The sequence below is a fragment of the Candidatus Avelusimicrobium sp. genome, assembly GCF_056976295.1.
In genome coordinates this window covers 1-57,118 of the sequence record NZ_DBMCTG010000003.1, presented here as the reverse complement: position 1 = coordinate 57,118, position 57,118 = coordinate 1, and the positions used below count along the sequence as shown (strand labels likewise).

Here is a 57,118-nt window from a genome sequence, read left to right as displayed (position 1 = left end):
TGGCCGTTTTTAACAAAGTGTTATATGCTTCTCCGTAATTCTTGGTTTTTACATACACATCAGCCTTGCCGCGGTACGATTCATATGCGGCTTTTGTATTGCCCAGCAGTTCAATGGATTTGTCGTAATTAATAAGCGCGCTGTCAAACTGTTTGTTGTTTTCATCCAAAATGGCCATATGCTTATAAACGACACCCGTTTCGGAGGAGCCGGGAAACTCCCGCAGTACACGCGTATAATATGCAGTAGCGTTGGCGGTGTCCTTTAAATTGTCGGCATAAATATCCCCAATAAGACGCAAACTGGCTGCTTTATAAGGTGTGGCAGGATACAGTTCTCCCGCTTTTTTGTATTGCGAAATAGCGGCTAAATAGTTTCCGTTTAGGCGGTGCAAATCTCCGTACCACAATTCCACTTTGTCGCCGTTTTCGTACTTGGGATGAAGCGCAAAAAAGGTTTCAAACGCTTGCGCGGCGGGCGCATACAAGGTGCGTCCCGGCAATTTAGAGAGCGCATACAAGGCTTCGGCTTCGCGGTCCGCTTCCGTGTCGATTTCCGCGGGTAGCGGAAGTGCAAAGAGTTGGTTTGCCGTTTCGCGCGCGTCTGCCTTTACGGCCTCGGCGGCTTGCGGCAAAAGCGCTTTTAATGCGTTGATATCTGCCGAGGGAAAGACCTTGCGTAGTTTAAAGAGCGAAACCAGCGCATTTGCATTGTCCTGCGCGCGTAAATAAAGGCGCGTTTGAAGCAGAAGTGCATCTGCCGTAGCGGCTTGCCCGGGATTTTGCGATACCCAAGTGCCTACATTATCTGCCAATGTTTTGGCGAAGGCGCGCTCGTCGCGGGTGGGGTCGGCGGAAATCGTGAGTGCCTGTTTTTTATAAAAATCCAACGCGGCGGACATATCGGCCGCTTTTACGGCCGGGGCGGCTATTAAAACCGCCGGGCTTGCGGCTCCGGCCTCGCGGGCACAGGCCGCTTTTACGGCCGGGGCGGCTATTAAAACCGCACTTAAAATAAGTAATAGTTTGCGCATAAGTTATCTGTAATTGGTGAATTGGAGTTCTACGCCGAAGTCGCCCCCTCTTAAAAGGGCCATCGTGTTTTGGAGTTCGTCTTTGGATTTGGACGATACGCGCAACTGGTCGCCCTGGATAGAAGCGGAAACCTTTAATTTAGCATCTTTGATGGCTTTGGTAATTTCCTTAGCCTTGTCCGACGGGATTCCTTGTTGGATTTTTACCGTTTGTTTGGCATTACCGCCCAAAGCGGCTTCAATTTTTTGCGGTAACATATTTTTAAGCGGAATGCCGCGTTTGGCAATACGCGTAAAAATGATATCGCGCAGGGTATTTACTTTATATTCGTCGCTGGAACCGAGTTTCAGTTCGTTATCCTTTTGGTTTAGTTCAATTGTAGAATTGGTACCTTTAAAATCGTAGCGGTTAGTGATTTCTTTATTGGCGGCGCTGACGGCTTCCGCGATTACGTTCAAATCCACCTTGGATACCACGTCAAAACTATAATCTGCCATAGAAATTTCCTCCTCAAAAAGTTTTTCAATTTATTTCCTATATTATATCTTTTTTTGTACAATGGTTTTATCGGCGGGGGCAGTTGCGCCCAGGGCGTTTCCCGCCAATTTTATGGAGGTTTGCAGCCGGAGTTTCCCTGCTTCGGCGGTAATTCGCTTATGAACATCAAAATTCGTTTGACTGCAATGAACTTTCTCCAATACGCCGTTTGGGGCGCGTACCTTACTTCTATGGGTACCTTCCTGGCCGGGGCCGGATTGGCGGAAAATATCGGTTGGTTTTACGCGGTGCAAGGTTTTGTATCGCTTTTTATGCCGGCTATTATCGGCATTGTGGCGGACCGCTGGGTTCCTGCGCAAAAACTGTTGGGCCTGTGCCATTTATTGGCGGCGGCCGGTATGGCCGGAGCGGCTTATTTCGGCTCGCTTCCCCAAGTGAGTTTTTCGCTGGTGTTTGCCTGCTATACGTTTAGTGTAGCCTTCTATATGCCCACGATTGCTCTTTCCAACTCCGTGGCTTATACGGCATTGCGCCAAGGCGGTTTTAATACGGTGTCCGCTTTCCCGCCCATCCGCGTATTCGGCACGGTCGGTTTTATTTGTGCGATGTTGACCTCCAACTTTACGGGTTTCCAAAATACCTATATGCAATGGTATTTCTCCGGCATTTTGGGTGTGATTTTGGGCTTGTATTGCTTTACCTTGCCTGCCTGCCCCACTTGCACGGAAAAAGCCAAATCTTTGGCCGAAGCATTGGGTCTCAAAGCGTTTGCGCTTTTTAAAGAAAAAAAGATGGCTATCTTTTTTATCTTCTCTATGTTGTTGGGTATGTCCTTACAAATTACCAACGCTTATGCCAATCCGTTTATTAACGGTTTTAATTCCTTGGCTGGTTTTGCCGGCTCTTGGGGGGCCAATAATGCCAACGCGCTGATTTCGCTGTCCCAAATGTCCGAAACATTGTGCATTTTGCTGATTCCGTTCTGTCTGAAACGCTTTGGTATCAAAAAGGTAATGCTTATGAGTATGATTGCGTGGGTGTTACGCTTTGGGTTCTTCGGCCTTGGAAATCCGTCCACCGCGGGCGGCATTGTGCTGTTAGTAGCCTCTATGATTGTATATGGGGTGGCGTTTGACTTCTTTAACGTGTCCGGCTCCCTGTATGTGGATAAAGAAACCGACCCGGCGATTCGTTCCAGCGCGCAGGGTGTATTTATGCTGATGACCAACGGCTTTGGCGCAATGATTGGTACGCTGGGCGCCCAGTGGGTCATTAACAAATTGGTAAACGTCCATATTAATGCTTATACGGCGGCGAACGGCTTTTTGCCGGAAGGTGCGGTGTATCCGGCGGATGTTTCCCATACCATTATGACCGGGTGGAGCGAATCGTGGTTCGTTTTTGCGGGCTTCTCCTTGGTGGTGGCTATCCTGTTTGCCTTTATTTTTAAATACAAACACGTGCCGGAAGCGTAAGAGTTTTACTTGCGAAAAAAGGCGCCTTTTAACGGGGCGCCTTTTTTGTGGCTGGTACAGTAATATTTTTGCGCAAGTGGAAAAACTGGCCACAAAAAACCGCCCGAAAAGGGCGGTTTTAAAGGTGTTGCAAGACTTATTATTTGGCGGCAGCGGCTTTGTTAGCGGCTTTGGCCAAGCGGGATTTCTTGCGGGCAGCCGTTTTCCAGTGGATTACGTTCTTTTTGGCGGCCTTGTCAATGCAAGATTCGGCTTTTTTCAAGTCTTCTTTGAGTGTGGTGGCTTTCGTGGTAGCGGAAGCGTTCACAGTTTTGGTGGCTAAGCGGACTTTTTTAATCAAGCCCTTGTTAGCGGAAGTTCTTTTTTCGGCTTGGCGCTGCGCTTTGATAGCGCTAGTGTGCCGACCAGTTTTAAGTTTTGCCATTTATATAGTTCCTCTAATAGAAAAATCGGGTTACTAATATTTTATCCTTTTATTGCCGCGGGGTCAACTGATTTTTTTCGGTTAAGCAGGCAGTGCGCCTGAAATGTTACAATAATTTTATGGACCCGCGCCTAGATATTTTACCAAATAAACCCGGTGTTTACATAATGCGTTCCAAAGAGGGCACGATTATTTATGTAGGCAAGGCCAAAAATTTGTCCGACCGGGTGAAACAATATTTCCAAGAGTCTAACCTGTATTCACGCGGGTGGAAACTGCCTTGCCTGTTGCCGCTTATTGCTAAAATAGATTATATTACTACCGCCAGTGAACGTGATGCGTTGGTATTGGAAGAAAAATTAATCAAGCAATACCAGCCGTTTTTTAATTCGCTGGGCAAAGACGGCAAGAGTTACCCTTATTTAAAACTGACAATGGGGGAGGACTTCCCGCGTTTGCATTTAACGCGCCGGGTGGTGCGCGGGAAAGACCTGTATTTTGGGCCGTATCCTAAATCTAGCATTGTAAAAAGTTTAATGCGGTTTTTGTGGAAGAGCAAATATGCCCCCTTGCGACCGTGTAAATGGAACTTTTCGCGCGAAAAGGAATTGGACCCGCGCAAAATTAACACCTGTATTTATTATCATACCGGGCAATGTCCGGCTCCGTGTGCAGGTAAAATTTCGTATGAAGATTACCGCAAAATTGCCGAGCGTATGGCGCAATTTTTAGAAGGGCACTTTGGCAACATTACCGAAAATATCACGCGGCTTATGAAGGAACACTCCGCCAAGTGGGAATACGAACAGGCGGCTGTTTACCGCAATTTTCTGCACGCCTTGGCCCATATGCAGGAGCGGGTATTGGTGGGCCAGTTTAAAGATGACAAAATCACAACCGCTATGGAAAATACGGATAAGTTAAAACGGCTGGCGCAGGTAATCGGTTTAAATAAACTGCCTGCGCATATTGAAGCGTTTGATAACTCCCATTTATTCGGGCGCGAAGCGGTGGGCTGTGTCGTGTGTTATATCAATGGCGAAAAAAATCACGAACACTACCGCCGTTTTAAAATCCGCTCCAAACTGCCCGAGCGCGGGGGAAGTGATTTTACGATGATGGAGGAGAGTGTTTTCCGCCGCCTGCGCCAAATAAAAAAGGACCCGTCCCAAGCGCCCGATTTAATTTTATTAGACGGTGGCAAGAGCCAAATTACAGCCGCGTTAAACGCCTTTGACCGCGCAGGCATTTATATTCCCTTTATCTCGCTTGCCGAAACCCACGAGGGCATTTATCTGCCCGGAGCGGAGGAAAGCATTAAACTGCCCATTGGCGACCCGGCTTTAAATCTGCTGATGGAAATCCGCGACGAGGTTCACCGCTTTGCCATTACCTATCACCGCACCCTGCGTAATAAAGAAACGCTTTCAAACGGTCCTATGTCTGCCTAGGACCTTTGGCCCTTGTTTTGGCTGGCGAGCAAACTTATAATAACAGTATGAACAAAACACTTACGCTGATGCTGTCATCTCTTTTTATCCTCGCTTTTTCCGGCGCGGCGCAAGCCCAGCGCGGGCAACTCCCGCCTGTAAAAGTTCCGGCCGGTGCTATGGAAAAGGTTGTTAAAAATGCCTTTCCCAAAGTTTATTATACCCCCGGTATTAATTCTGCCATTACGCAGGCCCAACATATGTGGAAACTGCGCGCCTTGCGTGGACAGCGCGATTTAAACGCGATAAAAGTATGGGCGGGCGAACAGAATTTGCTCCCTGATTCTAAATTTTACAAGGCGGCCACCAAAGATTTGTCCTATTTACGCAAGCATTTAAAACAGGTGGATGTGCTGATTGACCGAAATGTCGTACACGTTAATTCCGTGCCTTACATCCAACTGCTGCGCGGAAAAAACCGTATTTTTATTGCAACGGAGTGGAACGAAGGCTCAAAGTTGCAACTTTCCAATTTGCTTACGTCCTTGCGAAAATTAAATCCCGGTAAGCAAATTGTGGTGGCAAGCCCGTATTTCCCGGCAGATGGAACATATAAGTCTGGTTCTTATGTGGCGTTTCAGCAAAAGAACGGCTCGGACTCATTTGTGAAAACGGTTTTGCGCGATTCCGACGCAATGCTCATCCCGCTGACGACCGAACCGGGCTCCACCGTACAAAGTACCTTGGCCTCTTGGAGCGATGAATTGCAGCCTTATTATGCGGCGGCTTCGTTTGGTAAAACGGAAGAAGTGCTTGTGATTATTGCCCAACCAATGTTTATTGAAGGCGGCGAAGGCTCCCTGCGCCGTGCGCATATGCACTCCCCGATTTTGAATAAAGACCAATCGGTTACGTTTTCTATCCGCACCAAGGACGAAAACAATTTAACTGATTACAAATGGGGTCTTTTGGCCACCCACGTCCGCCGTTTGTTGCCTCCGCCGTATGTTTCCGGTTGGACGCAAAATGCCTTTGTGGATAAAGTGGCACCGGAACTTTCCGATGCGGTGGGGACAGATATATTTATTCGTGTTTGTCCGCAAGTGGTAAGTAACCGTCCCCAAAAATAAGAATTTCCCAAAGAAAAGCCGCCCCTTTTGAGGCGGCTTTTTTATGCGTTTTAAAGCATAAAAAAGCGGGACTTAAAAGCCCCGCTTGGTATTTTTTATTATTTGAAACTGGCCGTACCTAATTTTTGCTGTAAGTAGGTTTTCAAGCCGGACGGGTCGCCCGTGTGGGAAATGGCCTCTTGGTAACTTATTTGCTTGCGGATGTACAAATCTCCCAATGCCTGGTTCATTGTAATCATACCCATACCCACACTGGTCTGCATGGTGGAAATAATTTGCTCGGCTTTGCCGTCGCGGATTAAACTGCGTACGGCGGAGTTGGCAAGCAACACTTCGCACGCCATAGCACGACCGCCCGTTAAAGTGGGGATTAACTGCTGGGATAAAATGGCCTCCAACACGAAGGACAACTGCGTGCGGATTTGGGGCTGTTGGTTGGCCGGGAACACGTCAATAATACGGTTGATGGACTGTACTGCGTCGTTGGTGTGCAGTGTAGCAAACACCAAGTGCCCGGTTTCTGCCAAGGTAAGACAGGCTTCCATCGTTTCGCGGTCGCGCAATTCGCCGACCAGAATAATATCCGGGTCCTGACGCAAAAAGTGCTTTAAGGCGTCTGCGAACGAAAGCGTATCAGCACCCACTTCACGCTGATTGACGATACTGCGTTTATGCGGGTGCACGAATTCAATAGGATCTTCTACCGTCATAATGTGGTTGCTTTCGTTCATATTCAGGTAGTTAATCATACTGGCCAAAGAGGTTGATTTACCGGACCCGGTGCAGCCCGTTACCAACACAAGCCCTTTGTTTAACTTCATAATGTTATACACCACGGGCGGTAAATTGAGTTGTTCAAACGATTTAAATTCGTTAGGAATAGAACGCAATGCGGCGGCCACACAGCCTTTTTGTTTATAGACGTTTACACGAAGACGGCCCAAGGATTTAAGACCGATAGAGCAGTCCAACTCCAACTTGTCTTCAAACTGTTGGCGTTGTTCGTCGGTTAAAATGGAGTAAATGAGTGTCTGGGCGCTTTCTTTGGTCAAGGCTTCAAACGGTGTGGCATACAAGCGGCCCTGAATACGCAATACAGGCGGCACGCCTACCGTTAAGTGAATATCGGAAGCGTTTTTTGCTTTCATCATTTTAAATAAATCGTCCATCAATATCATATTAGCCCTCTCGTCGTTATTGAATTTTGCCTAGCAAGTCCAGCGCCACATTGTTTAGCGCGCCGGTTAAAGTCCCTTTTGAAACGTCCGCTTGGAATACATATACAATGGGTTCCATACGGGTTTTGGTTAATCTGTATTTTACAATATATGCGTTTTTATGCAAAGGCTCTGCGGACCACGCCCCTGTATATCCTTGGGAAAGTTTATCCCGGTATAAGTGGTCCAAATACGCGGCCACAGTGCCCCGTCCGCCGGAAAGAGTATAGTTTTGCACGGCCGATAATGCCTTGTCCGAAGCGGAAACGGCTTGCGGTTTAACAGCCGGGGGCGGAGCGGGCGGTAAAATTTCATCATCCGTGGCGGGGATGGTTTTTTCTTCCGGCACCAGTTCGGTGGATACCGGGGCGTTTTGCGCGTCTTTATCTTGCCCGCCTGCCGGCATTGGGTTAAACATTAATAAAATGCCTATTGCCAAAAGTGCCACCAATACCGCTAAGGCCGCCATTGCTTTTTTGTTGTTGCGGTTGGGAGCAATACGCTCGTTTTGTGTATCGGTTAAAAACTGTTGAATTTCGGGCGTGGGTTTTAGCCTTGGGCGCACTTGATTAACTGTCGGCATTACGGGCACGCTTTTAATCGGCTCTTGAATTTCGGGCGTAGCCTTTACCTTTAAGGCCCCTACCAAAATATCCTCTACTGGCTCGTTATCCTGTTGGGCTAATTCCTGCACCTCGGCCCCTTGCGTGACGGGTTCATCTCCGGGCGTGGCAAGAACAACCGTAGTTTCCGGGTCAGATGCTGCTTTTATTTCCTGCTGAGCCGGCTCGGCCTGTTCGGGTTGGTCCGCAGGCGGATTAACAGGCTCTTTGGGTGTTTTAACTTCGTTTTGCAAAGGCGTATCCGTGGCCGGGGCGGATTCGTCCATAACCGGTGCGGCAATATCTGCCGAGGGAACTTCTTGCTCAGCCGGGAGTACAGGTTCCGGGCCTTGCGGCATAGGAGGCAACTCACTTTCCGGCTGATCCACTACGGGTAAGGTGAAAGTTGTCGCGGCTTTGGATTCAGTCTCCGTCGGCCCGGGGGTAAGTTCTGGGTGTTTCGGCCCGGGTTCTGTTGGCTTAGATTCCGCTTGCGCGGGTTCGGATTTAGCCACTTCTGCGGGCTTTTCCTCCGGTGTATTTTGTCCGGCGGACGAGTCTGATAAAATTTGTGTTTTCGCCCCGTGAACGGTTAGTTCCATTTCCTCTTCCGGCTCGGCAGACATGGGGATAGAAGCGGGCTCCGGTTTTTTTTCCTCTTGCGGAGCAATTTGCTTTGCAACGGCGGGGGCCGCAGGCTCCGGCTTGGCTTGCGGTTCTTCGTCCGGCTCCTCTGTAAATTCGTCAAAGGGGTCTTGATCTACTATCTTGTCTGCGGGAGGAGTAGTTTTATTTAATTGTTTGGCTAGGGTCCGGGCCAAGTTCATATCCGAATTTTCATTTGGGTCCGGGATGCCTAAAATGTTGCCCAAGTCGCCCCCCTGCATATTGTTGAAATAATCTTCAATCGGCCCGGGTTTGGCCGGTTTTTGGGGGATTTTAAGCGAAGACGGCGGTTCTGTGGCCGGTTCTTGCGCTCCTGCCAGCGGGGAACGCTCTTTTAAAAGAGTGTCCATTTCCTTATCAAAAGTGTCAGTATCTAATTCTTCTTCTTCGGCGGGTGCAGGCTCGGCGGACAGTTCTTCAAAGGCAGAGGCCATTTTCCAACTGTCTTCCTGGTCGCTGTTGTTTTCGGGGCAGACCAAACTGGTGGGGGCGAAGCCGGGCCGCGCCGCAAGTTCCAGCGGCGTAAACGGCCCGACTACATCACTTCCGTCAAAAAGCCAATATTTCACGGCTATCCCTGCCCCCTGGGGCGCGTTGCTATTTGCAGAATTTCAGCGCGTTAGTAAGGCGCGCGAGGACTTTTTCCTTGCCCATATATTCCAACATTTTGAACAAGGTCGGTCCGTGCGTGCGGCCGGAAACGGCTACGCGCACCGGGTGGAAGATTTGGCCGGCCTTCATACCGTTGGCCTTGGCATAAGTGCGTGCGGCTGTTTCTAAGTTGGCTTCGGTGAAGTCGGCTAACTCGCCATACACTTTGATAATGCCTTCCAACACTTGCTTGGCTTCGGGCTTGGCAAATACTTTGTCCAAGGCTTCCTGTTCAAATACGGGCTCTTCAAAGAAGAAGCGGATTAAATCCGGAATTTCGGTTAAGAGTTTATACTTTTCCTGTTCCAAACCGATAATGCCTTCCAGTTTGGCACGGTCCGTACCGGACACGTTAATACCCGCTTTTTCAATAAACGGCATAGCCAAGTCGGTCAAGCGGTTAAGCGGCGTAGCGCGGATATATTCTCCGTTCATCCAGTTCAATTTTTCCGGATCCATTACGGCCGGGCTGGGCTGGCAGCCGGAGATATCAAATTTTTCTTCCAGTTCGCCGGGTTTAAAGAGTTGCTGGGAATCGGGGGTGGCCCAACCGAGCAAGGCCAAGTAGTTTTTAAGTGCTTCGGGTAAGTAACCCATATTGCGAAATTCCACTACGTTGGTCGCGCCGTGGCGTTTGGAAAGTTTTTTGCCGTCCGGTCCGTGAATCATAGACAAGTGGGCAAAAATCGGTTCCTTCCAACCCAAAGCGTGATAAATTTGAATTTGCGCCGGGGTGTTGGAAATATGGTCATCCCCGCGGATAACGTGCGTCATACGCATTAAGTGGTCATCTACCACTACGGCAAAATTGTAAGTGGGGTACCCGCTCGTTTTTTGGATGACGAGGTCGTACAAATCTTTGCTGGCGAATTTAACGTGTCCGCGAATCATATCGTCCCACTCCACATCGCCTTCCTGCGGCATACGGAAACGGATAACGTATTTGCGGCCTTGGGCTTCCAACTCTTTTTGTTGGGCTTCCGTCAGGTGGCTGCACTTGCCGCTGTATTTGGGCGGGCGGTGTTCAGCCAAGCATTTTTGGCGGTTTTCTTCCAGTTCTTCCTCGGTGCAATAGCATTTATAGGCTTTGCCTTCGGCTAACAGTTGGTCAATATATTTTTTGTAAATGCCCATATCGGCACGTTGGGCCTGGTAATACGGGAAATCCGGCCCTTTGTTGGTGCCGTCGGGCATTGGGCCTTCGTCCCAGTTCAAATTCATCCATTGCATACCTTCAAAGATAGCATCAGTAGAGGCCTGCGTGGAACGTTCCTCGTCGGTATCTTCAATGCGGAGTAAAAAAGTGCCTTTGTTTTTTTTAGCGAAAAGGTAGTTGAAAAGCGCCGTGCGCACGCCGCCGATGTGTAAGAAACCAGTCGGGGACGGGGCAAATCTAACTCTTACGGTCATAGTGTTGTTAAGTCCTCTTTTAAATATGAATACGTATATAGGTATATTATACTTATTATGGAAAATTTTTTAAAATATAAAAAACAGTTTTTTAGAAAAAGGAGAGGTTTGTGGGTGCATTTTTTGTGGTGGCTGCGGTGATTATGTGGCTGATGCAGGTAACGGTTGGGGCTTGGTTGTTTGTATCTTTCCCGCAGTTAGGGTGGAAATATCCGGTCGCGTTGTTTCCTTTGCTGCTGACGATACTAATGTTTGCGGGGTTGGGGTACACGCGCACGCATTGGGGTGTGTGGGAAAGTTGGCTTTATTATTTTTCTTATGCGTGGATGGGGCTGGTGTTTTTGGGGTTTTGTGTTTGTGCCGGTTTTGCTGTCTTGCATTGGATTTTAAACCTGTGTCATTTTAATTGCCGTGCGTGTCTGGGCATTTTGAGCGTGGCAACAATGTGCACCGTATTTGGTATGGCCATTTATGGGGGAATTTCGGCCCCGCGTTTAAAACGTATTTCTGTAACGGTGCCCGGGGCGCCCAAAATGAAAATTGCGCTTTTGTCCGATTCTCACTTGGGAATGGGGGTATCGTATAAGCGGTTTGACAAAGTGATGAGCCGTATTGAAGCCGAAAAGCCGGATTCCTTGCTGGTATTGGGAGATGTGTTTGAATACGGGCCGGAGCGCGAGAAGTATGCTGCCCGCATTAAAAATTTACTTACTGCGCAGGGCACTTATGGAGTGTTTGGCAACCACGAGTATTATGTCGGGTACGAAAATTCCAAAGAATTTTTTAAAGAATCGGGCATTACTCTTTTGGAGAACGGTCTGGCCCAAATGCCAAACGGCGTGCAAGTGGTGGGCATAAAAGATGCCAAAACCGTGCATATGACCCCCCAAGAGGCCGAAGCGGTGCTTGCAAAAGCGGACAGGCAAAAACCGCTTATCTTTTTAAGCCACACGCCCGTATTTGCCGAAGAAGCCGCCCGGCACGGTGCCGCCCTGATGTTCAGCGGGCACACGCACAACGGGCAGATTTTCCCCTTTAAATATTTGGTACGCCTTCAATTTCCGCGCGTTTACGGTTTGTTTGAAGTGGAACAAATGAAATTTTACATTACGTCGGGTATGTTTTACTGGGGCGTTCCTTTGCGTTTTTTGGCCCCGGCGGAAATCCCGGTAGTAGAGGTTAATTACTAATGAAAAAACTCCTGTTGTCCGTCGTCTGTCTTATGTGTGCCTTGCCGTTGGCGGCGCAGACGCGTTTTGAAGATTTGTCCCCGGAGGAACAACTGGGGCAGACCCTGGTGGTGTTTGTAGATGTGGACAGCGCGGAATTGGTCCGCCCGGCGATAGAACAGGGAAAAATCGGCGGTGTGCTTATCCAATGGGGGAATTATTCTTTGGCAGAAACAAAAAAATTAGTGGATAAACTGCAAACTTGGGCCGCCAACAGTCCGCATAAAATTCCGCTGTTTATTTCCATTGATTACGAGGGCGGCACTGTTTATACTCCTATTACGCTTGGTTTTGACTATTTGCCTACCAATATGATGCTTTCTGCCGCGCGCGATGAAGAAGGGGCCGCCACAATCGCCTATTTGGCCGGGTTGGAATTGCGCCGCGCGGGGGTGCATATTAATTTTTCCCCGGTTCTGGACGTAAACAGTAACCCGCATAACCCCATTATCGGGGTGCGTTCCTTCGGTTCGGACCCGGCGAGCGTAACCCGTATGGGCGGTGCGCTGATTAACGGATTTAAGGCGGCGGATATTGTCAGCGTAGTGAAACATTTTCCGGGCCACGGGGACACCTCCGCCGATTCCCATTATGATGTCCCGGTCGTGCGGGCCAGTTATTCCCAACTGCAAAAAATCCATTTGGCTCCCTTTGAGGCTGCCGTTAAACAAGGCGTGCCGGGCGTGATGACAGGGCATATTTTATATCCGGCTTTGGATAATAAAAACGTGGCTACATTTTCGCGCCCGATTTTGCAAGATTTATTACGCGGCACGATGGGTTTTAAAGGCCTAATTGTTACCGATAGTTTGGATATGAAGAGCGCCACCTCCTATTGTACTATTCCCGGCTGCGCGGTGCGCGCGCTGGAAAGCGGTGCGGATATGATTTTACTGGGGCGGTATATAAAACCCGTGTCGGTATTTTCGCAAGTGTGGCGTGAGGTGCAAGCCAAGCATTTGGAACCGGTGGTGGAGGATGCCGCCCGCAAGGTATTTGATTTAAAAAAACAAATGGGTCTATTGGATAATTCCCGTGCGGTTCCGGCCCCTATTGAAGAAGCCTACCATATGGCACTAGCCAAAATCAGCGCGGAATCGGTAACGTTGGTCCGGGACAGAAAAAAACTGCTTCCGTTTAAACCGGCCGCCAATAAAAAGCCGACAGTGTGCGCGGTCTTTTTCGCCCCGGCGCGCTTTGCGGACCAATTGATGAGTTTTTCTAAACCGTTTTTGCAAAAGGGGTGGACGATACGCAGTTACAACGCGGCATTGACCCCGCGCAAGAAAGACAGCCAGCGTGCCGCCGCTTGTGCAAAGGGCGCCGATTTGCTGATTGTAACCAGTTTACAATGGGCCGATAAAACCAACATCAACCAAAAAAACGCTATTAACGGCCTGATAGGGGAAAACCCGAATACGGTATTTATCTCCACAATGAGCCCGTACGATATAAAAAATTACCCGGAGGCAGATGTGGTGTTGGCTACCTACGGGTTAAATAAATATGTATTGCAAACCGCGGCAGACATTATTTTGGGCAACCAATCTGCTCACGGCGTATTGCCTGTGGATCTGCCGGATGTGCAGAATTAAGATTTCTTTTCTTGCCGCTTGGCATTGATAAATTCATATACCGCAGGCAAAAGTGAAAGAATAATAATCGCTACAATCACATAGTGAAAGTGATTTTGCACAACGGGTAAATCGGCAAAAAAATAGCCGCCCAACGTAAAGAGCAGTACCCACAGCGCCGCGCCGATTACATTATACGAAGCAAAATGGAAATAGGTCATCTTGCCAATTCCCGCTACGAACGGGGCAAAAGTGCGGATAATGGGGATAAAGCGCGCCAAAATAATGGTTTTTCCGCCATATTTTTCATAAAAAGCGTGTGCTTTATTTAAATGGTCTTTATTCAAAAAGATGCTGTCTTTTTTGGTAAACACCTTGGGCCCTAGCCATTTGCCGATTTCGTAATTGCAAAAATCGCCCAATACCGCCGCCGCAAAGATGACGGGTATCAGCAAAGGCAAATTAATTGCGCTGCCGTGCGTAGCCGCCAAGGCCCCACAGGCAAACAGCAGGGAATCGCCCGGCAAAAAGGGGGTAACCACAAGGCCCGTTTCGCAAAAAACGACTGCAAAAATAACAATATAGAGCCAAATTCCCATCCAGGCGGCCCAAGAATTTAAATGCACGTCCAAGTGCAAAAAAATATCCACTACTTGTGATAATAGTTCCATATATAAATTGTAGCAAAAAATGTTTTTTAAAAAATTATCCCCGCTCGGGTAGCGAATATGGTATAATTTTTATACTTACCTACCGGTAAGTATAAAAATACAGAGAGGAAAAAATGAAAAAACTTCTAGTTGTTGCCGTTTTTCTTTTAGGACTGGCGTTTAATGCGCAAGCCCGTGCCTATCAAACGGGAGATGTTTTATTGGGAGCGGCTTTTGTGGCTTCCCCATTAGAGTTAGGGACCGATTGGGGCGAGGTAAATGTGGACGACCAAACGGATAATATTTCGCACGATGCTAAGTTGGGTCATCCGGGCCTTGGAGGGGAAATTTCCGCCTTGTATTTTGTGCATCCGCGTGTGGCCTTGGGCGTATTGGCTGAAGACCAAAATTTTGATACGGACCTTTCCAGCGGCTGGCAAATTAACACCAGTACCCGCCAACGCAATTATATGTTGGCTTCGCGTATATTTTTGACCGATACGGAAAATTTGTATAAGGTTTATTTGCCCTTGGCCGTAGGCGTGGCGCGTACCGATATGACGGTGGATTTTACCACCAATGAGCATTTCCGCTATACAGGCTTTGCGGGGCACGCCGGATTAGGGGTAGAACGCGCCTTAACAGACCGTTGGGCCTTGGATTTAGAGGTGCGCTATAATGTGAACCGCTTTCACGCTTCTAAGCAGGTTTCAGCGGGGCCGCACGCCGGACACCATGTTACCATTTACCCGCGCGCAGCCTATGTAACCACGTCGTTGCGGATGCTGTACCGGATTTAACGGAAGATTTGACGTCGGGGGGTAGAACCGATGAAAGGGGCGGCTTTTATAAGCCGCCCCTTTGCTATTTGTTAAAAAGTGTAAGCAAAATGCCTTTTAGTACGATTTTAGGGTCTGTGGCTGATGAAGATTTAAAGGCGCTGTCCGCATCAATAATGCGGTTTAAGGCATTTAAAAAGTTTTTGGAAGGGGGAAACATCCGGGCCGAACTGACAAGGCGGTTTTCCCAATACATCAGGCCTGCGGCCCGTAAGATTTCAGCCGGGGCCATACCTGCTTCGGACAGGCGTTTAATACGCGCCATTTTTAAAATGGGAAACGTTATTTTGCTTAAAATGCCTATTGGCTCCTCGCCGTCGTCCACCAGTTTATCAACCAGTTGTACGGCCCGGTTTTTGTTACAGGCGGTAATCGCGTTGGAAAGTTCAAAGGGATTTTCTTCTTTGCTAAACCCGATGCAGGCCAATACATCCTCTTTGGTGATGGTTTTGTTTTCCCTGTCCAGCGTGTATAAGTACAACTTTTCAATTTCGTTGTCTAATGCTGCCAGTTCCCCGCCGATACTTTCACACAGTAAATCTACGGAAGCAAAATCTGCTTTCAGGCCCTTTTCCTGCATTTTTTGGCGGACCCACATATTCAAATCGTCTTTTTTCAGTTCGTCAAAATTGACCACGCGCCCGGCATCAGAGCAAATTTCTGCCAAAACTTTTTCCGTTTTCATCTTTTTGGAATCGTTGTGGGTTAAAATAAATGTAGTGGTTGGGAGCGGGTTATCCAGATAGCGGATAAGTGCTTCCTTTGGCTCTTTGCGCAGTTTTTCTATGCCGGTCAATACGATAAGGCGGGCGTCTGAAAAGACGGGGGAGGTGTTTGCCAAAGCCAATACTTCGCCCAGGTCCGCTTTATCCGCTTCGCTTTGAAAGGCATTAAAATCGTCCGGGTGGAGAATTTCACGGATTTTTTGAATAATTAAATTTTTGCGATAGACATCTTCCCCCGTCAGTAAATAGACGGGGGAAATGGTATTTTGCGCAAGTTCTGCGGATAATTTTTCGGCGGTAATTTTAGGCATTTTAGTGTGTGATTGTAGTATATTCCGGGTTGTTCATCACTTTCTTTTTATTTTCGCTCATCACCGAACCAAAGCCGTCCACGGTACGTTTGACAATATCCCGGGATAGTTTTTCAAAAACCACGTCGCGTGCCTGCACTTCGGTCATTCCGCCCGGAAGCGTAGAGGCCGAATAAATCTGCGTGCCTAAAAAGGCCGGCTCGCGCCATACGGGGGCATTAGTGGTTTTGTCCATAAACACGACATCCAGCCAAATATCCATACGGTAAACGGTGGGAATCAACTGGCTGTCGTACTGAATAGGAACATTTAAATAGCGGGAAATAGTAGTAACCACTACACCCTCGGCATTGGAATTTTCGGAAACGATTTGATAGGACCCGTTGCGCAAAAACTCATCATAAAGTTCATTGTAAAATTTATCTTCCAGCGCAAAGACTTCCGTTTTGTTCAAAATCGGCCGCACCGCAATTTTTTTGATATGTTGCGGCATAATTTGGGCCTGCGGTTTGTAAACAGCCCCTTCACTGGCGCAAGCGGCCAAAGCCGCCGCGGCGCACAAAGCACAGATAAATTTTTTCATACAAACTCCCTTTATTTTTTAGGTGCGGCCACGATACTTACCATACGGCCGGGTACAACGATAATTTTTTTGATTTCCAAGCCCTCTAAACTGCGTGCAACTTTGGGGCTGGCAAGCGCAATTTTTTCAATTTCCGCACGTTCGGCATTTCTGGGGACGGACACGCGGTCGCGCACTTTGCCGTTTACCTGCACGCCGATTTCGGCCGTATCGTCCTGCATCAAGGCCTCGTTGGGTTTCGGCCAGGCCGATTTGACCACAAAGCCTTCGTAGCCCTTTTGCTGCCAGATTTCTTCGGTCAGGTGCGGGGCAAACGGATGCAAAAGTTTTAAGAACGTTTGGAACGTATCTTGGCTGATTTGCGGCAACTTGCTGATGTCGTTGAACAATACCATTAAAGAAGATATCGCCGTATTAAAGCGGAAATTTTCAATATCTTCGCCTACTTTGGCAATGGTTCTGTTCTTTAAAATTTCACTCTTGCGCGGATCGGCCTCAGGTACAATTTTAACCGTATCCGTCCACCCGCAAACACGTTTCAAAAAGCGTGTTACACCTTCAATCCCTTTCATATCCCAGGGTTTGCTGGCTTCAAACGGGCCCATAAACATTTCGTACATACGGAACGCATCTGCGCCGTATTGCGTAAGGATATCGTCGGGATTGACGACGTTCTTTTTGGATTTGGACATCTTCTCCACCATGGGGGAAAGTTCCTCCCCGGTGGTTTTTAAATAGGCTTTGCCGTCTTTAAAGTCAATTTCTTCGTAGCCGTGGTAGTTTCCCATTTTATCGCGGTACGAGAACGCCAAAATCATCCCTTGGTGGCGCAACTTGTGGAACGGCTCTTTATGGCTGACGTAGCCCAAATCGTAGAGCACGCGGTGCCAGAAGCGGGCATAAAGCAGGTGGAGCACGGCGTGTTCCGCTCCGCCAATGTAGCAATCCACCGGGCCGTAGGCCTTTTCAATGGCCGGGTCCACAAAAATTTGGTCGTTGTGCGGGTCCATGTAGCGCAAATAGTACCAGCAAGAGCCGGCCCATTGGGGCATTGTATTGGTTTCCCGTTTGGCCGGGCCGCCGCAGTGCGGGCAAGTGGTATTGACCCAACTGTCCACCGTCGCCAAGGGCGATTCCCCGGTGCCGGAGGGTTCAAACTTTTCCACTTCCGGCAAGGTAAGCGGCAGTTGGCTTTCAGGCAACGGCACGACACCGCATTTAGGACAATGCACAATCGGGATAGGTTCACCCCAATAGCGTTGGCGGGCAAATACCCAGTCGCGCAACTTATAAGTGGTTTTTGCTTTTCCCAAGCCGCGCTCGGCCAGCCACTTAATCATAGCGGCTTTGGATTCTTTTACGCGCAAGCCGTTTAAAAAGCCGGAATTTACAAGTTCCCCGTCGCCCGTAAAGGCTTCTTTCTCCACGCCTTGCTCGCTTTTAATCACTTCAATAATTTCCAGACCGAACTTTTTGGCAAACGCATAATCGCGTTCGTCGTGGGCGGGCACAGCCATAATGGCTCCGGTGCCGTAGCCCATCAATACATAGTCGGACGTCCACACCGGGATTTTTTTACCGTTTACCGGATTTATGGCATATGCACCTGTAAAAACACCTGTTTTAATTTTATTTAAATCGCCGCGTTCCAAATCACTTTTTTTGGCGGCTTCGGCCTGGTAGGCGGCGACGGCGGCTTGTTGTTCGGGCGTTACGATTTTTTTAAGAAGCGGGTGTTCGGGCGAAACTACCATATAAGTAGCCCCAAACAGCGTATCCGGACGAGTGGTAAAAACGGTCAGCGTTTCGTCTGTGCCGTCCACCTTAAAGATTACTTCGGCCCCATTAGATTTGCCAATCCAGTTGCGCTGCATCGCGAGCGTGCTTTCCGGCCAGTCCAATTCGTCTAACCCTTCCAAGAGTTTTTCGGCATAGTCGGTAATGCGCAAAATCCATTGGCGCAGGGCTTTGCGTTCAATTTCGTGGCCGCAGCGTTCGCACTTGCCGTTAAAAACTTCTTCGTTGGCAAGCCCCGTTTTGCAAGAGGGACACCAGTTTATCGGTACGGTGGATTCGTAGGCCAGTCCCTTTTTAAAAAGTTGCAGAAAAATCCATTGGGTCCATTTGTAATACTTGGGGTCCGTGGTATCAATTTCCCGGTTCCAGTCGTATGCGAGGCCAATGGCTTTAATCTGGCGTTTAAAATTTTGAATATTTTTATGAGTGGTAATCCGCGGATGAATCCCCGTGGAAATAGCGTAGTTTTCCGCGGGCAGGCCAAACGCGTCCCACCCCATCGGGTGCAGTACGTCGTAGCCGTTCATTAGTTTGTAGCGAACAAGAATGTCGGAAGCGGTGTATCCTTCCGGGTGGCCAACGTGCAGGCCCGCGCCCGACGGATACGGAAACATATCCAGACAGTAAAACTTTTTGCCTTTCGGCATTTTGGGGCTGGCAAAGAGGTTTGCTTTTTCCCAGCGTTCTTGTTGCTTTTTATCAATTTGCGGAAAATTATCAATACTCATAATACCTTTATTTTAACAATTTTTCAGGGGGAAAGGGCAGGCTTTTTACGGGATAACGGTTTATTCGGGTCTGCGCTTTAAAAAAGCGGCTATTTCCTGTTGGTTCCCCAAAAAATAATCTTTGACCGCGTGGCAGGTGTCGTCCAATTCCATTACCCACGGAGTGGCGGGGGGGACGACCAGTTCTTCTACGGCTTGTGGCGGTAATTTTTTGAAATATACGGCAAGGGCGCGCAATAAATCTTCGTGGGCGGCGAGCAACTGGATATCATAATATTTGTATGCCGGGAAAAGCACTTGGTCCAAAAAGCCGGCGGCCCGCTGTTGGGTTTGGTGTAAGGATTCCCCGTTGGGAGGCACAACTCCTGCCGGAACCAGTTTGTAAGCCGCCGAATTATCTGCGGCGGGCGGCGGAGCCTTAAAAAAGGTTTGCCGGCAAGCAAGCACGGCGGGCAGGCCGTATTTTAGGGCCGCCTCTTGGCGGGTTTTATTCTGGAAATCGCCATAGTGCCGCTCGTTTAATCGCCAGTCCGTTTGAACGGGTAATGAGCATTTGGCTTGGGCCAGCACGGTGTGCAAAGTTTCGCGCGCCCGTTGTAAACAGGATGAGTACGCGGCTTGCGGAAACAGACAGGCTTCTTTTAATAATTCCCCGGCGCGGACGGCTTGGGTATGCCCTAACGCGGTCAGCGGGGCGTCGGCCCAACCTGTAAAGCGGTGCGCTAAATTATAGGTGCTTTGCCCGTGGCGCAATAAAATAAGTTTCTTCATAATCAGCCGTGCGGGTGGAACTTTTTGTGCTTGGCCTTTAAGTCGCTTACGTCCAAATGCGTATAGATTTGGGTTGTCGTCAAATTAGCGTGGCCCAGCATTTCCTGCAAACTCCTTAAATCTGCACCGCCTTGCAACAGATGCGAAGCAAAGGTGTGGCGGAAGAGGTGCGGGTGGAGCGGTTGGGAAATATTGGCTTTGCGGCCTAAGGTTGCAAGGTCTTTCCAAACAGATACGCGGCTTATTTTTTTGCCGTTTTTATTTAAAAAAAGTTCAGAGTCCACATCTTTGGCGGCAAAGTGCGCCTCACGCGCGGACAAATATTGCTTAATGCGTTCCGCAGCGCGGTCGTGGATAGGTACAAAGCGTTGTTTCCCGCCCTTTCCCAAAGCCAGCACCCATTTTTCCACCAGGTTTACGTTTTCTAGCCGTAAATTGATAAGTTCGCTTACGCGCAAGCCCGCCGCGTATAAGAGTTCAATAATGGTTACGGTGCGGATTTCATCAAATTTTTCAGTCGGATAAGAAAGGAGCCGGTCCATTTCTTCCCGCGTAAGTTGGGTGGGAATTTTTTGCGCCAGTTTGGGCGATTTTAAAAAGCGGGTGGGGTCGTCCTTTATTTTCCCCTCAATCAGCAAAAATTTGTAAAAGCATTTTACGGCTTCCATTTTCCGGAAGATACTGGTAGCGGCCAGTTTTTCAATTACACGCAACTGGTAATTGTATTGGTCCAAAAAATCAGGTTCAATGGTTAAGGGGTCTTTTTCGTTGGCGATACAATATTCCAAAAAGTGTTCCACATCACTGCCGTAAGAAGCGGTGGTATTGGGTGAGAGTTGGCGCTCAAAGGTTAAATGGTTTTTAAAATCTTCCAGCAGGGATTGATTAGTCATCTTGAATAATTTTTCCTTCCTTGGCGGATAAAACACAAATATCCGGTGCAAAGATAAGCGGCTCTTGGGCTTCTTCCAAGCCGTAAGTGGTTTCGGTAAAAATAAGGTGTTGGACCGAGCAAACCGGAATTAATACGGGTAGTTTTTCGCCTGTGAACGCAAGAGTGCGGTTTTGTTCCGTGAGCGGGATAATCGTGAGCGGATAATCCTTTGGCGCGTAAAAGGTGTACATTAGATTCAGGGCCGCGGGCGGATAACCGGTTTTGGCGGTATCTACCAAAATAGTGTGGCGTTTTTCTGTTTGGGTCAAATAAGCAAGGGCATTTTTTAAACCTGTCGGCTCGTGCCTAGCGTTGTGTACAAATTCCCAATGCTCGCCCACCCAACCTGTCAGCAGAAGAGGAAGCAGGATAATCAAAATTCTATGCCGTTCCTGTAAGTGGAACAGCGCATAGGACAGTAACAGTAAAAAGGACGGTAGCGCTGCCAAAAAGTAGCGGTCCATCCACAGGTTGTATTTGTGCGAAACGAGGGTTATGACCCCTAGCAGTATCAAGGTTTGGCCCAGGGGCAAGACTAAATCGGGGCGGAGCAAAAGAGTTTTTTTATATGTGAATAAAATAGAGGTTCCCGCCACGACAATTAAGATAATAAGGCCGCCCAGTATCAGGTTAGAGCCGAATAGAAATTGGGCAATTTCAAAACTGGCCTGTACAGGGGGCGTGGTGTACCACCACGAGGAGCCGGGGGCGGACATCAACCGCACCGTGTGATATACCCACGGCAGCCAACACGCAAATACAGCCGCAGTACCTAAAAAGACGGTTTTTCGTCCTGTTTTAAAATAACAGGTATAAATGAAGATGATTAAAGCCGTAATAAAAAATAGGGCGGAGGAAAAATAATGCAGGTACGCGGCAAATAAACCGGTAAAAAAGAAAGCACTCCACCGCTTGGCGGACGGGTTTTTATGAGCGGATAACACATCCAAAATAGAAAGTGCCTGCAATGTGAGCGCGGAAACCGCCAGTACCGCAAAGGAATAAGCCCGTATAATGCCCGCAAATTGTACCAAGGCAAAGGAGCCCGCCATTAGGGCGGTAAATATAAAGCGTTGGGTGAGATTCCACCGTTTTGGGGCTAAAAACCAAACCAGCGGAATTGTAGCGGCCGAGATAAGTGCGCTCAGCAAATGCATATAATCCGCAGTGAGCGGAAAAATATGGTTCCAACCGTATAATATGAAATTAAAAAGCGGCAGGTTGACATCCTTTAATAGCATTTCCCGCCAAATGTATCCCCACGAAAACCCTGGGAAAGCCGTAGCCATAGAATAGAGTTCATCATACAACAGGCCCAAATGCAAAAGTGTAAAACGCTGCCAGAACATATAAAAGGCCAGTACGCCCGACACCGCAAGTGAGACCACTGTGATAATTTTGTGAATTTTCTTCATATTAGGTTATCCATATTATAGAAAATTATAGTTATGGAAAGGTATGGCTTTGGGTAGTTATCGGGGTATTAAATTAGCAGTCAAAACGCCCCTCAATTTTTATAATGGCCTTGTTGCATCTCTTTTTGTTTTCATCCCATAGTGTCTTTATCCGGGCTCTGTTGTTTCGTTAGAGAACAACAATAGCAAGGATAGATTCCCGACTACTACCTTCGGGAATGACGACTTTATGAAAAAAAGAGGTCATCTTGAATTTGTTTCAGGGTTTACCTTGTGGCTTTTTGGTTGTTTTCGCTTGTTTTTTTGTTAAAATTTTGATAAATTGCGGTGGCTGTACCCGGATGTATCCGCCGTGTAAAAGTGCGTATAAAAGGCCGTTTTGCTTCAATATAAAGGCCTTAACAAGGAGAAAAAATGAAAGAGTTTATTACTATTCGCCGTGTGGCCACTTGTGCTAGTGGCGTCATTCCCGAAGGTAGTAGCCGGAAATCTGTTGTTGCGAAACGGCGAGATTCCGTAACCCTGCGGGCCGCCAAACCTTATGGAATGACCTTTGCTTGGGGTGGCTGCACGGAGAATATTTCTTGCACAGTAACGTCGGGTTTTACCCTTATAGAATTATTAGTTGTTGTTCTCATTATTGGCATATTATCAGCGGTGGCGTTGCCGCAATATACCAAGGCGGTTACGAAGTCTCGTTTTACAGAAGCGATGAGCAATTTAAAAACTATTGCTCAAGCAGATAGAGTATGTCGCTTGGCAAAAGGTGGAGACGAAACTTGTTCTATGGACGAATTGGACATTTCTATTGCTGGTAGTAATGAGGATGGAATGGCAGAAACAAAAGATTTCTATTATTATGCGAGTTCCAGCCCAGGCGGTATTCCCTCTGCTCAGTATAAGAAAGAAGGAGTCTGTCTATGCTATTTAGATTCGGGTGAATTTGCAGTTTGGTATGATGAAAGTTGTATAAACAATGTAGAACATTCTATGGATTATGCCAAATTACTTAATGTAAAAGCTAGTACTAATGATGACCCTTGTTGCTGCTGTTAGTTGGTAAATTTAAAAAAATGCCCTAGGCTTTTAGTCTAGGGCATTTTTTGTAGAGTCTATTTCTTTGTAACCTTTTTAGGTTCTTTGGCGGGTTCAGTTTTTGCCTGTTCCGCCGCATCGGCTTTTTTGCCGTTGTAGTGGTGGCCGAGGTATTTGACGTATAATTTGTCTTCAATCTCAGCGGCCAGTTCGGGGTTGTCCTTTAAATATTGGCGGGCGTTTTCGGCACCTTGGCCCAATTTTTCATCTCCGTAGATAAACCAACTTCCGCTTTTTTCAATAAAGCCGGCTTCTACCCCTTTATCAATAATGCAGGCTTCGCGCGAAATGCCGTGGCCGAGAATCATCGTAAATTCGGCTTGGCGGTACGGCGGCGCCACTTTGTTTTTGGTTACTTTTGCGCGTACGCGGGTGCCGATGACTTCGTCGCCTTTTTTCAAGTTTTCAATGCGGCGGACGTCAATGCGGACAGAGGCGTAAAATTTAAGGGCCAACCCTCCTGGTGTAGTTTCCGGGTTGCCGAACATTACACCGATTTTTTGGCGCAACTGGTTAATAAAAATAATGCTTGTTTTTGTTTTATTGAGCAGACTCGTTAATTTGCGCAGGGCTTGGCTCATCAGTCTGGCTTGCAAGCCGACGTGGGAATCTCCCATTTCGCCTTCAATTTCGGCTTTCGGTACCAAAGCCGCTACGGAATCTACCACAATTAAATCAATCGCACCCGAGCGCACGAGTTTTTCGGCAATTTCAAGGGCTTGTTCGCCGGAGTCGGGCTGGGAAACCAGCAGTTCGTCCACATTTACACCCAAATTAGCCGCATATACCGGGTCCAGGGCGTGTTCCGCATCAATAAAGGCCACAGTGCCGCCCATTTTTTGTGTTTGGGCCGCCACGTGCAAAGATAACGTCGTTTTGCCGCCGGCTTCGGGGCCGTAAATTTCAATCACGCGCCCGCGCGGAAGCCCGCCTACGCCCAAGGCTAAATCCAAGGACAGCGCGCCCGTGGGAATTGCTTCCACGTTTTTTACGCCGCCTCCGCCCAGTTTGCAAATCGCTTCTTTCCCGAACGCTTTTTCAATCTGGCCGAGAGCCAAATCAAGCGCTTTTTGTTTGTTTGCGTCCATAAAACTCCTCCAAGTAGGTTTAAATGGTTACGGCGTCTTTTTGTTCCACCGCCGCGCCGTGAAAGGTCAACTTCCCGGCTGATTTATCAAAGTTTACAATAATTTTGGTATGGTCCGGATAGCGGCTGATAAGGATATTTTCCGCCAACGGGTCTTCCAGTTCGCGCTGTAACGTGCGCAATAAAGGGCGCGCTCCGTATTTCACGTCAAAGCCTTTTTCCACCAAGAAATCTTTTGCTTCCTTTGTCAGTTCCAAAGATAAATTACGCTCCGCCAGTTTGTCATCAACCTCTTCTAAGGCTAAGTCCAAAATAGCGCCGATATTTTCTTTGGAAAGAGAGTGGAACACCACGATTTCATCAATACGGTTGATAAATTCCGGGTTGAAGGTTTTTTTGACTTCTTCCATTACGTTTTTGCGCATATCTTGGTATTCTTGTTCCTCGGTTTGGTGTGCGGCAAAACCCAAGGTACTGCCTTTGTTGGTAATTTCACGCGCGCCGACGTTGGACGTCATAATAATCACGCAATTTTTAAAACTGACCTTATGGCCCAAATTATCGCTTAAAGAACCTTCGTCCAGCACTTGCAGTAAAATGTTGTAAATGTCCGGGTGGGCCTTTTCCAGTTCGTCCAATACCACCACGCTATACGGGCGGCGGCGCACGGCTTCGGTCAGTTGCCCTCCTTCCTCATACCCTACATATCCGGGCGGCGCGCCGATAAGGCGCGAGACGGCAAATTTTTCCATATATTCGGACATATCCAAACGAATCATCGCATCCTCGTCGCCGAACAGAAACGTCGCCAAACTTTTAGCCAGTTCCGTTTTTCCTACACCCGTAGGCCCTAAGAACAAAAAGCCTCCAATCGGGCGGTGCGGATTTCCTAACCCTGTCCGGTTGCGGCGAATTGCCTGCGAAACGGCTTTTACGGCATCATCCTGCCCGATAATGCGCTCGTGGAGATGTTCTTCCATATGTAAAATTTTATCCGTTTCGCTTTGGGTTAAGCGCGTAACGGGGATACCCGTCCATTTGGAAGCAACAAGCGCAATATCCTCTTCGGTTACTTGCGGAACTTGCTTGTCGTGTTCTTCGTGCCATTTTTGTTTTAAATGGTCAATATACCCCTTTAAACGGGCTTCGGTATCTTTTGCGGCGGCGGCTTTTTCAAACTCTTTATTTGCCATTGCTTCGTCTTTTTCTTGTACCGCCTGGTTATATTCCAGTTGCTTTTGTTTGATTTCGGGCGGCAGTGCGGCATTTTTCAGGCGCGCGCGGGCTCCGGCCTCGTCAAACAGGTCAATGGCTTTATCCGGCATTGCGCGGTCGGTAATGTAACGGTCTGCGATAGAGGCCGCGGCGCGGACAGCCCCGTCCGTATAATGCACCTTGTGGTGTGCTTCGTATTTAGAACGGACACCCTTTAAAATATTAATAGTATCGTCCACGTCCGGCGGGTCGGCTACTACGGGTTGGAATCGGCGCTCCAAGGCGGCATCGGTTTCAATAGATTTGCGGTATTCGTCAAACGTGGTAGCACCGATACACTGTACTTCCCCGCGGGCCAAGGCCGGCTTTAAAATATTGGCGGCATCTATGGAGCCTTCCGCCGCACCTGCACCGATAATGGTGTGGAGTTCGTCAATGAAAATGATGGCATCTTTGGCGGCGGCCAGTTCGTCAATAATATTTTTTAAGCGTTGTTCAAATTCTCCGCGGTACTTGGTTCCCGCCACCACGGAGGCTAAATCTAAGGCTAAAATACGCTTGTTGGAAAGGACTTCCGAAATTTCTCCTTGGGCTATTTTCTGTGCCAAACCTTCTACGATAGCCGTCTTACCTACACCCGGCTCCCCGATAAGCACCGGGTTGTTTTTTGTGCGGCGGGCCAATATTTGTACCAAGCGTTCAATTTCTTCCTCGCGCCCGATAACGGGGTCCAGTTTATTTTGGGCGGCCAATTTTGTCAGGTCGCGTGTGTATTCGTCTAATGTAGGGGTTTTGCTTTTGCTTACGGTTGTTTCGCGTTCTTTTTTAGGAGTATTTAAATTGATTTCTTGCGAAAAAACGGTATTGTCTTCGTTTAAATCGCCGGAGTCCGCATCACCGATAAAGTTGAGTACGGTATCGCGCACAGAATCCAAATTAAGACCCAAATTGGCTAATATTTTGCCTGCCATCCCTTCTTCTTCGCGGATAAGGCCCAGTAAAATATGTTCGGTGCCGATATGGTCCGAGCCTAACATTTGGGATTCTTCTACGGACAGTTCCAAAACTTTTTTGGCGCGTGGCGTAAAGGGAATTTCGCCAAGCAACATAATCGTATCGCCAATGCCTACCATTTTTTCAATTTCTTGGCGGACTTTGCGGAACGTTACACCCAAGCCGGATAAAATCTTATTGGATACGGTCCCTTCCAAAGCGGAAAGACCCAGTAAAATATGTTCGGTACCCACATAGTCGTGGTTGAGGCGTTTGGCCTCTTCTTGCGCAATCAGGATAATTTTTTGCGCATTTTCGGTAAATCTTTTAGCCATCTTGTTTTAAACCCCTTTCAAACGATTACTACCATTATATAAAATAACTTACCGGTCCGCGGTGATTACGCGCGCACTTCGGGTGCAGGGCAGATGCCTTACAGCGGGGGGATATTTTGTATAATACCTTATATATGGAACAAGCAATAGAACGCGCCCGCAAAATCAGGGCCATTTTAACCGACGTAGATGGTATTTTAACGGACGGAAAAGTAAACTTTTTCGTACGGGACGACGGCAAAATAGACGAATTTAAATCTTTTAACACGCAGGACGGGCTGGCTGTGATGCTCTGCAACAGTACGGATATTGTGTGCGGTATTATTACGGGCCGCCGCCATCCAACCACCGTGGAGCGCGCCCGAAACTTGGGTTACAAATATATGTACCAAGGCTTTTTAACCAAAATGGGACCGCTTAACGATATTTTGAAAAAAGAAGGCCTGACTCCCGAACAAGTGGCCTATATTGGTGATGATATTACGGATATGCCTCTTTTAAAAGCCGTAGGTTTTGCGGCTACTGTGCCCAATGCGCTGGACGTAGTAAAAAATTGCGCGCATTACGTTACCAAGCGTAACGGCGGGGACGGTGCTTACCGCGAAATTATTGATTTTATTTTAAATGCCCAAGGCAAATTGGCCCCGATTTTGGACCAAGTGGATAAATCTGCCTGGAAGGTCAACAAAAAAGCGCAGTTAGAAACTGTTACATCGCAGGAAGGAATTGCGTAATGAAAGGCAAGTTTATTGTTTTAGAAGGGCCGGACCGTTGTGGCAAATCTACCCAAGCCAAGTTGCTTTATAATAGACTGGTGGCATGCGGACACGAGGTTGTTTTAACTCGTGAGCCGGGCGGCACCCCCACGGCGGAGCGTATCCGGCAACTGGTGTTGGAGCCGGGATTGGATATCCGCCCGATGGCGGAATTAATGCTTTACGAAGCCTCCCGCGCCCAGCACACGCAGGAAAAAATTTTGCCTGCCTTAGAAGCGGGGAAAACCGTCATTTGTGAACGTTATACAATGTCCACTTGCGCTTATCAGGGTTATGGGCGGGGCATTGATTTAAAGGTAATTGAAGCCTTAAACCAAGAGGCTTCGCTCCATTTACAACCCGATTTGACACTCGTATTTTTAATGTCGGATAAATATTTTACCGAACGCGGGGAATATTTATTTTCGGACCGTTTAGAGCAGGAAGATGTGGCTTTCCGCCAGAAAATGCGCCAAGGGTATTTGGAAATGGTACAAACCACCCCCAACGCGTATTTGGTGGATGCTGACAGAAACATAGACGAAATACAAAACCAAGTGCGCCAACTGCTGTTGGACCGCCATATTATAGAGTAATGCCGTTTGCTGATATTTTGGGGCAGGAAAAAGCCTCCTCGTATTTAAAACAACTGGTCCGGAACCAAAAGGTTCCGGGCGCGCTTTTGTTTTTTGGGCCGGACGGCGTGGGCAAACGCTTGGCGGCGCTTGAATTTGCCAAGGCTCTAAACTGTTTAGACGAAGATGCCCGCCGGCGCGGAGATGCCTGCGGCGTGTGTGCCAACTGCCGGGCCATTGATAAGGCTACCCACCCGGATGTAACATTTGTAGATTTTACCTATCAGGCCCGGTTAGAAGTAAAAAAAGATTTTACCAGCAAAGGCTATGCCGAAGAACTGGAAAAGGAAATCACCAAACAGCAGCACATTAGCGTAGATACTATTCGCGATGTTACCGCCAAATCCCAGCAAAAGGCTGTGGGGAACGGGTGGAAGGTGCTGATTATTGACCAAGCCCAAACTATGCAGGGCGCGGCGGCCAATGCTCTTTTAAAATTTATTGAAGAACCGCCGTATAAAACGGTTTGGGTGTTGATTACCAATAAACGCGCGGCAATGCTGCGGACGATTTTGTCGCGCTGCCAACCGCTTGCATTTTCGCCTTTATCCTTGGAAAATGTAAAGGAAATTTTAACGCGAACACAGGCTAATGTAACCAATCCGGATTTGTGCGCCCGGTACAGTGCCGGTTCTGTTTCCGGTGCGGTAAAAGCCGCGGGAGCGTTAGATTTGTTGGAAGCCGGCGGCTTTGGCTCCCCGCAAGGGCCAAGCGGTGTGGCGGCAGGGCTTTCCCGCACCTTGGTAACGTCTAGGCAAGAGGCACAGGCGGTGCTGGATGTGCTGATAATGGCTTTGCACCGCGCCTGGATAGACGAGGCCGATGAAAACAAGCAGTGTGTTTATCAAACAATGCTGAAACGATTTGAAAATTACAAGCGCAGTATCGGGCGGAACGTATCGCCTGCGTTGGTGTTGGAAACGGCTTTAATGAGTTTAGACGGTTTAAATTTGCAGATTTTTTAATACGGAGAAATTATGACCAAGAAATGCTATATTACTACCCCTATTTATTATGTGAACTCTGTCCCGCATATCGGGCACGCTTATACGACGATTGCACAAGATGTGTTGGCGCGCTACAAACGCTTGAAAGGGTTTGATGTGCGCTTTTTGACGGGGACCGATGAACACGGTGCCAATATTGAAAAATCCGCCGCCGCCGCAGGCGTAACGCCCAAAGAGTGGACGGACCAGGTTTCGGGTAAATACAAAGAATTGTGGAAATTATTAAATATTTCCTATGACGATTTTATCCGCACTACCGACAAAAAACACGAACAAGTGGTGCAGGCCATTTTTGAAAAATTATTAAAGAGCGGGGATATTTACTTGGGTTCCTATTCGGGTAAATATTGCTTGTCCTGCGAACAATATTATAACGAAAGCGAAATTTTGGAAGGAAACCTCTGCCCGGTACACAAAAAACCGCTGACCGAAGTACACGAGGAAACCTACTTCTTTAAACTTTCCCGCTACGAAAAACCTCTCTTAAAATATTATGAGGAACACCCCGACTTTTTAAGCCCCAAATACCGCGCGAACGAAATTATCAACTTTGTAAAGGGCGGCTTGCAAGATTTATCCGTTACCCGTACCAAAGTGGCGTGGGGTATCCCGGTGCCGAGCAACCCGAAACATACCATTTATGTTTGGTTTGATGCGCTTATTAACTATATTTCCGCCGCAGGTTACGGCACACATATTTGCGCAGATAAAACGCTGCACGAGGAACAATTAAAACAAATCAAAGCCGAAAAGTTTGAAGATTTATGGCCCGCAGATTTACATATGGTGGGTAAGGAAATTTTCCGTTTCCATACGGTTATTTGGCCTGCGGTTTTGATGGCGCTTGGATTGCCTCTTCCCAAAAAAGTATTTGCTCACGGTTGGTGGACTGTGGAGGGGGAAAAGATGTCCAAGTCCTTGGGCAATATTGTGGACCCGGCCAAAGTAGCCGCCGAATACGGGGTGGACCCGTTGCGCGCGTTTCTGTTCCGCGAAGTTCCCTTCGGGCAGGACGGAGATTTTTCTATGGCAAGTTTTAAAAACCGTTATAATTCCGATTTAGCCAACAATATTGGTAACTTGCTTTCCCGTACGCTCAATATGGCGGCAAAAAATATAGGCGAATTGCCGGAAAAAATTGAAGGCGATTATAAATTGCTCGCGCACTCCAACGAAGTGGACCAAGCCATTGATAAGTCGTATGACGAACTGGCCTTTGATAAAGTGCTTGAAAATATTTACGGCTTCGCCAGCGAATTAAATAAACTGGTGGACGAGAACAAACCGTGGGAACTGGCCAAACACGATGTGGAAGCCGCTAAGGCCGTCTTGTTGGAACTGGTGGCCTGCCTGCGTAAAGTGGCGGTGTGGTTGGAGCCGTTTATGCCGACGATTGCCAAAGAAATGCAGCGGAGGCTCTTGCCCGGCAAGATTGAAAAGTATGCTCCGCTTTTCCCGCGTTTGGATAAATAGAATAGAGCCTTTTGGTAGCGGCACGCTTATAAACGGGCGTGCCGCTTTTTTTCCCTTGCTAATCGGGATAAAATAGATTACACTAACTTTATGAGAAAATTTCTTCTGCTTGCCTTGTTGGGGATGAGTGCGCTGATTGCGCGTGCCGGGGTGTCGGGCGCGGCCTTTTTTGCCGTGGTACGATCAGGCGACACGGACAAGGCGGAAGAAATGTTGCGCGCCGATAAAACCTTGGTTTTTGTAGAAGAGCCGGACGGAACGACGGCCTTTTTGGCGGCGGTAAAAAATAAAGACGTCAAAATGGCCCGACTTTTGGCTGATAGTTTTTCCCGTTTGGACGTCCGCACCAACAGAGGAAATGCCCTGCACTTGGCAGTATCCAATAATGACGAAGAAATGTTGCGTATGCTTTTTGCCTTTATGGATGAGGTGGAGCCGGAATTATTTGAATCTTTGGCCAATGAACCGCGCGGAAACCGTATATCACCCGCCAGCGACCGCAACACCCCGCTTCATTTGGCGGCGTTAAATTGCAACCGGGCTATTTACGGTTTTTTGGCCGCGCACGGCGCAAACGAAAAAATATTAAACCGCCGCCGGCAAACGCCAAGGTCCTTGGTTACTTCCTGCAAGCAAACGCCTGAAACCGTTTCCCCGGTATCAGAAGTTACTGTGTCGCAACCTAAAACACAAAAATAGTGCTGACAAAGAGGCCCGCTCGTCCTCAACTTAAATCAATCAGGTGCCAATTTTTTTGGTAGAGTTCCGTCAGTTTTTGGCGAAACAAAAAATGTTCCGGCTTGGTGAGGGCAGGGTCTTGGGATAAAAGTTCGTCGCGGTCCTCAATGGCCTGATATAAAATATCCCGGTCCTTAAAAATATCCCCGGCTTTAAATTCCAGTTCGCCGCTTTGCCGCGTGCCTAAAATTTCGCCCGGTCCGCGCAGTTGCATATCACGTTCGCCGATTTTAAAGCCGTCCCGCGTAGCGCAAATAATGTCCACGCGTTCTTTGGCTATACTCCCCGCGTGTTGGGGTACTAAAATACAGAAACTTTCGTGTTCTCCGCGGCCCACACGCCCGCGCAACTGGTGCAAACTGGCCAGGCCAAAGCGTTCTGCGTTTTCAATTACCATTACAGTAGCGTTTTTTACATCAATGCCTACCTCAATTACCGGGGTGGCTACCAGAATATCTGTTTTATGGGCGGCAAAATCGGCCATTACGCTTTCCTTTTCCGCTTGGGTCATTTGCCCGTGCAAAACAGCCAAGCGGAAATCCGGGAACACCTTTTGTAATTTTTCAAATTCTTCCGTTACGGCTTTGGCTGAAACCTTTTCACTTTCCTCAATCAGCGGGAAAACAATATATGCCTGCCGCCCTTTTTTTACTTCCTCGCGCACGCGGTCGTAGGCCAGTTTAGAAGTAGCCGATTCCGTTTGAATCGGTTGGCGTCCGGGGGGGAGTTCGCTTAATGTGGAAACGTCTAAATCGCCGTAGAACGCAAGGGCCAATGTTCGCGGAATAGGCGTAGCGGTCATAGTCAAAAGGTCTAATTTGGCGGTTTTCTCTTTTAGTTTGCTGCGCTGTTTTACGCCAAAGCGGTGCTGCTCGTCAATGACTGCCAGACGCAAATTGTGAAATTTCACATCATCTTGGATAACAGCGTGCGTGCCCACTAAAATATCAATTTTTCCATCAGCAAGTTCTTTTAAAATTTTCTTTTTAGCCGCGGCCTTGGTGCTGGATGAAAGGACTGCCAAATTAACTTTTAAACCCTTTAAAATACGCTTGAAAGTTAAAAAATGCTGTTCTGCTAATATTTCTGTCGGGGCCATTAGCGCGGCCTGGTACCCGTTTTCCACCGCCAGCAACATCGCGCACAGAGCCACTACGGTTTTGCCGGAGCCGACATCTCCCTGCAACAGCCGGTTCATCGGGCGGGGGGAGCAGAGGTCTTTAAAAATTTCGTTGATAACTTTTTTTTGGCTGTTCGTAAAGTTAAAACCCAGTTGCTCGCGGAACGGGGTTAAAAGGGTTTTTTTGATTTCGTATGAATAATCTTTGGCTAAAATTTTAGTTTGTGTGCGTTTAATGCCCCACGCCGTAGCCAGGAGTAAAAATTCTTCGTACGCCAGGCGCGCACGTGCGCTTTCCAGTTCGGCTAATGAATTTGGAAAGTGTATGGCTTTTAAGGCCTGCGGTGCGCTTAATAATTGGCGTTTGGACAGCAAAACAGGCGGTAAAGTTTCCGGTTCGGCCGCCAGGGACGGGATTTGCAGGGCTTCATAGACAAATTGCCGGAATTGTTTATTTGTCAGCCCCTCGGTCAAACCGTAAATAGGCGTTAAGCGGCCCGCGTGTAATTTGGTTAAAACGTCTGCGGCGGGGTAATGCTCATCTACGGTAACTTTATTGCCGAAGAAATTATTTCTATCTTCGCGTTTGCCGATAATCCACACTTCGTTATTGATATGAAAATCTTTTTTAAGTGTGCCAAACGGGTCAAAGCGGAACGCGCGAAACGTACGTTTTTTAAACCAGGTACACTCTATTTGCTGTCCCTTTTCATCTTCTAAAAATGCTTTAAAAATCAGCACGCTTCGGGCCGGGATTTGCTGGGTGCGCAAAACTCGCCCTTTAAAAACCACGAGCGACTCGGAATTATATTCATTGGGCGTGGAATTTAAGCGGCGGTCCTGATATGTCCGCGGATAATAATGGAGCAAGTCCTCTACGGTTTGAATTTCTAACCGTTCAAACAGTTTTGCTTTGGCAGGGCCGATGCCCTTTAAATATTGGATTTGCGTGCTTGTCGTCATACTTATATACTTATTTTACAAATAATATATGCTACAATTTAAAAAAAGGAGGAGATTTTATGGATTTGGAATTGATTTCCGCGCAAGTTAGCGAACATTTATTACGGGTGGGACAGAGCAGTTTGAAAATATTAGGTGCGTTGGTGGGCGCAATTTTAATTTTGGTGGTGGGACTTTATATTTCCCGTTTTGTGGGGTCTTATGCCAAGAAGATTTTAAACAAAATATCCTTTGATGACAAAACCTCTAAACTGGGTATTAACGAGTTGTGCGTGCGGTTTGGTTTGGGTAAATCTCCAACGTATATTATTTCATTTGTCCTTGCTTGGGCTGTAATTTTTTACGCAATTGTGCTGGCGGCGGATGTGCTTCATTTGGCGATTATCCGCAACTTATTTACGCAATTTTTGGAATTTATCCCGACGCTTTTTGTGTCCGTCTTGGTTTTGTTTGCGGGCCTGCTGTTCGGCAAATTAATGGGGAATATTATTGAAAATTCCGCCAAGGCCAATAATTTAAAAGGCGGGTTTTTTATTTCCCGCGCGGTTAATGCGTTTATCGTATTTTTCTGTGCGTTGGTGGCGGTGGAAAACCTAGGCTTTGCCAACCAGTTGGTAAACAATGTGGTAATTATTTTGCTAGCCTCTTTGGGGTTGGCCTTTGGTATCGGGGTAGGATTAGGCTCCAAAGAATTGGTAGCCGAATTTTTGCGCGACCTCTTTAAAAAGGAAGACAAATAGTTTGTAAGATAAAAAATCCCGGAGCGAAAAAACGCTCCGGGATTTTTTTGGTATGTTGGTTTAAAACATAGTGGCTAACAGCAAGATAAGTAATCCCAAGAACACACAGCACAGAATAAACTTGGTAAGGCCCAAATGCTTTTTAAGCCAATCGTTAAAGGTGGCTGATTCCTTTCCGCACAACGTAAGCACAAAGACCAGCACAAGCGGCAAAATAAACATCAAGTTGTACAATAACAGGAACTCCGTGGCACGCCAAAAATGTTGGTTTACTTCCTTTAAAATGACCACAATTGTAGGCAAATACACTTGCCCGGTGCATACGGCCTCCACCCCGGAGACCACAAAGCCCACAATAAATGCCGCCAGCAAGAGCCGCCACATAGAACTGTGTTTATCTTTTAAAAAGAAGCGCATTACCTTGTGGATATACACTTTGTAATTGGTAGGCAGTTGTAAAAGCATTTTTTCGGATTTTTTAGTACGCTGATATACCACAAAGTCGTAAATACTGAGGAGCAAAAACACCCCGCACAGCCCCACCATACCCCATTGGACGGCCAAGGTTACATAGCGAAATGCCTTCATAGCGTACAAAACGTGGAACGCGCCCAGCCCCATTAGCACATAGGCCAAAAAGACGGCTGCACAGTAGGCTGACCCCACGATTACAATTTCTTTTTTGGTGTATTTATAGGCCGCCAAAAAAGACACAAAAAATACGATTACCGCAAAAGCACACGGATTGACCCCGTCGGCCAGCCCCGCACCTATAATGGCCCACAGCGTGATTTGGCTGAACAGCGTTTCGTGTGTTTGCAACGAAGGCGCTTCCTCTCTTTGCAAACCGGGTACGCGGGTTTCTTCATTATTGTCTATTGCTTTTTGAACGGCGGCATCGGCTCCGGGGCCGATTTGCGTGGGGTATCCTTGCAATACTGTTTCCCCTACAATTAACATTGGAATTCCGGCATTATCCAAGTGATAGGCTTCCAAGGTTTGCGAAAAAATAACATTGTTGGCATCTTGCGTTAAGTCATATTCGGTCAAGCGGACATTTTCTTTGTGTTTTTCTTTAAACGCTTGCGGGAAACCGTCTTGTTTTAAATGGCGGCAATGCGGACAGTAAGGCGAGGTGAATAACACGGCATCCACCGGCTTGGCCCACGCGCCGAACGAAACGGCAAAAAACGCGAGCGTGAGTAATAACGGCTTAATTATACGGCTAATCATTTAACACTCCTAACATTGGGTCTGGCAAGCGGCCAGCCCGGCTGATTGAATTTTTGAATTTTCGTCCTGCAAGGTTTCGGTATCTTGCGGATAGAAATCGGGTAATTTTAAGCGGCAGGTTTTGCTGTGTACACAAGGAGAATCTGTGCAAGTGCAGTCGGTCCATTTTTTGGTGCAGGAACAGTTTTTACCGTCGCATTGAATTTCGGCTGATAATAAAAATTGCGAGCCTGTTTTTTTGCATTGGAGCATTTGCGCTCCGTTTGCGGCGCGCGGTGCGGTATATTCCTTTGCACTCCAACGTGCCCCCGCTACGGCCCCCAACACAAGTAATACGGCGGCGCACATACCCCACGTTACGGAGCGTTTCCACGCGTGGGACGGCCGTTCTTGCAACCGGGCCCATACGCGGGCTTGGGCGCGGCCCTGCGGGTCAAAATCGGTTTGTGCGGCGCGTTTCTGCCAAGGCTGTTTAGTCATAGTTTTTCATCCCTTTGCGCATTTTGGTTACGGCACGGTTTATAATTGTGCCGACATTAGATTCGCTTAATTGGGATACTTGCGCGATTTGCCGGTTGTTTAGGCCGGAATAAAATTTCAGCGCTAAAATATCCCGTTCCCGTGCGGATAACTTGCCGAGGGCATTTGTCAGGTCGCGCCGGAAGGTATCCTGTCCCAGATTTTTTAAAGGGGAGTCGCCCGCATATACAGGGGCGGATTCCTCTGTTAGCGAAAATACATTTTTTACCCAATATAACCGCCAATACATATTGGTCTGGTTGCGCGCAATCGTAAAAATCCATTGGGTAAATTCACCTTTTTGTTCGTCAAACGAAGCCCAATGCTCATATGCGTTCTTCCACGCCGCTGCGCATAAATCTTCGGCGGTGGCGTGATTGCGTACGCGCGAAAAAATATACGCGTACACCCGCTTAAAATAAGTATTGTAAAGGTCTTCAAATGACGTCATCTATATAGAATATGCCCGGCTGCAAAAAGTATCACACTAATTATTTTATCTTTTATGAGGAGAAAAAACTCCCGGCCTTTTTAAAAAGACCGGGAATAGGTAGTTTTTTTATTTTTTTAAGCAAGCGGCTGCATCTTGTACGATTAACTCCGGTGTTAAGTGGTAACGCGCATAGAGTTCCGGCAAAGGCACTCTGTCGGTAAATTCCTTTTGGGAGCCAAAGTTGAGCACTTTCATTTCGCCGTTGCCGTAGAATGAGGCAATTTTCTCGCCAAAACCGCCGTTTACTTCGCCGTCTTCCAGCGTGAGTACGAGTTCGTGCTCTTTTTTAAGGGTGTTGAGTACCTCTTCGTCCAACCCGGTTAAATAGCGCGGGTTAATAAGCGTAGCGTTAATGCCCAGTTTGGCTTGGAGTTCGGTGCAGACCTTTTCGCCCAGTTGGAAGAAAGACCCTGCCGCAATAACAGTCACGCGGGAACCTTTTTCCACCACTTCGTAGCGGTTCAAGACGGAGTAGTCTTTTTCCACGGGGCGGTGGGCGTGCGTAAGCGGGGCGAACGGCACGCGGATAGCCACAGGATCTTGGGTTTGGTTGACGGACCAATCCAGCATGGCCAAATATTCCTCTTTTGACGTGGGCGCCAAATAAACCATATTGGGAATATTGGAAATTAAGGGAATATCAAAGGTGCCCAAGTGCGTGGCATCTCCGGCTGAAATTCCACCCCAATAAACCAAAAGGGTGGCCGGATTTTTGTTAAGTGCCAAATCTTGCGACAGTTGGTCGTAGGTGCGCTGAATAAAGGAACTCAAAACCGCCAATACGGGTTTGGCTCCGCCCGCAGCCAGGGCAGAGGCGGCGGCCACAGCGTGTTCCTCGGCAATGCCCAAATCGGCAAAGCCCTTGCCCAGTTTTGCGCGCACATCTGGCGTTAAGGCGACTGCGCCGGGCGTGGCCGGGTTCAGCACGATAAAGGAAGAATCCTCCGCGTGCTTTTTAAGTATATAGTCCACGGTTACGGAATCGTACGTTTCCTGCGGGGCCGGAGCGGGTTTGGGGTCTAATGCGCCGGGCAGAATCCAGTGGAAGGCTTCTTTATTGGCCACGGCTTCCGCGCAACCTTTACCCTTTAATGTGTGCAAGTGTAGCACGGTGGGGCGCGGAGTGTCTTTTACTTGTTTAAAAGCGGCGATTAGAGAAGATAAATCGTTGCCGTCGTCCACATACACATAATCAAAGCCCAAGGCTTTAAAATAGTTGCACTCGGCTTTGCCTTTGGTTTGGCGCAGGAGAGCCAGGTTGCCATATAAACCGCCGTGGTTGGGGGCGATAGACATTTCGTTATCGTTTACCACAATAATAATGTTGCTTTTTAAAGCCCCCGCGTTGTCTAACCCTTCAAAGGCTTCGCCGCCGCTCAAAGAACCGTCGCCAATGACGGCCACAATATTGTTCTTTTCGCCTTTCAAATCACGCGCCATTGCCAGGCCTACTGCCAAACTGGGGGCGGTAGAGGTGTGGCCCACTACAAAGTGGTCGTGGACGCTTTCCTGCGGGTTGGTGTAGCCGGAGATTTTGCCGTAGTTGGACGGGTCTGTAAAATATTGTTTGCGCCCGGTCAGCATTTTATGCGTGTAACATTGGTGAGATACGTCAAACACAAACTTATCTTCGGGCGAGTTGAACACATAGTGCATTGCAATCGTGGGTTCAATAAAGCCCAGGTTTGGGCCGAAGTGGCCGCCTGTTGCGTTTACCTTGACGATTAAAGTCTGGCGGATTTCGTCCGCTAAGGCGGTTAATTCCGCCAAAGAGAGATTTTTTAAATCTTTCGGGTCGTTAATTTTGTTTAATACGTTCATTTTATTCTCCTAACAATTTTTTCCGGCTTCGTAGGCTTCTTGAAATACGGGAAGATTTTTTACTTCACCTTTCTGCCAGGCTCCCGTACCGTAAATAATTCCTTTTTCTCGTGTGCCGTCCAGGCAGTCCGCGGTAAATCCGCGCAGGGCTTCCAAGGTGCGCTGCATATTTTTATGGCTGGTGTCGGCGGCGGTAATGATAAAATAAAAATCTTTATCGGAAATTTCGCTGTATCGCGGAACGGTGCGGTCAATAAATGTTTTTAACTGTCCGTCCATACTGTAAAAATAAACTGGCGTAGCCAAAACGATTACGTCTGCTTCCACCATTTTGTTTAAAAGTTCACCCATACCGTCTTTTTGCACGCATTTGTGCGACGTGTTGCATACGCCGCAACCCAAACAATAGTTAATTTGGTGTTCGCGCAGGGCAATTTTTTCAGCGTGATGCCCGGCGGATAAGGCTCCTTTTAAAAATTGGTTACATAACAAGTCGGAATTGCCGTCCTTTCTGGGACTGGCAGAAATAATTAATACCTTTTTAGACATAACTTCCTCACTTTAAAAGTTTTTTCTCACAAGCGACAATTTTGTCCTCGTAAACAGAAATTTTATAGTTTAAACGTTCCAGCGTTTGTTGCATTCCTTCAATGCGTTGTTTTAAGCGGTCCCGCTCGGCAATTAGCAGATGTTTGCGCTTTTGCAAGGTGCGGTTTCCCTTGCGGTAGAGTGTTACATATTGCGTAAGCGTTTCTATGGATAGCCCCGCCCCGCGCATACATTTAATAAATTCCACCCAACCGCAATCCGTTTCGGTGTAATCGCGCACTCCGCTTTCCTTGCGGTTTACCGGGGGGATAAGCCCGGCTTTTTCGTAATAGCGCAAGGTGTCCGCGGGCAGACCGTATTTTTCACTCACTTCCGAAATGGTCATATTCTTCTCCTTTTAAGCCTGTACATATATTTTAATTCTTGGAGTTGGCTCCAAGTCAAGAAGTAATTTGAAAATAAAAAAGGCTCCCGTCGGGGAGCCTCTTTCAAAAGTAGTTATTTTTAGGCCGGATTCGCAGCGGCCGTTTGTGGGGAGCGGACCTTTTTGGTGCCCAACAATCCGCAGATTAAGGCACCCAAAGCGCAGGTAACAAAGGTAATTCCGGCGGAGTGCATCATATTGCCAAGTCCTACCAAGGGGGAAACAATGCTGCCGAATAAAAATCCTGCCGCCCCCAAAACAGCCGACCCTGTACCCGCCTGCCCGCGTACGGCGTCCATTGCAAGTGTAGTTGCCGCCGTAAAGGAAAGTCCCGCCATAAACAGCAGTACAAAGAGCAGGCCCTCAAACACTATAATAGAACTGTCCGCAAACAAGGCCGCGCTTAATAAAATACTGCAAACCAGCATCCCCAAGCAACTGGTTAAAATGCAATTTTCCTGGCGTTTGAATTTGACCGACAACCCTGCGCCGATACCAATCGCTACGGCATTAACTGCAAAAAACAGACTGAACGCCAACGGGCTAAACCCGTAATGTTCCTGTATGATAAAGGGCGAGGCCGCAATATACGCAAACAAAATACCCAAGGCAAAGGCCTGTTCCAACACGCAAAAAATATATTTGCGGTTTTGAAAGACCGTTTTAAATACCCCAAAGGTTTTGGAAAGTTTTTCCTTAGAGCGTTTGGCGCGGGATAATGATTCGTTAAAATGGACACACGCTCCTGTCAGCAAAAGGCCGATGGCAAACAATACTATAAACACACTTTGCCAGCCGGTTACTTTTAAAATGGCTCCGCCGATAACAGGTGCGGCAACGGGCGCAATACCGTTAATCGCGCCGATAATAGCCAGGGCTTTTGCTAAGTTAGCGGACTTGAACTTATCCGTAGCAATAGAGCGGGAGATGACAATCCCGCCTGCGGCGGCTAAACCTTGTATCAAGCGCAGGGATACAAATACTTCTATGGTCGGCGCAAAAATACAGGCTACCGTGGATAACAGGAACAGAACCATAGATGCGAGTAGCGGTTTCCGGCGGCCGTATTTATCGCTTAACGGGCCAAAAACAATTTGCCCCGCGGCTAACCCCAGCATAGAAAACGTCAACCCTAACTGCACCATAGAAGCATTGGTGTTAAAGAACGACGTCATTGCCGGAAGGCTGGGTAAGTACATATCGGTTACGAACGGGCCGAAAGCCGTCAGCATACCCAGAAAGACAAATAAAAAAAGGCCGTATTGCGCCTTTTTGTGGAGTTTCCCTGCCAGGTTTTGTTGTGTTTCATACTTATATTGTAACTTTTTTGGAGCAAAAACAGAGCCGGTTCTCCGGCTTTTTGCACTGTTTTCTGCTAGGGCAGGGGTTATAGTTTTCCGCCCGCTGGGGGTAAAATAATGCGGGTTTTTATTGGCGGTGCCTTAAATATTTTTCCAGGGAAAAGCAGAAATAGGTACAATATATATATGAAGCGTACCTGTCAATGGCTGTTAATTTTTGCTTTGCTATCGTACTGTGCCCCCTTTGCGGCGGCGCAGAAACGCTTGCCGTCCGTGCGCTTGCCGGGCAAAGCGGGCGCGGAAATATTGCCTAAAATGTTCCGTGTTCCATTGGTAAAAATTCCCGTGGTGCGGATGCCGGTCGGGCCGCAGATTTCGGCCTTGTTGGCTACCCCGGCTGTGCCGTCTTTTACGGTGCAAACGCCGTTGCGCCCGGTGGTTTTCCCGGGTAAAAAAGATATTGATGCCGTTATTTTTGACTTAGACGGTACGCTATTAGATTCCTTGTGGGCATGGGAAAATTCCGGGGTGAACTTTTTGCGCACACAGGGGATTAATCCGCCCGAAGGGTTTAACGACCAGTTAGCCCAACTGTCGCTTATGGACGGAGCCAAACTGGTTAAAGAAAAATATAACCTGCCCCAATCGCCTGAGGAAATTTTGCGCCTGACATTGGCCCCTATCCGCGAGCGCTATTTCCATACCATTATGCCCAAGCTGGGGGTGCCGGAACTCTTGCGCCGTTTGAAAGAGCAGGGGGTGAAGATGTGTGTGGCTACGGCCTCGGATAAAGAATTAACCATAGCGGCTTTAAAACGCACGGGGCTATTGCCTTATTTTGATTTTATCTTAACGTGTGATGAGGTCGGGGCGGGGAAAAGAACTCCCGTCATTTACGAAGCCGCCCTCAAAAAATTAGGCACGCAAAAAAAGCGTACCTTGGTGGCGGAAGATGCGCTCTATGCCTTGACGACTGCACACCAAGCGGGCTTCCCCACGGCGGGGATTTTTGATATGCACTCCGCCAAGGACCAGCCGGCGGTGCAAAAACTTTCCACTTATTATATTCCGTCCTATACGGCTGTGCAGCCGTAAGTTGAAAAAAGTATAATAAAGCATAATTTCTAAGCAAGGAGCCGCCTGTGCGTGCACAAGCCAAAAAATGGGTCGTTACCGGGGGAGCGGGGTTTATCGGTTCGCATATTATCAAAGAACTGGTTTCCCGCGGACAAGAAGCGGTAGCAGTGGATAATTTTTCAACAGGCTCTCTTTCCCATTTATCTTCTGTTCAAAACAAAATTAAAGTTATTCCGGCTGATATCGGTGATTTTCCTGCCCTTTTAAAAGCCTTTCAGGGGGCCGATTATGTGCTGCACCACGCAGCCCTTGTTTCCGTGCCCCGCTCGGTGGAAGATCCGCAACTGACTTGGCAGATAAATGTGTCCGGCACGCTTAACGTGTTGGAAGCCGCCCGCCAGGCAGGTGTAAAACGTGTGGTGTTTGCCTCGTCTTGCTGCGTGTATGGCAGTTCCTCTAAACCGTGTAGGGAAAGTGCGCCCAAGCATCCCGGTTCGCCTTATGCCCTTTCCAAACAAATCGGCGAAGAATTATGCCGTTTTTACACACAAACATATGGGTTAGAAACGGTGTGCTTATGTTATTTTAACGTCTATGGAGCCGGGCAAAACCCAAATGGGGCTTATGCGGCGGTGATTGCACAGTTTTTGCAGTGTGCGCTAAAAGGACAACCGGTGCGCATAGACGGCACAGGCCGCCAAAGCCGCGACTTTATCGCCGTAGAGGACGTAGCACGCGCCAATATTTTGGCCGCTCAAAAAGGGGTGCCCGGCGAAACATATAATGTAGCGTGTGGGAAAAGTTATTCCTTGCTAGCCTTGTTGCGCCTGATTGAACAAACCACACACCAAAAATTGGCCCGCACTTTTGCCCCTAGCCGCGCGGGAGATGTGCGCACCTCGTCTGCCGATATTTCCAAAATTTCCCGGTTAGGTTTTAAGCCCCGAATAATGCTTCAAACGGGGATTGCCCGCCTGTGGCATACCTTGCAACAATAATCCTTTTGTACGCTTTCGCTCCGCCCCGAATTATGCTATATTATGGGGGAAGAAGTACCATATTCAGGAGGGGAATACAATGTGGGAAAAAGACATTAATATTAATGAAGTTCGCGAAATTCGCAGCCGCACGCTGGTTTATTTTGGCGTAGGTGCTATTGCCAAAATTGCCGATATCTGCAAAGATTTAAAAGCGCGCGGAATTAATAAGGTGCTCGTGATGACCGGGCGCGGTGCTTACAAAAAAACAGGTGCGTGGGACCACGTTACAAAGGCTTTTGAAACTACGGGTATGCAGTATGTGCATTACGACCAGGTAACGCCGAACCCGAATACCCACCACGTCAATGATGCCGTAAAAATGGCGCACGACTTTGGCGCACAGGCGGTTATTGCCATTGGCGGCGGTTCTGCTATTGATGCGGGCAAAAGTGCGGCTATTTTGCTTAAATATCCGGGCAAAACTGCCGAAGATTTATATACTTTCCAATTTACGCCGTCAGAAGCCGCCCCGATTATTGCAATTAACCTTACGCACGGTACCGGCTCCGAAGCCAACCGCTTTGCAGTAGTCAGTATTGAAGAAAAGAACTTCAAACCGGCCATTGCGTATGATTGCATTTATCCGCTCTATTCTATTGATGACCCGGCCTTGATGACGGGCCTTGCCGAAAACCAGACACGCTATGTGTCCATTGATGCGGTAAACCACGTTGTAGAAGCCGCCACCACGAAAGTAGCCTCTCCGTATGCGATTGATTTGGCTATTTCCGTAGTCAAATTGGTGGCTGAATACTTGCCGGTGGCCTTAAAAGACCCCAAAAACTTGGAAGCGCGTTATTTCTTGGCCTATGCGGCCTTGGCGGCGGGTATTGCGTTTGATAACGGTATGTTGCACTATACGCACGCGTTGGAGCACCCGCTTTCCGGCGTGAACCCGAACTTGACGCACGGCTTGGGCTTGGCGATGTTATTGCCGGCGGTACTCAAAAACATTTACCCGGCCCGCCCGGCTACTTTGGCTGATGTGCTTGCGCCTATCGTGCCCGGCTTAAAAGGTTGCGGGTGCGAAGCCGAAAAAGTGGCTGAGGGAGTGGAAAAATGGCTCTTTTCCGTCGGCTCTACGCACAAACTGCTGGACGAAGGGTTTAAAGCGGAGGATGTGGATAAACTCGTGGAATTGGCGTTCAATACACCGTCTTTGGACGGTTTGTTGGGCTTGGCTCCTACCGAAGCAACGAAGGAAGCCGTCCGCGCGATTTATACCGAATCGCTTAAACCCTGCCACAAATAAGTTTTACTTGGCAAAAAAAAGCCCCCGGAAAACCGGGGGCTTTTTGATGTAATTCTACCGCAAAACTTTGTTGCCGCGCATATAATCAAAAAATTGTTTTACGCGGCTGTCGCACAATACGTCTTTTACCGCGATATCCTTTTTTAAATGTACCCCCGCCAAGGTTCGGCACCGGCTTAATGCCACATAGGTTTGCCCGGGCGCAAAAGCCCCTCTCCCGATATCTAAATAAATACTGTCAAACGTCAGCCCTTGTGATTTGTGTATGGTAATGGCCCAGGCCAGTTTTAGTGGATATTGCTTAAAAAATCCTTTTACTTTGGGTTGCAACTTTTGTGTAAGTGCGTTAAATTCGTAGCGTACATCTTCCCAGACGTGCGGTTCCACTTGATACACACACCCTTTCAATTCCACCTGTATAAAGTCCGGGCCTAAATCATATACGGTGCCGATATCTCCGTTTACCCAGTTATCATCATTAACGAGCATCATAATTTTAGCGCCTTTTTTTAGGTGGAGCGTTTTATCCGCGGGCGTAGCCTTGCCGAAAGAGTCATCAGCGGTGGCTTCGTAGGCAAACTCCTTGCCGGGGAGTAAGGATAAATAATGTACATTACGCCAAGCGGCATCGCGGTTTGTGGGGGCTAAAATAATGCTGTTTTCAAAATTTTCCGGCAATTCAAAGGTTTTGCGCGCGTTGAGCAGGCTGTCTAATTGTGGTTGGGTTACGTTGCCCTCGCGGATTAAATTGAGTAAATTGGCATAATCGGGGTCGGCCTTTTGGCGGAAAATGCGGCGCAATTCAAATACTTCCGGAGGCAAACGGCGTAAGACTTGTGCTTCAAAAAAGTACGGACTTTTGTAAATTTGGCGGAAATAATCAAATAGCCCGCCCGTGCTGGATTCTTCTACCGGCGGCAACTGGAATAAATCCCCGAATAAAACAATTTTTTTACCGCCGAAAGGTTCTTCTGTATGCGTGGAAATTTGCAAAATATAGTCTATCGCATCTAATAAATCGGCCCGGAGCATAGAGGCTTCGTCAATAATAATGGTATCTACGGCATCTACGGTTTTGCGCGGCAATCGTTTGAGGTTGCTTTTGTCTAACAGGTTTCCGGGTTTTAAATGGAAAAAAGAGTGTACTGTCTGTCCGTGTACATTAATAGCCGCAAGGCCGGTGGTAGCCAGAACCACTGCGTTTTGTGCGGTGTGTCTGGCAAAATAGCGCAACAGGGTGGTTTTACCCGTGCCCGCACGGCCCGTGATAAAGATAAGCGGCATAACGGGCGGTTTGGCTTCCAGCAAGGATAAAGCGTCCTTAAATTCATCGGTTAAAATAATGTTAGCATCTGGTGCGGGCATATTTAAATTATAGCAATTAGACCGTTGCCTTATCTGCTTGGGAAAAAAGACTATGTGTTGAAGGGTGGGAAATAGTAAAAATTGTTGATTGGTGGCTTGCTAAGTGTAGAAGGGCTTGAATCGTTTTTTTTTTTTGGTAAATTTTGAGTATGCTCAAAATTTACCAAAAAGAGAGGTAGTGATGAAAAAAGCGAATACGGGGCGATTAGGCCGCTTATTATGGAAAGTGGGAAAAGGCTCCTTGCGAAAAGGTTTGGCCGGCTTTACATTGATAGAATTATTGGTTGCTGTCCTGATTATCGGCATTTTAGCGTCGGTAGCGATGCCGCAATATAATAAGGCTGTGGAAAAAAGCCGCGCCACACAGGCTTTGGCAATTTTAAAATCTTTATACGCTGCACAGGAAACCTATTATATGGCAAATGGCTCGTATGCGACCTCATTTGACGAGTTAGACCTCAGCGTTCCGTGGACGGGGACAACCAAATGGTTTACTTTGGGACATGATACCAGAGCAAATGAAAATTGGTCATTACAAATCTATAACGATGGAATGGGAAATTGTGCTATTTATTTAGGGCGTATTTCAGGCGAATATAAAGGGGCGGGGTGGACGATTGGTTTGTCTGGTGGTAGCGGTGGAGAAAACGGCACATTGTTTTGTGGCGAGCGGAAGAGTATCGGTATTTCGTATGAAAAAGAAGCAGGCAGTTATTGCGTACAAATTTTTGGCGGTACAAAAGTGTTTGAAGACCCCGGCTTGCGCCGCTACCGTTTGCCGTAAATTTTCTTGAAAATTCTAGCAAAAAGATTATAGTATAAAATATATGAAAACTTTTTTTACCTTGCTTTTTGCTTTATTTGTAACCCCGTTGGGGTGGAGTGCCCCATTTGGCTTTTTGCCGGGGGCGGAAAATATAGATAATCCGAGCGCCCCGTCTGCCTTGCTGCGTAAGATAGTATCGGGTGAGCCGGTTTGCGTGGCGGTGCAAAGTTTCCGCCAGAACGAAACGCGCACTGAGGAAGAATACTTGGAAATGTTGCGCCAAAGTTATCAGGAGTGGTTTGATTTTACGCTAAAAACCGTACGGCAAGCCGGACGAGAGGACGAATTTAAAGATTTGCTTCCCGCTTTGCAAACCCAAGTAGTTGTGCGCAAGGACTGCCCCCAGCCGGATATTAATTTCTTTGTTATTCCCGCTAATCAAATGAAAACGGTATGTAAGGCCTCTTCGGCCTTGGCGTGTGTGGATGTAGCATCCAGACCCTACAAAATGTATTTTTCACCTAAAAAAGGTCTTGCAAACTGGGCCCAAGGGGGGAACGATAAATTATTGTCGCACGAGTTAGGGCATACCCTTGGCTTTGCGGACCAGTATCCCTATGGGCGCATCAACTCCTCTATGGCATATCACACGCCGGACAGCAGTAAAGGGATAATGTCAGTTGCCAAGGCGGGGATAAAATTTTCGTGTGATGAAGCGGACGGGTTTATCAACTTGTTAGATGTTGGTGTATATGGCAAGGCGCGCGGCGGTAAGGACGGATGGCGCAGTTTTTGTCCTAAACGCACATACAGATATGTACAGGGCCGCCCCACCAGCAACGATAAATATGCCGTAGAGGTAATACCTCCCAATGTGGTGGTGATGACCTTTGGCAAAGAAGGGATGTTGCAAAATACACAGTATTTCCCCGATGCCAAGGATTATTCGTTTGATATACAAACTGTTTTTACACCGGAGGAAACGGATAAATCGGGCCGGTTGCTTTATGGGAAAAGTGATAAGGGCGAAGAAATGTATTGCTCTTATATGTATGAGCGCAAGCGGTGTGTGGCCACAAAAGAGGCGGCCAATGTGGCCTTGTGGGAGGATTACTTCCCGCATAAGAAGGTGCATATTGTAACCTTGGCCTATTCCTCTCCCAAGGGAAAAAGTATTTGGTTAAATTATTTTGAAGGCAAGGACGAAAAAATTTTGGTTTATAAAGGGCCGGATGGAATTTTTGAATTTGGTTTTTCCTCGGGGATGTTTGTAATAAAAGGGCGTCAGGTGTTTGGAAAAAAATCTGAGCCGGAAAAAGAGCCTGCATCTCCGCAAGAGGCGTTGTTGCAACGCAAAGCGCAGCAAGCCGCCGAACGAGCGCAGCAGGAGCGTGTGGAAAAGTTATTATTAACCTTTTATGATAGATATGTAGAAGGCAATATGCCTGTTGCCGGAGAATAGCAGGTGGCCCGTTCCTTGATTTTAATAGTAAAAAACAGCCCCGCGTAAATCAAAAACGCGGGGCTGTGCGATTTTGTGCAAAAGATTATTCTTGGTAATCCTTTAACATTTTGGTACGGCTGGGGTGGCGCAGTTTGCGGATAGCCTTGGCTTCAATCTGGCGCACGCGTTCGCGCGTAACATTAAACATTTTACCCACTTCTTCCAAGGTGCGCGGATAGCCGGAGTCAATTCCAAAACGCAGGCTGATAATTTTGGCCTCTCGTTCCGAAAGCGTCGCCAATACATCAGCCACTTCCTGCTTGCGCAAAAAGTCCACTGCCGCACTGGTGGGGTTTGGCCCATTCTTATCTTCAATAAAGTCTTCCAAGTTGGAATCCTCATCCTCTCCAATTGGTGTAGAAAGGGAAATTGGGTCCTGCATAATTTTCAGCACGCTTTTTACCTTTTCCACAGACAGGCGGAGTGTTTTGGAATAATCTTCCAAGGTTGGCTCACGGCCGTGTTCCTGGCGGAATTTGTTAGTAACCTTAGTCAGTTTGGAAACTAATTCCTTCATATGCACGGGAATACGGATTGTATTGGCCTGGTCGGCAATGGCGCGGTTGATACTCTGGCGAATCCACCAGGTAGCATAGGTGGAGAATTTAAAACCGCGTTTGTATTCAAATTTTTCCACGGCTTTCATTAAGCCCAAGCCACCCTCTTGAATTAGGTCGGAGAGTTCCAGGTTGGAATTGACGTGCTTTTTGGCAATAGAAACCACCAAACGCAGGTTGGCTTTGATTAATTTTAATTTGTCCTGCAAAATCATATCCTCAAAAAACACGATACGGTCGTTAAAGGACAAAAACTCCTTTTCCGTCATCGGGAGCATATCCACCATTTGCGCGTGGCGGCGCTGGACGTCTTCAATGTTTGATAAGGCGCGTTCTAACTCCGGTAACGTAAATTTGGTGGCCTTTTTAAATTCCTTTTCCGTCATTTTGCCCGCTTTAAATTTAGTAACCAGTTTTTTGACGTCCTCGTATTTGCCGAAGTAATCGTCAAAGCGTTGCATATCGTTGCGGGTTTCGGTCAAACGGTCGGCCAAGTTTTTGATTTTGTTGGTCAGACGTTTGATTTTATTTTGGTTCAAATTTAATTTGGTAATGGTCTGCACGACTTCTTTTTGCTTGGCTTCCAATTTTTCAATGGCATTATTACGTTTTTTGTCGGTCAGGTTGCCCTCGCGCAATTCCTTCATTAATTTGGTAATTTCCTGCTCACGCTTGCCGATAAATTGCGCCGCATCTTTAAGTTTTTTGCGCATATTGTTTAGTTCGCGTGTCGTGCGTTTGCCGCGGGGCATCAATTCCTTGGTGGTCATTTCTTCTTGGTCCACCAATTCTTCCCAGTTGCAAATTTCGCGCATCGTGATAGGCGATTCCAACACCAATTTGCGCAGTTCCTTTTCGCGTTCGCGGATATTGCGTGCGAGTGTGATTTCTTCGTCGCGCGACAAAAGCGGTACTTTACCCATTTCGGACAAATACATCCGGATAGAGTTGGAAATGTCCGGGCTGGCGGAGGACCAATCTTCGCTTAATGCCTCTTTATCGGCGGCGGAGACGGACTTGAATTTCTTTTGGTCCACGACCTGAATGCCCAAATCGTCCAGCGTGCCCATCACGCCGTCAATGTCTTCCGCGCTCATATCCGACGCGGCGATAGAGCGGTTCAAATCTTCCAACGATAAGAACCCGCTTTCTTTGCCTTCTTCTACTAAATCTTTCAGCGCTTTATTTCCCGATGCCATAATTTCCTCAACTGCGATATTTTTTTAATTTGTTTTGCAATTCTATATATTTTTTAAAAACTTCCGGCGGTACATTTCCTGCGCCAAGTTGCTTCATCTGGCGGCGGACCGCTTGTAATTGTTTATGCAAGCCGCTTTGCTGCAATTTAGCCGCACAGGCGGCAATGTCGCGCGCCGGGTCAAAATCTTCCGGCGTTTGTAAAAGGGCCAACTTTACAAATTCACTCTTTTGCGCAGGGACCAATTTAGCCGCTTCCTGGGCTAAATCCGGTGCCTGCGGATGTTCCATATGCGCCCGGACCAATGTTTCAAACAAGTTCCAGGCGGCGGGTGTGGAAAAATCTTCCCGCGTGAGTTCGGAGCATAAAACCAAATGGGCCGGACTCTTTAAAATCCACGACAACAAATCTTCTTCTGCCGGAGTGGCAATGGCATTTTCCAATACCGCTTGCTGTCGGCGGAAACGCGACGCGGGTACATAAGATGCTTCCCGCAGCCGTTCCATTACTAATTCTTCATCTACGCCCAAATGTTCGGCCACATATTTGGCCCACTCGCGCCGGACGATTTCATCCGGCTGTTTAGAAATCGTTTCCGCTAATTCGGATACCAAGCGTGTTTTGTCCTGTGCTTGGATAGGTTGCTCACATTGGGAGAGCAATAACCGGGTGTGAAACGCAATTAAATCTTGGGCGTTATTTAAAATTTCTTCAAAATTTTCTTTTCCGTACTTGGCTATATATTCGTCCGGGTCCAATCCGTCCGGCAGCGAGGCTACTTTTACAAAGAGTCCGCGCTCAATCAAAATAAGCCCGCCGCGCAAAGCGGCTTTGATTCCGGCGGAGTCCGGGTCAAACAGGACAATTACCGTGTCCGTATAACGCCTTAACAGCCGGGCGTGTTCCTCGGTCAAACTGGTTCCCAAAGGTGCTACGGTATAACCCGCGCCCGCCTGGTGGCAAGCGATAACATCCATATACCCTTCCAGGAGTACGGCTTTCCCGGCTTTGCGGATTTCGGGGCCTGCAAAATTTAGCCCGTAGAGGACTTGGCTTTTGGTAAATAAAACCGTTTCGGGCGAGTTTAAATATTTGGGTTCGCCTTCGCCCAAAATGCGTCCGCCGAAACCTACCGTATCGCCCCGCTGGTTGATAATGGGGAACATCAGGCGGCTGCGGTAATAATCCCGCGGACCATAGGCGGTTAACACACAAAGCCCCGCCTCTTTTAAATCTTGATCCGTAAACCCCGCGGCGCGGGCTTCTTTGGCCAGGGCGGTGGGGTCATTTTTAGCAAAGCCCAACTCAAACTTTTGACAGGTTTCTTTGGTCAAATTGCGCTCTTTCACATACGCGCGCGCGAAATCGCCGTTAGCCGACATTAAATTTTTATGAAAGAACGCTTTTGCAAAGTCCAACAACTTGCGCAACGTGGCGCGCCGGATTTCCTCGCCTGTTAAAGGGCGCATAGGCTTGTATTCCAAGCCGGCTTGCCCGGCCAATTTTTCAAGTGCTTCGTTAAAGGATAAATTTTCAATCTTCATCAAAAAATCAAAAATATCCCCGCCTGCCTGGCAACCGAAACAATAGAACAACCCCTTTTCGCTGTTGCAAGTGAAGGAAGGGGTCTTTTCTTTATGAAACGGACAGCAGGCTTTGTAGGTTTTACCCGAGCGTTTAAGGCCCGGAACATATTGCCGGATAAATTCTACAATGTCCAATCTGTCCTTAATTTGTTCTGTGAGGTTATTATTCACGGTGCCGCCTGTTTTAGATTAAAGTTAAAGGCAAATAAGGCAATAGTCCGATACTTGCGTAAAGGACTATTGCCTGTGGTGTTACTTTAATTAAAAACGTCTGCGTTTGGTGCGGCGGGCGCGGCGTTGGGCTTCCTGCGATTTGATTTTTCTCTTTACGCTCGGAGGCATATACGTTTCGCGTCTTTTGATTTCTTTCAAAATGCCGTTCTTTTCGCATTCTCTTTTAAAGCGTTTCAGGGCTTCTTCAAGATGTTCGGCATCTCTTACTTTTACGAAAACCATTACTTTTTCACCACCTTCTACGGTTAATAGACAAAAATAAAAACGGTATTTTATACCTTATGTATATTATACCTTATTTTTCCTAAATTTTACGTTTTTTTCAGCCAGCGGGCCATAAAAAACGTCTGCCGGCCATTAAGTGGAAGTGTAAATGGTCCACGCTTTGCCCCGCGCCTTTACCGTTATTGGTTACCAGGCGGAAGTCCTTTAAATCAAACTGCTTGGCCAGTTTTTTGGCAACCAGCAAGATTTTGCCCAACAGCAAGGCGTCCTTTTCGTCCGCTTCCGATAAGCGCGCAATGTGCTTGCGGGGAATAATCAAAAGATGTGTCGGCGCTTGGGGGTTTAAATCTTTAAATGCCACCACGTCGTCATCTTCGTAAATCAGTTGGCTTTTAATAGAGCCGTCGGCAATGCCGCAAAAAATACAATTCATAAAGTTATTATACATATTTTTTCTTTTTACTTTTTGGGTCGCCAAAAAGTAAACAAAAAACTCGCAGACCGCACCCATAAAATCCAGTTCCGCACGGCGCATTTTACAACTCGCCTGTGGCTCAAACAAATAAAATGCTTTTTCCGTACGGAACAGATTTTATAAACGGGTTAAGGCCTGCACAAACGGCAACGGCGGACGCTTTTTATAAGCAGGACGAAGGGCGGGTATAAATAAGGGAACGGATTTTAGGGGGGAACACGGAGGCCTTGACTCGTTTTTTTTGATACAATACCCTGTAAGGGTTGAATTTCTGGCAAAGAATTATTATCCTATTAATCAGCCTTTAAATCAAATTGCTGAGGAGTTTTTATGAAAAAAGGGTTTACGTTAATTGAATTGTTGGTTGTAGTGCTTATTATCGGTATTTTATCCGCGGTTGCGTTGCCGCAGTATCAAAGGTCGGTTGGCAAAGCGGATGCGGCACAGTTATTAGTGGCTTTGAAGGCGTATGATACGGCGCGGGATGAGTATAAATTGGCCGGTAATGGCGGAAGTGGTTGGGCTGAACTGGCGGGGCGTGATGCCGTTATGGGAAATATTTATCCTGCGGAAAGTAGTGATTCCGATAATGTTGGAAATAAGTTTGAAGTTATGTATAGTTGGTCAAACAACACTTATGGCTATCAATATACCTATATTTATGATAAAAAAAGCAACTCTACCCTCTATTTGTGGGATTTTGGAACGGCAGGCGGAAACAGAGCGGAGTGCGACTATGATTCCACGCGGTGGAAGGCTCTCTGTGATGCTGTAAAAAGTACCCGTCTTACGGATGCAGATTGGACGTACGAAAAAATATAAGATGGTTAACAGCCGCCTCTAACTAAATTGAGCGCGGCTTTTTTATGCCCGAAAAATGCGCATCAACTCAAAAATTGGTATCATATATCTATATTGTATTTTGGAGACCCCAAACATGGCAAAAAACGACCTGACAACCAGAAACCTGATGTTAGACAGTTTGAAGCAATATGCTAAAAACCGGATTTCCTTTAATCTCATCCGGGAGCATGACGCCAAAAACGAAATTCCGTTAGACATTTTGAAAGAGATGTACGACCACGATGTGCTGGGGGTGCATCTTTTGCTTATTCCCGAAGAATATGGCGGACTCGGCGGACAAACCACCGAGATTTACCGCGTGTGCGAACAATTAGCCCGCATTGACTTGGGCATCGCCACCGGTGTTTTCGCCACCTTCCTGGGCAGCGACCCGATTAACGTCGGAGGTACCCCGGAACAAAAAGCCAAATGGTTCAAAAAAATCGCACAGGAAAATAAACTTGTGGCCTATGGCGCCACGGAAGCCGATGCAGGCTCTGACCTTGTTTCCTTGCGTACCCGTGCCGAACACGTCATCAAAGACGGTAAGGTCGTGGGTTACAAAATTACCGGCAGCAAGATGTGGATTTCTAACGGCGGTGTGGCCGATATTTACACGGTACTCGCCTTGGCTCCGGGCGGCCCGAGTTGGTTTATTGTAGAAAAGGGCACCCCGGGCTTTACCCAGGACGTACACGAAGATAAGCACGGTATCCGCTTGTCCAATACGGCGGGCTTAGCATTTGATGATGTTTATGTCCCGGCCGAAAATCTAATCGGTTTGAAGGAAGGCCAAGGTTTCCTGCAAGCGCAGGCCGTGTTCGGTTATACGCGCTTAATGGTAGCGGCTTTCGGTTTGGGCGGCGGCGAAGAAGCGGTGGAAACTGCTTTGCAATATGCCCAACAGCGCATTCAGGCGGGCGGCCCGTTGGCCCAAAAGCAGGGTTTTATGTTAAAACTCATTACCCCGCACTATGTCCGTTTTGAAGCCGCGCGTGCTTATATTGACTGGACGGCCAAACAGTTGGAAGTAAACAACCACGGTTTAGCCACCGAGGGCGCTATCGCCAAATTGTATGCTACCGAATCGGGCAATAAGGCAGCCGAAGACTCTATCCAAGCGATGGGCGGTTTCGGTTATACCAAAGAATTTGCGGTAGAAAAAATTAAACGCGACGTAAAAATTACCTGTATTTACGAAGGCACCAGCGAAGTGTTGGAAATGACGATTTTCCGCGGAAGATGGCAGGAACATTTAAAGAGCCGCGGACAATATTATTTGAACCAAGCCGCAGAGTTTGATGCTATCCACGCGCAGAACCCCAATGTGGGCGCCGACAGCGTGGCCTTGGGTTTTAGAGCGTTGGCCCGCGTGCTGGACGATTGCCGTATGAATAAACTTACGCGCCACCAGTATGTAACCTTTATGCTTGGCGACCTGATTAGCGAAATGGAAGTAGCCGCCGTGTTTACGCGCCAATGCGCCAACAAGGTAGTAACCGAAGGCAGCCGCTTTGATATCAATACGCTTAGCACGATGGCCCGCGTAAATGCCCGCCAGAGCGCATTCAAAACCGCTACGGATGGTATGCGCCTCATCTTGGGCACTTGCCCGGCGCTTAATGCGGCTGAACTCAGCCAAGCCGTCAACTTGGTCGGCATTGAAGAAAAAATGCTTGGGCTGATTGACGATATGGACGTAGTGTCCGCTAAACTTAGAGAAGTTTTCAAAAAATAGGATACTTATGAATATCATTGTTTGCATTAAACAAGTTCCCGATTCCACCCAAGTAAAGGTGGACCCGAAAACCGGTACGCTTATCCGTGCGGGCGTTCCCAGCATTTTAAATCCGTACGACCACTACGCTTTGGAAAAAGCCTTGGCGATTAAAGCCAAAACAGGTGCCAAAGTAACCGTACTTTCTATGGGCCCCCAGCAGGCTACGGCAGTGCTTCGCTTGGCACTTGCTTTGGGTGCGGACGAAGGCGTTTTGCTGTCCAGCCGCGCCTTTGCCGGTTCTGATACTTGGGCGACGTCTTATGCGCTTGCTATGGCGGTGCGCCATATCGGCCAGTATGATTTGATTCTCTGCGGTCAAATGGCTATTGACGGTGATACGGCCCAAACCGGCCCCGGTATCGCCTTCCATTTGGGTATCCCGCAAATTACGTTCTGCGAAAGCATTGACGCAAGCGGCAACCAAATTGTCGTCAAAAAACTTATTGAAGGCGGCCACCAGATTTTGGAAGCCGACCTGCCTGCTTTGGTTACGATGACTATGCCGCACGACTATGTGGCGAAATATCCTTCCTTTATGGCCGCGCACAAAGCGCAGGATAAAGTGATTCACGTTTGGACGGAAAAAGATGTAAATGCCGACCCGCATAAATTGGGGTTGGAAGGCTCTCCTACCCGTGTGGACCGCATCTTCCCGCCGCCGGCCAGACAGAAAGGCGAAATGTTCTCCGGCTCTGCCGTGGAACTTGCCGATAAGTTTGTAGAGATTTTGAAAAAGGAGAGTGTAATCAAATGATTCAAATTTCGGAAAAATGCGTAGGCTGCGGTAAATGTGTAGCCACCTGTCCTTTTGGAGCGCTCTCCTTGGTGAACCGCAAGGCGGTTGCCAACAATGCCTGTACGATGTGCGGTGCGTGCGTAAGCGCCTGCCCGGTGAAAGCCTTATCCTTGCCGGCAACGGGTGCGGCAAAGAAAGACCTTTCCGCCTACAAAGGCGTATGGGTGTTTATTGAAATTGCCGATGACGGACACAACCAAAAAGTCCGCCCGGTGGGTTTTGAACTTTTATCCAAGGGCCGCGAATTGGCGAACCAGTTGGGCGAGGAACTTTGCGCCGTAGTCATTGGCGAGGGTGTGGAAAAATACTTTGCCGAACTTTCCCAATACGGTACGGATAAAATTTATGCGGTCAGCAGCCCGGCCTATCATAACTATAATACCGCGGCTTATGCCAACGCAATGGTTACGCTGATTAAAAAGTATAACCCCAGCGTGGTGTTGTACCCGTCCACTTATATCGGGCGTGATTTGTCTCCGCGTATTTCGTCAGAACTGTTTGTCGGTTTGACGGCGGACTGCACGGGGCTTTCCATTAAGGACGGAAACTTGATTCAAACCCGCCCTGCTTTCGGCGGAAATATTATGGCCGACATTAAATGCCCGGACTATCGTCCGCAAATGTCCACCGTTCGCCCCAACGTGTTCAAAAAAGTAGTTACCACCCCCGGCAAAATGGCCCAAGTAGTCAGCGAAGCCATTGCCCTGCCTGCCGAGGCTGCCAAAGTGCGCATTATCAATACGCATATGGATCCGCCCGCCGCAGGTATGAAATTGGACGAAGCCGAAGTGGTTATCGCCGGTGGCCGCGGTATGAAAAACCAAGAAGGTTTTGACCTTTTGGAAACTTTGGCCAGCGAACTGGGCGGTACGGTCGGCGCTTCCCGCGCGGCGATTGACTTGGGGCTTAAACCCAAAGACCAGCAAATCGGTCAAAGCGGTGTAACGGTTTCTGCCAAATTATATGTAGCGTGCGGTATTTCCGGCGCGGTACAGCATATTGTGGGTATGGAACACAGCGACGTGATTATCGGTATCAATAAAGATGCGAACGCGCCGATTTTCAATGTTTGCAAATACGGGTTCGTCGGTGATGCGCACCAAATCTTGCCGCGCATTGTAGAAGGACTCAAAAAAACCAAATAACGGTTTTTACGGAATATCAAACACCCCCGGTTCTATGTGGAGCCGGGGGTTTTTCATATATAGGAAAATTTAATAATAGACCGCGTAGGAAATACTGCCCGGAGTGGGCGGAGGGGGAATCCCTAATTTGCGTTTGCGCTGGGTTTCTTTGCGTTGTTCTTGGAGGAGTATGCGTATCTGCATATCCACATAGGCGGCTTCTTCTGCGTTTAAATAGACAATACTTTCCTGTACGCTTACCGGGGCGGATATTTCTAACGGGCGGGTAAGTTCCTTCTTCATAAAAGCGGCCCAAGATAATAGTTTTTTTGTCATATATTATAGAATAGGTTTTTTAATATTTCCCTGCCAGGGTCAAAGGGCCCGCCGTAGGGGATAAAAAGGGCCTAGCCCTTGTTGGGCCTTTTGGCCCCCACTAGGGGTTTTCGTACCCAAGTGTTTTGTGGCCCGCGTTATTATTGTTGTCATCCCCGAGGGTTTCTGTCGGGGATCTGCCGTTTTTGTAAGAGAACCGCAACGGCGAACAACAGATTCCCGACTACGGCTTTCGGGAATGACGGCTTTCTAAGAAAGAGGTCATCCTGATTTCAGAATCTACATCTTGGGTAGTTCGTTGTTGTCTAAAAAGTCATACTGGAAGGTCTCTGTCCAGTATCCGTTGTTTTCCTCTTTTTGAGTAACGACAG

51 protein-coding genes (1 of these 51 cut by a window edge) are annotated in these 57,118 nt (G+C 47.8%); 22 read left to right on the top strand and 29 right to left on the bottom strand.

Going from position 1 to position 57,118, the window contains the following annotated elements; genetic code table 11:
• Together ACZOTW_RS02070 and ACZOTW_RS02065 are read right to left on the bottom strand one after the other, a co-directional pair.
• Positions 1–1,033, bottom strand: partial view of a tetratricopeptide repeat protein gene (locus ACZOTW_RS02070; RefSeq protein WP_483997364.1) — the 5' portion only. 293 nt of this gene lie to the left of the window's left edge; only the first 1,033 of its 1,326 coding nucleotides appear in the window; it begins with the start codon at positions 1,031–1,033; the stop codon falls past the left edge of the window.
• A gap of 3 nt (positions 1,034–1,036) precedes the next feature.
• On the bottom strand, positions 1,037–1,531 hold the full coding sequence (locus ACZOTW_RS02065) for a YajQ family cyclic di-GMP-binding protein (protein WP_177747811.1): 495 nt from the start codon (positions 1,529–1,531) through the stop codon (positions 1,037–1,039).
• Positions 1,532–1,690: 159 nt separating this feature from the next.
• Here ACZOTW_RS02065 and ACZOTW_RS02060 point away from each other — a divergent pair, with 159 nt between their 5' ends.
• The gene (locus ACZOTW_RS02060) at positions 1,691–3,007 is read left to right on the top strand and encodes an MFS transporter (RefSeq protein ID WP_483997363.1); all 1,317 of its coding nucleotides are present in this window, start codon (positions 1,691–1,693) and stop codon (positions 3,005–3,007) included.
• A gap of 139 nt (positions 3,008–3,146) precedes the next feature.
• On the opposite strand, the gene rpsT is transcribed toward ACZOTW_RS02060, so the two are convergent.
• Positions 3,147–3,431 carry a 30S ribosomal protein S20 gene (gene rpsT / locus ACZOTW_RS02055; protein WP_483997362.1) on the bottom strand — a complete coding sequence of 95 codons (285 nt, stop codon included), beginning with the start codon at positions 3,429–3,431 and terminating at the stop codon, positions 3,147–3,149.
• 119 nt (positions 3,432–3,550) lie between these two features.
• Between rpsT and ACZOTW_RS02050 the strand changes: the two genes are divergently transcribed.
• Positions 3,551–4,882, top strand: coding sequence for a GIY-YIG nuclease family protein (locus tag ACZOTW_RS02050; protein ID WP_428042540.1), 1,332 nt, complete (start codon positions 3,551–3,553; stop codon positions 4,880–4,882).
• 47 nt (positions 4,883–4,929) lie between these two features.
• Positions 4,930–5,991 carry a hypothetical protein gene (locus tag ACZOTW_RS02045; protein ID WP_483997361.1) on the top strand — a complete coding sequence of 354 codons (1,062 nt, stop codon included), beginning with the start codon at positions 4,930–4,932 and terminating at the stop codon, positions 5,989–5,991.
• Between the two features lie 98 nt (positions 5,992–6,089).
• Here the strand turns inward: ACZOTW_RS02045 and ACZOTW_RS02040 are convergent, their stop codons facing one another.
• From ACZOTW_RS02040 to gltX, 3 genes are read right to left on the bottom strand one after another with little or no spacing between them, the layout of a single operon-like run.
• On the bottom strand, positions 6,090–7,169 hold the full coding sequence (locus ACZOTW_RS02040; RefSeq protein WP_177747825.1) for a type IV pilus twitching motility protein PilT: 1,080 nt from the start codon (positions 7,167–7,169) through the stop codon (positions 6,090–6,092).
• A 16-nt stretch (positions 7,170–7,185) separates the two neighbouring features.
• The gene (locus ACZOTW_RS02035; protein WP_483997360.1) at positions 7,186–9,045 is read right to left on the bottom strand and encodes a hypothetical protein; all 1,860 of its coding nucleotides are present in this window, start codon (positions 9,043–9,045) and stop codon (positions 7,186–7,188) included.
• Between the two features lie 28 nt (positions 9,046–9,073).
• Positions 9,074–10,537: a glutamate--tRNA ligase gene (gene gltX / locus ACZOTW_RS02030; protein WP_483997359.1), complete on the bottom strand. Its 1,464-nt coding sequence runs from the start codon at positions 10,535–10,537 to the stop codon at positions 9,074–9,076.
• A 110-nt stretch (positions 10,538–10,647) separates the two neighbouring features.
• Here gltX and ACZOTW_RS02025 point away from each other — a divergent pair, with 110 nt between their 5' ends.
• A complete protein-coding gene (locus tag ACZOTW_RS02025) occupies positions 10,648–11,727 on the top strand; it encodes a metallophosphoesterase (RefSeq protein WP_483997358.1) in 1,080 nt (359 codons plus the stop codon).
• On the top strand, positions 11,727–13,361 hold the full coding sequence (locus ACZOTW_RS02020) for a glycoside hydrolase family 3 protein (RefSeq protein WP_483997357.1): 1,635 nt from the start codon (positions 11,727–11,729) through the stop codon (positions 13,359–13,361). Before ACZOTW_RS02025 ends, ACZOTW_RS02020 begins: the two co-directional genes overlap by 1 nt.
• Here the strand turns inward: ACZOTW_RS02020 and ACZOTW_RS02015 are convergent.
• Entirely contained in the window at positions 13,358–14,011 is a 654-nt protein-coding gene (locus ACZOTW_RS02015; RefSeq protein ID WP_483997356.1) for a DedA family protein, read from the bottom strand. The genes ACZOTW_RS02020 and ACZOTW_RS02015 overlap by 4 nt on opposite strands.
• Before the next feature lie 113 nt (positions 14,012–14,124).
• Here ACZOTW_RS02015 and ACZOTW_RS02010 point away from each other — a divergent pair, with 113 nt between their 5' ends.
• Complete coding sequence (locus ACZOTW_RS02010) at positions 14,125–14,790, top strand: outer membrane beta-barrel protein (protein WP_428037419.1); 666 nt, start codon at positions 14,125–14,127, stop codon at positions 14,788–14,790.
• A gap of 64 nt (positions 14,791–14,854) precedes the next feature.
• Here ACZOTW_RS02010 and holA read toward each other — a convergent pair whose 3' ends face one another.
• Genes holA through ACZOTW_RS01980 form a run of 6 tightly spaced genes read right to left on the bottom strand, consistent with a single transcriptional unit; the run spans position 14,855 to position 22,093 of the window.
• The gene (holA, locus tag ACZOTW_RS02005; RefSeq protein WP_428042546.1) at positions 14,855–15,865 is read right to left on the bottom strand and encodes a DNA polymerase III subunit delta; all 1,011 of its coding nucleotides are present in this window, start codon (positions 15,863–15,865) and stop codon (positions 14,855–14,857) included.
• Between the two features lies 1 nt (position 15,866).
• A complete protein-coding gene (lptE, locus tag ACZOTW_RS02000) occupies positions 15,867–16,448 on the bottom strand; it encodes an LPS assembly lipoprotein LptE (protein WP_177747849.1) in 582 nt (193 codons plus the stop codon).
• An 11-nt stretch (positions 16,449–16,459) separates the two neighbouring features.
• The gene (gene leuS / locus ACZOTW_RS01995) at positions 16,460–18,973 is read right to left on the bottom strand and encodes a leucine--tRNA ligase (protein WP_483997355.1); all 2,514 of its coding nucleotides are present in this window, start codon (positions 18,971–18,973) and stop codon (positions 16,460–16,462) included.
• A gap of 60 nt (positions 18,974–19,033) precedes the next feature.
• Entirely contained in the window at positions 19,034–19,744 is a 711-nt protein-coding gene (locus ACZOTW_RS01990; RefSeq protein ID WP_483997354.1) for a 2,3-bisphosphoglycerate-dependent phosphoglycerate mutase, read from the bottom strand.
• A gap of 2 nt (positions 19,745–19,746) precedes the next feature.
• Positions 19,747–20,637 carry a site-specific tyrosine recombinase/integron integrase gene (gene xerA, locus ACZOTW_RS01985; protein ID WP_483997353.1) on the bottom strand — a complete coding sequence of 297 codons (891 nt, stop codon included), beginning with the start codon at positions 20,635–20,637 and terminating at the stop codon, positions 19,747–19,749.
• On the bottom strand, positions 20,630–22,093 hold the full coding sequence (locus tag ACZOTW_RS01980) for a hypothetical protein (RefSeq protein ID WP_483997352.1): 1,464 nt from the start codon (positions 22,091–22,093) through the stop codon (positions 20,630–20,632). Before ACZOTW_RS01980 ends, xerA begins: the two co-directional genes overlap by 8 nt.
• Before the next feature lie 414 nt (positions 22,094–22,507).
• Here ACZOTW_RS01980 and ACZOTW_RS01975 point away from each other — a divergent pair, with 414 nt between their 5' ends.
• A complete protein-coding gene (locus ACZOTW_RS01975; RefSeq protein WP_428081922.1) occupies positions 22,508–23,149 on the top strand; it encodes a type IV pilin protein in 642 nt (213 codons plus the stop codon).
• A 56-nt stretch (positions 23,150–23,205) separates the two neighbouring features.
• On the opposite strand, the gene recA is transcribed toward ACZOTW_RS01975, so the two are convergent.
• Together recA and ACZOTW_RS01965 are read right to left on the bottom strand one after the other, a co-directional pair.
• Entirely contained in the window at positions 23,206–24,276 is a 1,071-nt protein-coding gene (gene recA / locus ACZOTW_RS01970) for a recombinase RecA (RefSeq protein WP_177747863.1), read from the bottom strand.
• A 19-nt stretch (positions 24,277–24,295) separates the two neighbouring features.
• Entirely contained in the window at positions 24,296–26,818 is a 2,523-nt protein-coding gene (locus ACZOTW_RS01965; RefSeq protein WP_483997351.1) for an ATP-dependent Clp protease ATP-binding subunit, read from the bottom strand.
• Between the two features lie 134 nt (positions 26,819–26,952).
• Between ACZOTW_RS01965 and ACZOTW_RS01960 the strand changes: the two genes are divergently transcribed.
• The 5 genes from ACZOTW_RS01960 to ACZOTW_RS01940 all read left to right on the top strand — a co-directional run bounded on the left by ACZOTW_RS01960 (position 26,953) and on the right by ACZOTW_RS01940 (position 31,387).
• Positions 26,953–27,552 (top strand): KdsC family phosphatase, encoded by a 600-nt coding sequence (locus ACZOTW_RS01960; RefSeq protein ID WP_483997350.1) that lies wholly within the window; start codon positions 26,953–26,955, stop codon positions 27,550–27,552.
• On the top strand, positions 27,552–28,169 hold the full coding sequence (gene tmk, locus ACZOTW_RS01955) for a dTMP kinase (RefSeq protein WP_428037799.1): 618 nt from the start codon (positions 27,552–27,554) through the stop codon (positions 28,167–28,169). The genes ACZOTW_RS01960 and tmk overlap by 1 nt, the downstream gene beginning before the upstream one ends.
• Positions 28,169–29,173, top strand: coding sequence for a DNA polymerase III subunit delta' (gene holB / locus ACZOTW_RS01950; protein WP_483997349.1), 1,005 nt, complete (start codon positions 28,169–28,171; stop codon positions 29,171–29,173). Before tmk ends, holB begins: the two co-directional genes overlap by 1 nt.
• Positions 29,174–29,185: 12 nt before the next feature.
• Positions 29,186–30,688, top strand: coding sequence for a methionine--tRNA ligase (gene metG / locus ACZOTW_RS01945; RefSeq protein ID WP_483997348.1), 1,503 nt, complete (start codon positions 29,186–29,188; stop codon positions 30,686–30,688).
• A 90-nt stretch (positions 30,689–30,778) separates the two neighbouring features.
• On the top strand, positions 30,779–31,387 hold the full coding sequence (locus ACZOTW_RS01940; RefSeq protein WP_483997347.1) for an ankyrin repeat domain-containing protein: 609 nt from the start codon (positions 30,779–30,781) through the stop codon (positions 31,385–31,387).
• 25 nt (positions 31,388–31,412) lie between these two features.
• Here ACZOTW_RS01940 and recG read toward each other — a convergent pair whose 3' ends face one another.
• Positions 31,413–33,509, bottom strand: a complete 2,097-nt coding sequence (gene recG / locus ACZOTW_RS01935) for an ATP-dependent DNA helicase RecG (RefSeq protein ID WP_483997346.1) — start codon at positions 33,507–33,509, stop codon at positions 31,413–31,415.
• Between the two features lie 59 nt (positions 33,510–33,568).
• Between recG and ACZOTW_RS01930 the strand changes: the two genes are divergently transcribed.
• A complete protein-coding gene (locus tag ACZOTW_RS01930; RefSeq protein ID WP_177747886.1) occupies positions 33,569–34,249 on the top strand; it encodes a mechanosensitive ion channel family protein in 681 nt (226 codons plus the stop codon).
• A gap of 60 nt (positions 34,250–34,309) precedes the next feature.
• On the opposite strand, the gene ACZOTW_RS01925 is transcribed toward ACZOTW_RS01930, so the two are convergent.
• The 7 genes from ACZOTW_RS01925 to ACZOTW_RS01895 form a co-directional block, all read right to left on the bottom strand.
• Positions 34,310–35,482 (bottom strand): hypothetical protein, encoded by a 1,173-nt coding sequence (locus tag ACZOTW_RS01925; RefSeq protein ID WP_483997345.1) that lies wholly within the window; start codon positions 35,480–35,482, stop codon positions 34,310–34,312.
• Between the two features lie 9 nt (positions 35,483–35,491).
• Positions 35,492–35,962 (bottom strand): hypothetical protein, encoded by a 471-nt coding sequence (locus tag ACZOTW_RS01920; RefSeq protein ID WP_428037793.1) that lies wholly within the window; start codon positions 35,960–35,962, stop codon positions 35,492–35,494.
• Positions 35,955–36,452 carry an RNA polymerase sigma factor gene (locus tag ACZOTW_RS01915; protein WP_483997344.1) on the bottom strand — a complete coding sequence of 166 codons (498 nt, stop codon included), beginning with the start codon at positions 36,450–36,452 and terminating at the stop codon, positions 35,955–35,957. Before ACZOTW_RS01915 ends, ACZOTW_RS01920 begins: the two co-directional genes overlap by 8 nt.
• A gap of 108 nt (positions 36,453–36,560) precedes the next feature.
• A complete protein-coding gene (locus ACZOTW_RS01910; RefSeq protein WP_483997343.1) occupies positions 36,561–38,315 on the bottom strand; it encodes a 1-deoxy-D-xylulose-5-phosphate synthase in 1,755 nt (584 codons plus the stop codon).
• A 9-nt stretch (positions 38,316–38,324) separates the two neighbouring features.
• Positions 38,325–38,864 carry a flavodoxin family protein gene (locus ACZOTW_RS01905; RefSeq protein WP_483997342.1) on the bottom strand — a complete coding sequence of 180 codons (540 nt, stop codon included), beginning with the start codon at positions 38,862–38,864 and terminating at the stop codon, positions 38,325–38,327.
• Between the two features lie 7 nt (positions 38,865–38,871).
• Positions 38,872–39,249, bottom strand: coding sequence for a MerR family transcriptional regulator (locus tag ACZOTW_RS01900; protein ID WP_483997341.1), 378 nt, complete (start codon positions 39,247–39,249; stop codon positions 38,872–38,874).
• A 119-nt stretch (positions 39,250–39,368) separates the two neighbouring features.
• On the bottom strand, positions 39,369–40,580 hold the full coding sequence (locus ACZOTW_RS01895; protein ID WP_483997398.1) for a multidrug effflux MFS transporter: 1,212 nt from the start codon (positions 40,578–40,580) through the stop codon (positions 39,369–39,371).
• 195 nt (positions 40,581–40,775) lie between these two features.
• Between ACZOTW_RS01895 and ACZOTW_RS01890 the strand changes: the two genes are divergently transcribed.
• The 3 genes from ACZOTW_RS01890 (at position 40,776) to ACZOTW_RS01880 (ending at position 43,958) form a co-directional block, all read left to right on the top strand.
• Positions 40,776–41,684 (top strand): HAD family hydrolase, encoded by a 909-nt coding sequence (locus tag ACZOTW_RS01890; RefSeq protein WP_483997340.1) that lies wholly within the window; start codon positions 40,776–40,778, stop codon positions 41,682–41,684.
• Positions 41,685–41,731: 47 nt separating this feature from the next.
• Positions 41,732–42,664 (top strand): NAD-dependent epimerase/dehydratase family protein, encoded by a 933-nt coding sequence (locus ACZOTW_RS01885; protein ID WP_483997339.1) that lies wholly within the window; start codon positions 41,732–41,734, stop codon positions 42,662–42,664.
• Between the two features lie 79 nt (positions 42,665–42,743).
• Entirely contained in the window at positions 42,744–43,958 is a 1,215-nt protein-coding gene (locus ACZOTW_RS01880; protein WP_428039826.1) for an iron-containing alcohol dehydrogenase, read from the top strand.
• 54 nt (positions 43,959–44,012) lie between these two features.
• Here ACZOTW_RS01880 and ACZOTW_RS01875 read toward each other — a convergent pair whose 3' ends face one another.
• A complete protein-coding gene (locus tag ACZOTW_RS01875; protein WP_483997338.1) occupies positions 44,013–45,323 on the bottom strand; it encodes an ATP-dependent DNA helicase in 1,311 nt (436 codons plus the stop codon).
• 181 nt (positions 45,324–45,504) lie between these two features.
• On the opposite strand from ACZOTW_RS01875, the gene ACZOTW_RS01870 reads away from it, so the two are divergent.
• Complete coding sequence (locus tag ACZOTW_RS01870; RefSeq protein WP_483997337.1) at positions 45,505–46,107, top strand: type IV pilin protein; 603 nt, start codon at positions 45,505–45,507, stop codon at positions 46,105–46,107.
• 43 nt (positions 46,108–46,150) lie between these two features.
• Positions 46,151–47,551: a hypothetical protein gene (locus ACZOTW_RS01865; RefSeq protein WP_483997336.1), complete on the top strand. Its 1,401-nt coding sequence runs from the start codon at positions 46,151–46,153 to the stop codon at positions 47,549–47,551.
• An 85-nt stretch (positions 47,552–47,636) separates the two neighbouring features.
• Here the strand turns inward: ACZOTW_RS01865 and ACZOTW_RS01860 are convergent, their stop codons facing one another.
• From ACZOTW_RS01860 to ACZOTW_RS01845, 4 genes are all read right to left on the bottom strand, one after another.
• On the bottom strand, positions 47,637–49,349 hold the full coding sequence (locus tag ACZOTW_RS01860) for a sigma-70 family RNA polymerase sigma factor (protein WP_177747925.1): 1,713 nt from the start codon (positions 49,347–49,349) through the stop codon (positions 47,637–47,639).
• A 7-nt stretch (positions 49,350–49,356) separates the two neighbouring features.
• Complete coding sequence (gene dnaG, locus ACZOTW_RS01855; protein WP_483997335.1) at positions 49,357–51,105, bottom strand: DNA primase; 1,749 nt, start codon at positions 51,103–51,105, stop codon at positions 49,357–49,359.
• 90 nt (positions 51,106–51,195) lie between these two features.
• Positions 51,196–51,390 (bottom strand): 30S ribosomal protein S21, encoded by a 195-nt coding sequence (gene rpsU, locus ACZOTW_RS01850; RefSeq protein WP_087286540.1) that lies wholly within the window; start codon positions 51,388–51,390, stop codon positions 51,196–51,198.
• 100 nt (positions 51,391–51,490) lie between these two features.
• Entirely contained in the window at positions 51,491–51,826 is a 336-nt protein-coding gene (locus ACZOTW_RS01845) for a histidine triad nucleotide-binding protein (RefSeq protein ID WP_428037778.1), read from the bottom strand.
• 372 nt (positions 51,827–52,198) lie between these two features.
• Here ACZOTW_RS01845 and ACZOTW_RS01840 point away from each other — a divergent pair, with 372 nt between their 5' ends.
• The 4 genes from ACZOTW_RS01840 to ACZOTW_RS01825 all read left to right on the top strand — a co-directional run bounded on the left by ACZOTW_RS01840 (position 52,199) and on the right by ACZOTW_RS01825 (position 56,432).
• Positions 52,199–52,690, top strand: a complete 492-nt coding sequence (locus tag ACZOTW_RS01840) for a prepilin-type N-terminal cleavage/methylation domain-containing protein (protein WP_428045590.1) — start codon at positions 52,199–52,201, stop codon at positions 52,688–52,690.
• Positions 52,691–52,805: 115 nt separating this feature from the next.
• The gene (locus ACZOTW_RS01835; protein ID WP_177747934.1) at positions 52,806–54,449 is read left to right on the top strand and encodes an acyl-CoA dehydrogenase family protein; all 1,644 of its coding nucleotides are present in this window, start codon (positions 52,806–52,808) and stop codon (positions 54,447–54,449) included.
• Between the two features lie 7 nt (positions 54,450–54,456).
• Positions 54,457–55,245 (top strand): electron transfer flavoprotein subunit beta/FixA family protein, encoded by a 789-nt coding sequence (locus tag ACZOTW_RS01830; protein WP_177747937.1) that lies wholly within the window; start codon positions 54,457–54,459, stop codon positions 55,243–55,245.
• Complete coding sequence (locus tag ACZOTW_RS01825) at positions 55,242–56,432, top strand: FAD-binding protein (RefSeq protein WP_177747940.1); 1,191 nt, start codon at positions 55,242–55,244, stop codon at positions 56,430–56,432. The genes ACZOTW_RS01830 and ACZOTW_RS01825 overlap by 4 nt, the downstream gene beginning before the upstream one ends.
• Before the next feature lie 69 nt (positions 56,433–56,501).
• Here ACZOTW_RS01825 and ACZOTW_RS01820 read toward each other — a convergent pair whose 3' ends face one another.
• Positions 56,502–56,747, bottom strand: coding sequence for a hypothetical protein (locus ACZOTW_RS01820; protein WP_177747942.1), 246 nt, complete (start codon positions 56,745–56,747; stop codon positions 56,502–56,504).
• Positions 56,748–57,118 lie beyond the last annotated feature (371 nt).

What these genes read in the sequence shown, in the direction of transcription:
- ACZOTW_RS02065 (WP_177747811.1), bottom strand. Translation starts at nt 1,531, where the DNA reads ATGGCAGATTATAGTTTTGACGTGGTATCCAAGGTGGATTTGAACGTA.
- ACZOTW_RS02060 (WP_483997363.1), top strand. Translation starts at nt 1,691, where the DNA reads ATGAACATCAAAATTCGTTTGACTGCAATGAACTTTCTCCAATACGCC.
- rpsT (WP_483997362.1), bottom strand. Translation starts at nt 3,431, where the DNA reads ATGGCAAAACTTAAAACTGGTCGGCACACTAGCGCTATCAAAGCGCAG.
- ACZOTW_RS02050 (WP_428042540.1), top strand. Translation starts at nt 3,551, where the DNA reads ATGGACCCGCGCCTAGATATTTTACCAAATAAACCCGGTGTTTACATA.
- ACZOTW_RS02045 (WP_483997361.1), top strand. Translation starts at nt 4,930, where the DNA reads ATGAACAAAACACTTACGCTGATGCTGTCATCTCTTTTTATCCTCGCT.
- ACZOTW_RS02040 (WP_177747825.1), bottom strand. Translation starts at nt 7,169, where the DNA reads ATGATATTGATGGACGATTTATTTAAAATGATGAAAGCAAAAAACGCT.
- gltX (WP_483997359.1), bottom strand. Translation starts at nt 10,537, where the DNA reads ATGACCGTAAGAGTTAGATTTGCCCCGTCCCCGACTGGTTTCTTACAC.
- ACZOTW_RS02020 (WP_483997357.1), top strand. Translation starts at nt 11,727, where the DNA reads ATGAAAAAACTCCTGTTGTCCGTCGTCTGTCTTATGTGTGCCTTGCCG.
- ACZOTW_RS02015 (WP_483997356.1), bottom strand. Translation starts at nt 14,011, where the DNA reads ATGGAACTATTATCACAAGTAGTGGATATTTTTTTGCACTTGGACGTG.
- ACZOTW_RS02010 (WP_428037419.1), top strand. Translation starts at nt 14,125, where the DNA reads ATGAAAAAACTTCTAGTTGTTGCCGTTTTTCTTTTAGGACTGGCGTTT.
- holA (WP_428042546.1), bottom strand. Translation starts at nt 15,865, where the DNA reads ATGCCTAAAATTACCGCCGAAAAATTATCCGCAGAACTTGCGCAAAAT.
- lptE (WP_177747849.1), bottom strand. Translation starts at nt 16,448, where the DNA reads ATGAAAAAATTTATCTGTGCTTTGTGCGCCGCGGCGGCTTTGGCCGCT.
- leuS (WP_483997355.1), bottom strand. Translation starts at nt 18,973, where the DNA reads ATGAGTATTGATAATTTTCCGCAAATTGATAAAAAGCAACAAGAACGC.
- ACZOTW_RS01990 (WP_483997354.1), bottom strand. Translation starts at nt 19,744, where the DNA reads ATGAAGAAACTTATTTTATTGCGCCACGGGCAAAGCACCTATAATTTA.
- xerA (WP_483997353.1), bottom strand. Translation starts at nt 20,637, where the DNA reads ATGACTAATCAATCCCTGCTGGAAGATTTTAAAAACCATTTAACCTTT.
- ACZOTW_RS01980 (WP_483997352.1), bottom strand. Translation starts at nt 22,093, where the DNA reads ATGAAGAAAATTCACAAAATTATCACAGTGGTCTCACTTGCGGTGTCG.
- ACZOTW_RS01975 (WP_428081922.1), top strand. Translation starts at nt 22,508, where the DNA reads ATGAAAGAGTTTATTACTATTCGCCGTGTGGCCACTTGTGCTAGTGGC.
- recA (WP_177747863.1), bottom strand. Translation starts at nt 24,276, where the DNA reads ATGGACGCAAACAAACAAAAAGCGCTTGATTTGGCTCTCGGCCAGATT.
- ACZOTW_RS01965 (WP_483997351.1), bottom strand. Translation starts at nt 26,818, where the DNA reads ATGGCTAAAAGATTTACCGAAAATGCGCAAAAAATTATCCTGATTGCG.
- ACZOTW_RS01960 (WP_483997350.1), top strand. Translation starts at nt 26,953, where the DNA reads ATGGAACAAGCAATAGAACGCGCCCGCAAAATCAGGGCCATTTTAACC.
- tmk (WP_428037799.1), top strand. Translation starts at nt 27,552, where the DNA reads ATGAAAGGCAAGTTTATTGTTTTAGAAGGGCCGGACCGTTGTGGCAAA.
- holB (WP_483997349.1), top strand. Translation starts at nt 28,169, where the DNA reads ATGCCGTTTGCTGATATTTTGGGGCAGGAAAAAGCCTCCTCGTATTTA.
- metG (WP_483997348.1), top strand. Translation starts at nt 29,186, where the DNA reads ATGACCAAGAAATGCTATATTACTACCCCTATTTATTATGTGAACTCT.
- ACZOTW_RS01940 (WP_483997347.1), top strand. Translation starts at nt 30,779, where the DNA reads ATGAGAAAATTTCTTCTGCTTGCCTTGTTGGGGATGAGTGCGCTGATT.
- recG (WP_483997346.1), bottom strand. Translation starts at nt 33,509, where the DNA reads ATGACGACAAGCACGCAAATCCAATATTTAAAGGGCATCGGCCCTGCC.
- ACZOTW_RS01930 (WP_177747886.1), top strand. Translation starts at nt 33,569, where the DNA reads ATGGATTTGGAATTGATTTCCGCGCAAGTTAGCGAACATTTATTACGG.
- ACZOTW_RS01925 (WP_483997345.1), bottom strand. Translation starts at nt 35,482, where the DNA reads ATGATTAGCCGTATAATTAAGCCGTTATTACTCACGCTCGCGTTTTTT.
- ACZOTW_RS01920 (WP_428037793.1), bottom strand. Translation starts at nt 35,962, where the DNA reads ATGACTAAACAGCCTTGGCAGAAACGCGCCGCACAAACCGATTTTGAC.
- ACZOTW_RS01915 (WP_483997344.1), bottom strand. Translation starts at nt 36,452, where the DNA reads ATGACGTCATTTGAAGACCTTTACAATACTTATTTTAAGCGGGTGTAC.
- ACZOTW_RS01910 (WP_483997343.1), bottom strand. Translation starts at nt 38,315, where the DNA reads ATGAACGTATTAAACAAAATTAACGACCCGAAAGATTTAAAAAATCTC.
- ACZOTW_RS01905 (WP_483997342.1), bottom strand. Translation starts at nt 38,864, where the DNA reads ATGTCTAAAAAGGTATTAATTATTTCTGCCAGTCCCAGAAAGGACGGC.
- ACZOTW_RS01900 (WP_483997341.1), bottom strand. Translation starts at nt 39,249, where the DNA reads ATGACCATTTCGGAAGTGAGTGAAAAATACGGTCTGCCCGCGGACACC.
- ACZOTW_RS01890 (WP_483997340.1), top strand. Translation starts at nt 40,776, where the DNA reads ATGAAGCGTACCTGTCAATGGCTGTTAATTTTTGCTTTGCTATCGTAC.
- ACZOTW_RS01880 (WP_428039826.1), top strand. Translation starts at nt 42,744, where the DNA reads ATGTGGGAAAAAGACATTAATATTAATGAAGTTCGCGAAATTCGCAGC.
- ACZOTW_RS01875 (WP_483997338.1), bottom strand. Translation starts at nt 45,323, where the DNA reads ATGCCCGCACCAGATGCTAACATTATTTTAACCGATGAATTTAAGGAC.
- ACZOTW_RS01870 (WP_483997337.1), top strand. Translation starts at nt 45,505, where the DNA reads ATGAAAAAAGCGAATACGGGGCGATTAGGCCGCTTATTATGGAAAGTG.
- ACZOTW_RS01865 (WP_483997336.1), top strand. Translation starts at nt 46,151, where the DNA reads ATGAAAACTTTTTTTACCTTGCTTTTTGCTTTATTTGTAACCCCGTTG.
- ACZOTW_RS01860 (WP_177747925.1), bottom strand. Translation starts at nt 49,349, where the DNA reads ATGGCATCGGGAAATAAAGCGCTGAAAGATTTAGTAGAAGAAGGCAAA.
- rpsU (WP_087286540.1), bottom strand. Translation starts at nt 51,390, where the DNA reads ATGGTTTTCGTAAAAGTAAGAGATGCCGAACATCTTGAAGAAGCCCTG.
- ACZOTW_RS01845 (WP_428037778.1), bottom strand. Translation starts at nt 51,826, where the DNA reads ATGAATTGTATTTTTTGCGGCATTGCCGACGGCTCTATTAAAAGCCAA.
- ACZOTW_RS01840 (WP_428045590.1), top strand. Translation starts at nt 52,199, where the DNA reads ATGAAAAAAGGGTTTACGTTAATTGAATTGTTGGTTGTAGTGCTTATT.
- ACZOTW_RS01835 (WP_177747934.1), top strand. Translation starts at nt 52,806, where the DNA reads ATGGCAAAAAACGACCTGACAACCAGAAACCTGATGTTAGACAGTTTG.
- ACZOTW_RS01830 (WP_177747937.1), top strand. Translation starts at nt 54,457, where the DNA reads ATGAATATCATTGTTTGCATTAAACAAGTTCCCGATTCCACCCAAGTA.
- ACZOTW_RS01825 (WP_177747940.1), top strand. Translation starts at nt 55,242, where the DNA reads ATGATTCAAATTTCGGAAAAATGCGTAGGCTGCGGTAAATGTGTAGCC.
- ACZOTW_RS01820 (WP_177747942.1), bottom strand. Translation starts at nt 56,747, where the DNA reads ATGACAAAAAAACTATTATCTTGGGCCGCTTTTATGAAGAAGGAACTT.